This window comes from Nocardia sp. NPDC004582, from assembly GCF_053602115.1.
This window is the reverse complement of record NZ_JBSGCY010000006.1, coordinates 1-53,946: the sequence shown is the minus strand read 5'-3', so window position 1 is coordinate 53,946 and position 53,946 is coordinate 1. Positions and strand designations below refer to the sequence as shown.

Here is a 53,946-nt window from a genome sequence, read left to right as displayed (position 1 = left end):
CTTCGTGAAGATGACTCCCGAGGCGTTCGAGGCCGTGCAGCGCGTGCACCTGTTCGGCTCGTTCTATGTCACCCACGCCGCCTGGCCGCACTTCCGCGAACAGGGCTTCGGCCGCGTCGTCATGGCCACCTCCACCTCGGGCCTGTACGGCAACTTCGGCCAGGCCAACTACGGCGCCGCCAAGATGGGCCTGGTCGGCATGATGAACACCCTCGCCATCGAGGGCCGCAAGTACGACATCACCGTCAATGCCGTGGCGCCCATGGCCGCCACCCGCATGACCGCCGACATCGCCTCGGAGGCCATGCTCGAGAAGCTGCCGCCCGCCCAGGTCGCCCCGATCGTCGCGCACCTGATGGGCGAGGACTGCACCGACTCCGGCATGGTGCTGGTGGTCGGCGGCGGCTCGGTGCAACGCGCCCAGTTGTTCGCCAACAAGCCCGTGTTCTTCAGTGAGGTCCCGAGCGTGGATCAGGTGCGGGAGAATTGGACCCGTATTACTGATATGTCCGACGCTCAGCCCGGGGTGAACCCAGCGGGCTGAGCCTGCTCTGAGGAGCCTCGCCATGAGCGAGAACGCGTGGGACGCACTGGTTGTCGGAGCCGGAGCGGGCGGGCTGTGCGCGGCCGCCCGGCTCTCGCACCGGGGCTATCGGACCCTGGTGGCCGAACGTCTCGACCGAGTCGGCGGGCGGGCCTCCACCGCCGAGCTCGACGGATTCACCATCAACACCGGCGCTGTCGTCATCGAACTCGGCGGCATCACCGAACAGACCTTCGAGGAGGTCGGGGCGAAATTCGAAGTGCGCCCGGCGGATCCGCCGATCCTCTATCGGATCAACGGCCGCGACGTGGATGTCTCCAGCGGCGGCTGGGGACTGCTCATCTCCCAGCTCACTCGGCACGGCGCCCAGCTGCTCGGCGGGGTCCGTGCCGAGGGGGAGCCGCCCGACCGGGAACTGTCCACCGCCGATTGGGTGCGCCGCTACACCAAAAACGATGCGGTGCAAGGCATCTTCCGCAATATGTGCGGCTCCATCTTCGCGGTCGGCTCCGAGGAGCTGCCCGCGCGGGTGTTCCTCACCTACTTCACGCGCAAGTCGGCGTTCAAGAGGTTCGGCTTCTGCCCCGAGGGCACCATCGGCATCTGGAAGGCCCTCGCGGAGGTGGTGGAGCGCAATGGGGGAGCGGTCCGGCTCGGCAGCGAGGTGCGGCAACTGCACGTCGAGGGCGATCGGATCACCGGGGCGCGGATCAGTCACGACGGCGAGATCTCGGATATCACCTGCGCTGTCGCGGTCAGTGACATCGGGCCGTCGGCGACCATGGATCTGGTCGGGCCCGAGCACTTCCCGTCGGACTATGTGGGCCGCGTGCTCCAGCGCGACCTGCCCTGCGCCATGATCTCGGTCAACTTCGCCAGCCGCGAACCGCTGATCGAGGCGCCCGGACTGCTCAGCTTCGCCCGCACCCGGCGGCTGTGCTACGTCGCCAACTTCACCGCCACCTGCCCGGAGATGGCGCCGGAGGGCTGGCATCTGTATGTCGGTGCGGGCGTGCCCAAACCCTCGGTCGGCGACTTCGATCCCGAGGCCGAGACCGCGCTCGTGCTCCAGGACCTGCGCGAGGAGATCCCGGGCTTCGAGCAGGCCCGCATCCTGTCCATCGCGGTCACCCGCGACGACTGGCCACCCCAGCGCGCCGTCGCCGGCTACGACCTGCCCCACGACACCCCGATCGCCAACCTCTGGAATGTCGGCGACGCGGTCAAGGAGTACGCCAACGGCGGCATCACCGCCTGCATGGAGACGGCGAAGATCGTGGTCGACGAGATAGTGGACAGCGACGCCGGACGTCGCGCGACCTGACCGCGGGAACGCTCAGTCGAGCTGCTCGGTCATGCCGGGCAGCCTGTCCACCATGGCCACCACGTAATCCGCGACGATGCCGATGAGGACCGGTCGCTCCACCTTCAGGCCGCCGTCGAGCCACACCAGGATCAGTTCCGCCGCGCCGCCGGTGATGAGCTGTGCCAGGGCGGTGAGCGCGGTGTCGTCGCCCTCGGGGATGTCGAGCAGCACCCGGGTCTGCTCGATGAGCAGCTCGGCCACCTGCCGCATGCCCTCGAAGCGGCGGCGCATGAGCAGTTCGGACCCGTAGGCCTGGGCGAAGGCGATATTGGCGCGGCGTGGATCGTCGGTGACGGCGATGATCAGCGCCGCCACTCCGGCGCGCAGTTTGGCCTCCGGGTCGCCGGGGGTGTCGGTCATGGCGGTGCGGGCCTGCTCGAGGGCCTCACCCTGCACCTCGTCGAGCAGCGCCGTGGCCAGCGCGTCGAGGTCGGTGAACGATTCGTAGAAGAAACGCGGCCCCACCTTCGCCTGTTCGCACACCCCGCGCACCGTGAGTGCGGCCAGCCCCTGCGTGCCGACGATGTCGAGGGCCGCGTCCAGCAGCCGTCGCCGGCGCTGTTCGCGCCGTTCGTCGGTGGTGGTGCCGCGATAGGTCCCATTGGCAGCTCGCGTCACCCTGTCAGCTTGGCACAGAAATCGGGAAACGACCGTTTACGGAAACTAACGTTTCCGCTACCGTGGAGACATGGCTGTACGAAAAGCCGTGGTGAATCATCGAATTCAATGCCGGGCCGCCGGAGTGCTGCAGCGGTACCCCGCCGCGCCGCAGGCGCTCGCGCCCCCGCCGCCGGGCAGCGGGCTGAAGCCGGTGATGGGGGATTACGGTCCGCCCGGCATCGGTCATCTGCTCAGCACCCTCGCCGATCCGTTGAACTTCAGCCGCGACCGCATGCGCCGGTACGGCCCGGTGCAGTGGATGGGCGTGTTCGGGCGGCAGGTGGTCGGCGTCGTCAGCCCGGCCGCGACCGAGGAGGTCCTGCTCGACCGCCGGCATGTGCTGTCCGCGCAACGCGGCTACGACTTCGTGATCGGCCCGTTCTTCCGCGGCGGAATCCTGTTGCGCGACTTCGAGGAACACGCCTACCACCGCCGCATCCTGCAGCAGGCCTTCACCCGCCCGCGGCTGATCGGCTACCTCGGGCTCACCACCCCGCGCGTCGTGCGGGGCGTCGACTCCTGGCGGCCCGCACCGGATTTCCCGCTCTACGACCACGTCAAGCGACTGCTGCTGGAACAGGCGACCGTGGTCTTCGCGGGTGCGGAACTCGGCCCCGAGGGCACCCGGCTCTCCCGCGCCTTCGAGGACGCCGTGCACGGTGGCCAGGCCATCATCCGCGCGAACCTGCCGGGCGGGGTGTGGAGCCGGGGCCTGCGCGGGCGCAAGGTGCTCGAGGACTACTTCCGGCGTGAGCTGCCCGCCAAGCGGGCCGGCGCCGGCGAGGACCTGTTCAGCGTGCTCTGCCATGCCGAGACCGAGGACGGCGAATCCTTCTCCGACGCCGACATCGTGGACCACATGATCTTCGTGATGATGGCCGCCCACGACACCAGCACCCTGGCCATCTCGATGCTGGCCTACGAGCTGGGCCGGAACCCGCGGTGGCAGGAGCGGTTACGCGAGGAATCGCGGGCGCTGGGCAAGCCCACGCTCGACTATGCCGACCTGGACCGGTTGCCCGCGCTGGAGCTGGCCTTCCGCGAGACCCTGCGCATGTACGCCCCGGTCGGGCAGATGGTGCGAGAAGCCCTGGAGGACACCGAGATCGCGGGGTACTTCATCCCCAAGGGCGCGCTGATCATGGTCGGGCCGTACTCCATGATGCGCAATGCGGAGTATTGGCACAATCCGGACGTCTTCGATCCCGAACGCTTCGATCCCGGCCGCGCGGAGGACAAGTCGCACCGCTTCGCCTGGCCGCCCTTCGGCGGCGGCGCGCACAAGTGCATCGGCAAGTACTTCGGCAGCATGACGGTCAAGGCGACCATGCACCGCATGCTGCTGAACTACCGCTGGAGTGTGCCGGACGGCTACGAGGTACCCCTCGTGCCCAGTACCGGCCCGACTCCGGCGGATGGACTCCCCATCCATCTGCGCCGCCTCTGACGCCGTCCCCGCGCCGCCGCACGGCTCACCGCACGTCGCGCGGAATCCCGAGTTCGATGTCCAGATAACGCAATTCCGGATCCCGGCGGCGGCCGTTGCGGAAGGCCCGGAACACCAGATCCTGCGGATGCCCGACGGTGAACACCTCGGTGAAGGTCTTCACCGTCCGCCGCGGCGCGCCGCACAGGCTCGGATTGAACCCGGCCTTGGCCAGCGGACCCTCCCAGATGAGCGCCGCCCCGCCCGGGACGCTGTGCGGGGCGAAACTCCAGCCCAGCTCGCGCATGCGCCGATCGAACTCGCCCGTGCCCAGTCCGGCGACGTCCCAGCCGCTGGCCTCGTTGAAAAGCTGCCTGCCGTGCAGGAATTGGACGAAGCACGGGTCCGGGCCCGGGTGCGGGGTGCTCAGGTTGATGACGCCGTCCCAGGGCAGGGTGGTCAGCGCCCAGGCCAGCCGCGCCTCGAAATCGTCCCAGTCCGCGCACACCACGGGCTTGCCGCGTTCGCTGGGCCGGTCGGCGCGCAGGCCGTAGCTGCCGGTGCCGGGCGCGTCCATGCTCCAGGTGGCGAAGCGCAGCCGGCCGCCGTCCATCCCGAGCCCGTCGCGCAGCACGGCCACCACGGATTCGGCGACGCCGCGGCGGTGGTCCACCGATTCCCCGCGCTGCCAGCCGGTGCTCCACTCCCGCGCCAGCCGGGGCTGCTGGTGCACGCGTTGCATGGCCCGCCACTGCGGATCCGGTGCGGTGGCATCGGATTCGGACGGCAGCGGGACCGGATCCCAGGTGCCGTCGGGCTGCTCGCCGATCACGCGCAGCAGCCGGTCGGCGTCCTCGGCGTGCTCGGGCACCGCGACCAGCACCTCGATCTCGGTGCCCTGCTGCGCGAAATGCGCTCGGCGGCCGGTGAGTTCGTCACGGACCTGGATGAAACGGGGATTCCATCCGAGTCCGGATTCGTCCGCGTCCTCGTCCTCCTCGAGAAAAAACGGCATCCACTGAATCAGCACATCCCATCCCTGCGAACCCACCTTGCCTCCCTCCGGGGTTCTCGCCAACCTACCCGCCGGTCACCGTCCGTGCCCGCCGGTGGGTACCGGTCGGACCCCGGGCTGTGGTAGAACCTGTTCTAGTTTTTCACCTGAAGGGCCACGAATGAACTGGTACACCGGCAATACCGTCTACGACACCGTGCTGACGATCGCGTTCGGTTTCGCTGCCTTCGTCCTGATCGGGGGCCTGTTCCAGCAGAGCCCGTACGGTCGGTTCGCCACCGCCAAGCTCGGACTGAACCTGAACCCGAAACTCGGCTGGTGGTTGATGGAGATTCCGGCCACCGTGGTCTTCGCGGTCGCGTACCTCAGCGGGCCGCACCGTTTCGAGCCGACTTCCCTGGTGCTGGCGGCCATCTGGATTCTCCACTACGCCAACCGCGGCTGGTTCTTCCCCCTTTCCATTCGCCAAGTGCCCGGCAAGACCAGCAGTTTCAACATTTCGGTGCTCGGTATGGGCATGTTCGTCACCGCCATGCACGGCTACCTCAACGGCGCGCTGTTCAGCCACGACTACCTGGGGCAGTACGGCACCGGCTGGCTGACCGACCCGCGCTTCATCATCGGATCGATCATCTACCTCAGCGGTTTCGCGCTGCTCACCAGTTCCGAGTGGATCGTGCGGAATCTTCGCGATAAGAACAACCCGGGCGCAACGGAATACAAGATTCCGTTCGGTCTGGGCTTCCGATTCGTCACCAGTCCCACGTATCTGGGCGAGCTCATCGCCTGGGCCGGGTTCGCCATCCTCACCTGGGCGCTGCCTGGCGTGGTCATCTTCCTGATCACCTTCGGCAATCTGGTGCCCCGCGCCTTCGCCACCCACACCTGGTACCGCGAGAAGTTCTCCGACTACCCGGCCGAGCGAAAGGCCCTGGTGCCGTTCGTGATCTAGCGGCCGTGCCGCAGCGCCTTGTCGCGGTACATGGCGGTGTCCACGGCGTGCATGAGCTCGTCGACGGCGGTGGAGTCGGTGTCCACCAGCGCGGTGCCGATACTCGCGCCCACCCGCACCGACAGCCCCGCCACATCGAAGGGGTCGCGCAGCGCGGCCAGCAGGTCCTCGGACACGGAGTCCAATTCCTCCGGGCCGGAGCAGCTTTCGACCAGCACGATGAACTCGTCGCCGCCCAGGCGCGCCGCCACCCCGTGCGGCGGCACGGCTTGCCGCAGTCGCTGGGCCACCTCACACAGCACCTGATCGCCCGCGGTGTGGCCGCGGCGGTCGTTGACCTCCTTGAAGCCGTCCAGATCCAGGTAGCAGACCCCCACCTGGCCGGTGGCGGCCGCGAGCCGGTCGAAGAACAGCAGGCGGTTCGGCAGGCCGGTCAGCGAGTCGTGGTGGGCGTCGTACCAGAGCCGGTCGGCCAGTTCCTTGCGGTCGGTGACGTCCACGGTGACACCGATCAGGAAGCGCGGCTTGCCCTCGCTGTCGCGGACCACCGTCATGGACAGGTCGATGATGGTGTGCGAACCGTCCGGTTTGGTGTGTTCGGTCTCGAAGCGGAAGCGGTCGATCTCGCCGGCCAGTAAACGCTGGAACAGACCGAACGCGTCGCCGATATTGATCGGGCCCAGGATGTCGGCCACCGAGCGGCCCGGCATCTCCCCGGCCGGGACACCGAGGGTCTCGGCCATGGCGTTGTTGACATCGACCACCTGGCCGGTGCTGATGTCGACGGTGCCGATGCCGACCGACGCGCCCTCGAAGATCGCTTGGAAGCGCGCTTCGGACAGTTGTCTGCGGGCGTCGGCCTCGCGGGCGGCGGTGAGCGCCGCGGTGAGGGTCTTCTCCTGTTCGGACAGCGCCACGCTGCGCAGCCCGGCGGTGAACTCGGCCGCGAACTCGGCGGCCAGCTCGATCGCGCGGTCGCGCACCGGCCAGTAGTCCGCGCAGCCCGGGTCGGGGCAGGCGTCGGTGACCAGGTCCTTGCACAACACCAGCACCGACCGGTGCACGGTCAGCGGATCCCGGTAGTTCGCGCGCACCAGGGCGCGGGCGGCCTCGCGGGCCACCGACATGTCTTCGCTGCCGCGCACGGCCGCGATCAGCCGGTCGCCGAAACCGTCGAGCAACTGCTCGACCTGCGACCGGGTGAGCGTCGGCGCCACCGCGCCCTCGAGCGCCTCGGCCCAACGGACCGCCAGCTCGTGTGCTCCCACCGCCTACCCCCTGCCCCTGCCTCGTGCCCCTGCTCAGGCCTTGCGGCCCACACCCGCCAGACCGAGCGACCGGCCAGGCGCCTCATGCTGGTCACGGTCGGATTCCGGCCGCCACAACGGCAATTCCACCACACCGGGCTCGATCGGCTCCCAATTGCCGAACAGGGCCGCGATTTGATCCCGGGTCCGGAATTGCAGGCCGATCTTGCTGACGTCGCGCGAGTTCTCCACCAGTTTGGCGGCGTCGTCGGGGCGGGTGGCCGAGGTGAGGTGCGATATGGCCAGGTAGCTCCCGGCGGGCACGGCCTCGTAGAGGGCGTTGACCTTGACGAGGGGGGCGTAGTCGTCGCCCATCAGGTGCAGGACCGCGATGAGGAGAATGCCGACCGGTTGGTCGAAATCGATGATGCCGGTCTCGCGGGCCCGGGCCAGCAGCGCGCCGGGCTCGCGCAGATCGGCCTCGATCGCGGCGGTCCGGTCATTGCCCTTCAGGATGGCGCGCGAGTGGGCCACGGCCACGGGGTCGATATCGGCGTAGAGCACCCGGCACTCCGGGTCGATCGCCTGCGCCACCTCGTGCACGTTGCCCGCGGTCGGGATGCCCGACCCGATGTCGAGGAACTGCCGCACGCCCTGATCCACCAGGAACCGCACCGCCCGGCGCAGGAACGCCCGATTGCTCAAAGCCAGCCGCGGCAGGTCCGGGACCAGCGCCTTACCCGCCTCCGCGGCCTGCCGGTCGACCTCGAAGTTGTGCGAGCCGCCCAGCAGCGCGTCGTACATGCGCGCCGGGCTTGCCCGGTTCATGTCCACGCCTTCGGGTGCCCACTCCGGTCTGTCCATCCCCAAACCCTCCTAGCCGCAACGGTCGAACGCCCGCCGGTGGTGCCGACGGGCCGAGATCCGGGCAAATCCGGTGTTTCCGATCACCCGGACGGTGCAAACCGAATGGTAGTCCTCGTTCGCCAGAATCCTTGCAGCGATACCACTCTCGCCCTGAGGTGCGAGAATGCTCACCCGGCGGTTGACGCCGCACAGGTGCTGTGCGTGAGCGGCGGCACACACACCCCCGACACGTCGGCCAGCAGCAGCCGCGCGCCGAGGACCAGCGAGCACAGCGCAATCGCGCCGAAGGCCAGCACCCACAGCAGGCCCGGGATCCTGGTCAGGTGAGCCAACTGGTCGGCGTCGGAATTCGGCTCGTGCGCGCGATTGCGCTGCAGTTCGATCACCGGGCGCACCGCCGCCAGCAGCAGGAACCACGACGCCGCGTACGCCAGCGCGGCCTGGGTGGTGTCACTGCCGAACCAGGACACCGCGAACACCACGCCGCCGGTCACCAGCAGCGACAGCAGGCCGTACCAGTTGCGGATCTTCAGCAGCAGCACCAGCAGCAGCGCGATGGTCAGCCACAGCATCAGGGTGATGCGGTGCGCGCCCAGCAGCGCGGCGTAGCCCAGCCCCAGCAGCGCGGGCGCGGGATACCCGGCGGCCATGGTCAGGATCATGCCGAGGCCATAGGGTTTCCCGCTCGACACGGTGAGTCCCGAAGTGTCGGAATGCAATCGGATGCCGTTGAGGCGGCGGCCGGTCAGCAGCGCGGTGAACGCGTGCCCGCCCTCGTGGGCGATGGTGACCGCATTGCGCAGAATGCGCCACGTCGGCCGGAACGCCACCAGGAGCAGCGCCACCACGCCGGTGCCCACCACCAGCTGCCACGGCGGCGGGGTCTGCGTCGTGGACAACCGGTCCACGATGGTGCTGCCGCGCTGAACGAATTCCGCTGTATCCACGGCCGCACCCTACCGATTCGGCGCGGACCCGGCGATCCGGTCCCAAATCATCGCGTATGCGACAGACTTGCTGTGGGCCGGGGCCGGAACGAATCGATTGTCAGGGGAGCGTGAGATGTCCGAGTCAGTGCAGAGTTATCCGAGTGCGGCGCCGGTTGGGGTGGACACCACGCGCGCCAGCATCGCCCGCGTCTACGACGCCGCCTTGAACGGCAAGGACAATTTCGAAGTCGACCGCGCGGTGCTCGACCAGGTACGCGAGGTCGCGCCCGGGGTCGCCGAATTGGCCTGGGCCAACCGGGATTTCCTGATCCGCGTCTGCCGCTTCCTGGCCAAACAGGCGGGCATCGACCAGTTTCTGGATCTGGGCTCGGGGCTGCCGACCGCCGAGAACACCCATCAGGTGGTGCAGCGCGTGGACCCCGGCGCCTCGGTCGTCTACGTGGACAACGACCCCATGGTGCTGGCCCACGCCCGCGCCCTGCTGGCCGGCAGTCCGCGCACCACCATCGTCGAGGCCGACATCTTCCGCCCGTTCGAGGTGGTCAAACACCCCGAAATCCGTGAGGAACTGGACTTCACCCGCCCGATCGCCCTGTTCCAGATCGGCACGCTCCACCACTACGCCGCCGACGACGTCGCCGCGCTCATGCGCAGCTATATCGACGTGCTGCCCTCCGGCTCGTATGTGGCCATCGCCCACTTCTACGATCCGGAGACCGCCGAATACAGCGAGCTGGCCCGCAAGATGGAAGAGAAGTTCGTGCACAGCCCCATGGGCTCGGGCCGCTTCCGCACCCGCGCCGAGATCCAGGCCCTGTTCGGCAACCTCACCATGATCGAGCCCGGTCTCGTCCTCTGCGACGAATGGTGGCCCGACGGCCCGCAACTCACGCCGCTGAGCCCGGTCCGCCGCTGCATCGCCGGCGGCGTCGCCGTCAAGCCCTAGGCGGCCGAGAGGCGTTCGGCGAGGATGCCCGCGCGGGCGAGCTGCACCTTGCGGGCCTGGCCGGAGGCGAAGGCCATGAGGCCGAAGGGGGTGCGCAGGCGCAGTTCGTCGTCGATGTGGGTGCCCTCGGCGGTCGGGGTGAGGTCGAAGCGGTAGCCCATGCGCACGCCGCCGGGGCTGTCGACCTCGCCCCAGACCGCCTTGCCCGGGGTGCCGAGCAGTGAGACGCGAATCCGGTTGTCGTGCTTCAGGCCCAGGAAACGGAAGCGTTCGACGGCGAGGTAGGAGCCGTCCTGGACGTCCTCGACGGCGACGACCAGCGGGGACAGGCCGATGTAGTGCTCGGGCCGGATCAGATGGTCGTAGACGGCCTCGGGGGAGGCGGGGACGGTGAACGTGTTACGGATGATCTTTTCCGGCATGCCCGCACTCTAGCGGGCACCCGCGCCGGGTGATCGGGGCCCGGAAGCGGTCGTGCGGCATCACGATTCGGCCGGGCCGGTCTGGGCCAGCAGGCCGTCGACGCAGGCTCGCAAACCCTCGCGGTAGGTGTCGCGGGCGGCGAGGGCGGGCCAGCGGTCGCCGATCGCGGCCAGGCGGGGGACCCGGTCGGGGTCGAGGTCGCCGAAGGGGGTCCGGCCGGGGGCGGTGGGGCTGCCGCGGCGCTGGGAGTGGGTGCGGACCAGGATCTCGCCGACGGTGTAGTACCAGATCGAGCGGAAGATGTAGGCGGCCTGATCGGGGGTGCGGCCGGTGGATTCGGCCGCGGCGAGGATGGATTCGACCGTCCACAGCGCTGATTCGTCGAGCAGGCCGACGAAACCGTCGACGGTGAGGACCTCGGCGGCCCACGGCCAGCCCGCCAGCAGGTCGTGCATGGCGGTGGCGGCCGCGACGATCCGGTCGCGCGGATCCGGCGGCAGCTGCGGGCGTTCCACCTGGTCGGCGTAGTGGTTGAGCAGCAGGACCAGCAGGTCCTCCTTGTCCTGGACGTGGCGGTAGACCGTGGTCGCGCCGATGCCGGCCTCGGCGGCCAGGCCGCGAATGGTGAGCCGCTCCCAGCCGTCGCGGTCGATCAACCGGCGGGCCGCGGTCAGGATCTCCGTGCGGGACGTGACGGGCGGGCGGCCGGTGCGGCGGCCGGCGGAGGCGGTCGGTCGGGACATGTCTGCCATCATGCCGCGCCGTTCCGCTCTCGACAGTGTGACCTGCGGATGCTACTTTCGGAACGTGTTCGCAAAGTCGTCGGCGAGCGTCGGCGACTCATCCCGGAGGAGCTTCCCGTGCGATACCTGATGCTGGCGGCGATCGCCGCACTGTCCTCGGCCGCGGCGACCGGATCGGCTGTGGCGCAACCGGATACCGGAGGAGCGCCGGGCGCGGTGGTCGCGTCACGGCCACTGCGCGGCGATGAGCTGATTCCCGGGGCGGCGAGCGGGTATCGCGTCACGTACCGGACCACCGGCCAGAACGGCGAGGCGGCGGTGAGCGGCGGCACGATCTACCTGCCGGAGGGGACCGCCCCGGCGGATGATCGGCCGGTGGTGTCGTGGGCGCACGGCACCAGCGGCATGACGGCGGGCTGCGCGCCCACCATCAACGGCGGCATGGCGGACACGTTCGACGAGACACCGCAGCTGTCAACGTATCTGGCGCACGGCTACGTGGTGGCCGCGAGCGACTACATCGGGCTGGGCGGGGCCGGCGTCTACGAATACCTGGCCGGGCGCGCCGCGGGCCACGCGGTCCTCGACATCGTGCGCGCGGGCCACGCCGTGGATGCCGGGCTGTCCGAATCCTTCGTGCTGGCCGGGCATTCCATCGGCGGGCAGTCGGTGCTCGCCGCGGCCGGAATGTCCGCGGGCTACGCACCGGAACTCGACCTGCGCGGCACCCTCGCCTACGCGCCGACCAGCAATGTCGAGGACATCATCGCCGCGTTGAGCCGGCCGGGCGTACCCGTGCTCCCCGGGCTGGACGGCCTGCACGCCCGGTTGGTCATGATTCTCGCGGGCCTCGACCACGCCCGCCCCGAACTCGGCGTCACCGACTACCTGTCACCGCACGGTCACGAAGTCCTCGCCATCGCCCGGGCCGGAAACGACTGCCTGGCTTCCCTCGAGGCGGCGGTCGCGGGCAGGTCGGTCGGGGAGCTGTTCACCACGTCCCTGCCCGAATCGGTGATCTCGGCGTTGCGCGACTATCTGTCGGTGCCCGCCACGGGCTACCGCGGTCCGGTGGTCCTGCTGCAGGGCGGAGCGGACACCGTTCAACCCGTTCCGACCACCGTGCTGCTGCAGCAGCGGCTCCAATCGGCCGGTACGGACAGCCAACTCGTGCTGCGCGCGCCCGCCACGCACTTCACCATTCTGAAGTTCGCCGACCCCGAAGCCCAGGACTTTCTGAACCGCGTACTTCCACCCCGTCAATCCTGACCTTTCGACGGTTTCCCTCCGGCATCATCGGGTAAGCGAACGAAGACGGGGGAGAAGATCGCGATGGGGGCTGGATGGGGTGGTGAGTCATGAGTGAACCGCCACGAGGAGATGGCAGGACGCGCTTCCGCACCGACGGTACGGATCCGGAATCGCCGCCGCGCTCCGGAGACGTGGCGCTGCGGGTGCGCGCCGATGCCGGGCACCTGAAAATGCTGCGGGCGATAGCCGAAACCGTGATGCTCACGGCCGATTTCACTATCGACGCCGCCATCGATGTCCGCGTGGCGCTGGATCAGGTGGCCACGGCGCTGATCGCCGCCGCCGTCCCGAATACCGCACTGGATTGCGAATTCCGTTTCGACGAGCGGCGCGTACGGATTATCGCCGCATCGGTGATCGGCGCCGGCGGCGGCCTGATCGAGCACAGTTTCGGCTGGCATTTCGTGGAATCGCTGACCGATTCGCTGACGGTGGACACCGCGGAATTCGACGTGGTTCAACGCGGATACCCGGTGGCCGTGGAATTCACCCGGCGCCGGGTTGATGGCGAACGGCCGGAATGAGGCGATAGACCGCGACGATGGCCCAGCGGAGTACTCCGCTGGGCTCACGGTGATGTGTCGGATGAAACGCATGCTGGTGCAGGGGAGTTCACCGGCGACGACGGGACTACCAATAGTGGGCGCGTCCGCCGATCGGACGTCCGGCCGCGCCGAGCAGCCAGGCGACCGCGCCGATCAGCATCAGGATGACACCGATGGTGGTGAGGATCGAGAAGCCGAAGATAATTCCCAGGATCAGCAATACGAGGCCCAGGATGATCATGATTATTCCTTCGCAGGGGTGGTTGTGACATTCCCGCAGTTCCCGGTGAATCGGCCGTCAAACGCTCCAGAAAATCTGACCTGAAGCGCCTGTTTCGAGATTTGTTCTGTGGCAATACGTCTCTGACCTGGGTTATTCAGGGAGGTTGCGGTGACCGTCGCGTTCCGACCTCGAAAACATGTTCCCCCGGCGCCGGGTTTGGGTACACCATTGTTATGCAGTTCAGCCGAATACGGGGTGATTCCGATGACGGGTGACAGCTATGACGATATCGAGCCGCTCCTGAAACAGCTTGCCGTCGCCGTGGAATGCGACGCTCCCGAGCGAAAGGCGTTGCGCGAGGAGGCGATCGACCGATGCCTGCCACTGGCCGATCACATCGCGCGCAAGTTCTCCGGTCGCGGTGAGGCGTTCGAGGACCTGGTGCAGGTGGCCCGCCTCGGATTGGTGCAGTCCATCGACCGGTTCGATGTCGACCGCGGGTCGCGCTTCCTGTCCTTCGCCGTACCCACCATCATGGGCGAGGTCAGGCGCTATTTCCGCGACAGCACCTGGGCCGTGCGAGTGCCGCGCCGGGTCAAGGAGACCCAGATCCGCCTGGGCGCCGCCGTCGAAACCCTGGCCCAGCGCCTGGGACGCATGCCCAAGGCGCGCGAACTGGCCGCCGAACTGAAGGTGGACCAGTCCGAGCTGACCCAGGCCCTGTTGGCCGCCAACGCCTACCAGAGCTCGTCGCTGGAAGCCGCGTGCCCCGATGACGGCGAGAACACGCCGCTGGCCATGCTGGACGCGCTGGGGGCCGAAGAGCCCGGCTTCGAACACGTCGACCAGTACCTCGCCGTCCGCCCGCTCATCGCCGAGCTGCCCGAACGGGAGCGGCGGGTACTGACCATGCGCTTCTTCGAATCGATGACCCAGAATCAGATCGCGCAGCGGCTGGGGGTCTCGCAGATGCAGGTGTCGCGCATCCTGGCGAAAACCCTCGGCCGGCTGCGCACCGAGTCGCTGGCCAACTGAGCCGGCTCGCCGGCCAGGGCCGACCGGGCCGGCTCGCCGGCCACCCGATCAGAATCCCGCCAGGCCCGAGGCCAGATCCGGGAACCCGATCGCCTTCGCCGCCGCCTCCCGCACGTCCGGGCAGGCGGCGGTGGTGGTCTGGTCGATGACCGAGCGATTGCGCATCACGGCGATGTTCACGCCGTTGTTGCGCAGAGCCCAATCCTGCACGGTGGCATTGAATTTCAGCCGCGCCTCGGTCTGGCCCTCGGCGCTCCACGTGCCGACCTCGGGCCGCAGCATGTCGCACAGGTTCTTGGCGGCGCTCGCGGAGATGGTCGGCGAACCGGAGTCCTGCTGTGGCGCACCGGTTCCCGGCACGCCGGGCTCGGTGCTGTTCGAACAGCCGACGGCGAGCGCGGCCGCCGCCACGGCCATGCCCAGCCGGCGGGCGATCGTGGGCAGCCGGCGGGCGCGTGCGGGCTGAGATGCCATGACGACGGGCTCCTTTCAGCGCGCCTTGGCGGTGGTGGAACGAGTCGCGTCGGCGACCCGCTCACCGCGCTCCCTGGCCTTCGCGGCCAGGTGACCGCCGCGGTCGCGGGCGGCGTCGAGGAGCTGCCCGCCGCGGTCGCCGGCGAGATCACCCCACTGCTCACCGTGTTCCCTGGCCGAATCCGCGAGCCGGGCGCCGCGCTGCTGGGCGGCCGCCGCCAGTCGTTCGCCGCGGTGCTGCGCGACCTCGGCCAGTCGTTCGCCGCGATCGTGCAGTGCCGCGACGAGTTCCGGCCCGTGTTCGCGGGCGGAGTCCGCGAGCTGGGTGCCCCGGTGCTGGGCCACGTCGGCCAGTCGTTCGCCGCGATCATGCAGTGCCGCGACCAGTTCGGGACCGCGTTCACGCGCCGATTCGGCCAGGTGCTCGCCGCGGGTTCGTACCGCCGCGGCGAGTTCGGGTCCGTGGATCAGCGCCGCGTCGGCCAGCCGGTTCGGCGCCGAGTCGTCGGTGCGCAGCTTCGCCAAGGCGCGGCGGCCACGCCATCCGAGCGACGGTCTACCCTGCCGGTCGGTGGAGGCGATGAGCAGCCCGCCGAGCAGGCTCACGTCCTTGAGCAGCGCGTTGCGCCGCGCCGAACGCCGTTCCGGGTCCTCCTCGGTCCAGAACCCCGGTTCGGTCAGGGCCGCCGGAACCACGGTCGCGGCGAGCACGGCGGTCGACAGCCGGGGCAGCTTGCCCAGGGCCAGCAGCGCGCCGCCGCCGATGCGGACGGCCGCGTTGATCCGGACCACGCGCGCCGGATCATCGGGCAGATAGGCCGCGAGTTTGGACGGGAGCCGCTGCTCGCCTTGCCGCACCGCCGCGGTGGCGGTCTTGATCCGAGGGTCGGGATGGGTGAGCGTGTCGATTCCGTCGGCGACGAAAGCGGTCGCCAAGAGCGGGTGGGCAATGCGCCGCAGCATGATGGATTCCTTTCCGGAAGGCCTGACTCACGAGGGGCTGACGTTGTCGCTGTTCCCGGCCTCCCCGTCGTCAAACGCGCGGTCGCGCGCCGCGAGCCGGGGGATGAGGCCGCCGGCCAGGACGTCTCGCACCTGTCGCGGCGAAAGCCGGTGCCGCACGGTGAAAGTGGACTCCTTGCTCATATCGACCACCTCCAGCGTCGAGACGCGGCCGATGTCGTGGAGAGCGGAGAGTCCGAGCACATCGTCGCGGTCGATGCGGTCGTAGTCGGCGGGATCGTCGAATTCCAGCGCCAGGACACCGAAATTGGCGAGGTTCTGCCAATGGATGCGGGCGAAGGATTTGGCGATCACCACCCGCAATCCGAGGAAGCGGGGCGTGATCGCCGCGTGCTCGCGCGAGGAGCCCTGACCGTAGTTCTCGCCCGCGACCACGAAGTGGCCGGTGTCGGAAACCCGTTGCGCCCGTTCGGGATAGTTCTCGTCGATCGGTGTGAAGGCGAACATCGCCAGCTTGGGGATATTGGATCGATAGGGCAGGGCGCGGGCTCCGGCGGGGGAGATCGCGTCGGTGGAGATGTCGTCGCCCAGCTTCAGCAGGACCGGTCCGACGATCTGATCCGGCAGCGGCGTCAGCTCGGGCAGGCTGGAGATATTGGGCCCTTTCACCGGCCGCACCAGCCGCGCCCGCTCCGGTTCGAGCGGGGGCACCAGCATGGAGGTGTTGACCGAGGCCCGCACGGGCAGTTCGAGTTTCGGGTAGTCCATGCCGACCGTGCGCGCCCACTCCCGCGGATCGGTGATCACACCGGTGAGCGCGGAGGCGGCCGCCGTCTCCGGCGAGCACAGCCAGACCGAGTCCTCCTTGGTGCCCGAGCGGCCCGGGAAATTGCGCGGCATGGTGCGCAGCGAATTGCGGCCCACGGCCGGGGCCTGACCCATGCCGATGCAGCCCAGGCACCCGGCCTGGTGGATGCGCGCGCCCGCCTCGACCAGGTCGGCGACCGCGCCCATGCGGGTCAGGTCGGTGAGGATCTCCCGCGAGGTGGGGTTCACGTCGAAACTGACCTGCGGCACGGTCTGCCGCCCGGCCACCATGGCCGCGGCCATGGCGAAATCGCGCAGGCCGGGATTGGCGCTGGAGCCGATCACCGCCTGCGCGATCTCGGTGCCCGCCACCTCCCGTACCGGGACCACCGCGCCCGGCGAGGACGGTTTCGCGATGAGGGGTTCCAGCGTGGACAGGTCGATGGTGTCCTCGATGTCGTAGTCGGCGTCGGGGCCGGCGGCCAGCTCGACCCAGTCGTGCTCGCGTCCCTCCGCGCGCAGGAACTCGAGCACCGCGGTGTCGCTCGGGAAAACGGTGGTGGTGGCGCCGAGTTCGGCGCCCATGTTCGCGATCACATGCCGGTCCATCGCGGACAGTCCCGCCAGGCCGGGACCGTGGTATTCGATGATGCGGTCGACCCCGCCGCTGACGCCGTGGCGGCGCAACAGCTCGAGGATCACATCCTTCGCCGAACACCACTGCGGCAGTTCACCTTCGAGCCGGATACCCCAGATCCTCGGCATCCGCAGGTACAGCGGCTGACCCGAGATGGCCAGCGCCACTTCCAATCCGCCCACGCCGATGGCGAGCATGCCCAGCGAGCCCGCCGCCGGCGTGTGCGAATCCGATCCCGCGAGCGTCTTGCCCGGCACACCGAAGCGCTGCATATGGGTGGGGTGGGAGACGCCGTTGCCCGCCTTGGAGAACCACAGGCCGAAGCGCTGGGCGGCCGTGCGGAGATATTCGTGGTCCTCGGCGTTCTTCTCGTCGGTCTGCAAGAGATTGTGGTCGATGTACTGGACACTGACTTCAGTGCGTGCGCGATCGAGGTCCAAGGCCTCGAGCTCCTGCATCACCACGGTGCCGGTGGCGTCCTGGGTCAGCGTCTGATCGATCCGGATCGCGATCTCGGTGCCCGGCGTCATCGCACCCGACGGATCCGGCGGGCGGGGGATCGGCGGCCCCGGCGGTGGGACCGGTTCCGGCGGTCGCACCGGGGGAACCGGGGTTCCGTCCGATCCGATACCGGATCCGACGTTCAGAGGTTCCATACGGTCGGCATACCCGGCGGCGGGCGAGGTATTCGGTTCCGGACATGGTCGTGCGGATCATGGCGATCACCGGGGATTCGTCCGATAATCCGACCAAGGGCCCATTCTCGGCAGGAGGCCGGTGCGGACATGACCACGACGAATTCTCAGGGGCAGCGCCGCCGGACGGTCCTCGCGATGGCCGCGATTCCCGCGGCGATCCTGCTGGCGTCCTGTTCCAGCGGGGGCGGGCCCTCCGACACCACGACTACCGCACGGACGGACGCGTCCACGACCGCCGCCCCGGGCGGAGCCGCGCCGGGGAGCGGCACCGCGGGCTCTACGACGACATCCTCGGCCGCGGACTTTCCCTATCAACCGCTGTGGCCGTTCCGCGATCGCGCCGAAGCCGCGGCCTGGCAGCAGGACGCCGGGTCCGGGCATCAGCCGTGGCATCTCGATCCCGCGGCCACCGCGCAGTCGTTCACCCAGCATTACCTCGGTTTCGCGAAGGTGGACAAGATCGTGCGGGTGGCCACCGAGGGTGACCAGTCTCGGGTCAGTGTCGGTTTCGACAATCCCAACGGTGTGCCGGTGGTCGCGGCCGTCGTGCATCTGGCCCGGATCGGGCACGGCGATACCGCGCCGTGGGAGGTCGTCGGCACCGATGACACCACCCTCCACCTGACCACGCCGCGCTACGGCAGCGCGGTCGGGGCGCCGGTGGCCGTCGGCGGCACCATCACCGGCGTGGACGAGAGCATCCGGGTCCGGATCCTGCGCGCGGATCGCGATCAGCCCGTCGGTCAATCCGCACCGATACCGGCGGGCGGCACCGAATCGCCCTGGAATGCCACGGTGTCCGTCGCGGACGCCTGCCCGGCCACCCTCACCATCGTCGCCGCCACCGGAGGCCATGTCGCCGACGTCGAACGGTTCGCCATTACCGGCGTCCGCTGCTGAGTCGTCACGGAATCTCCTGCCGGAGAACCGGACTCACGGTACTATTCGGGCATCTCTGTGCCACGAGGGCCGACTTTGTGTGCCTAAGTTGATCTTTCGCGCCACAAACGCGAGGCGGGTGCCCCAGAATCGGGAGGTCCCTCTTCGAAAGGTTGACTCGTGCCCAAGCACTTGATCACGGTGGCGGCGATAGCGATGGTGGCGGCGGCGATGACGGGATGCGGCGATCATCGCAGCAGTCCCCTGACCCCGCCCGCACCGACCAGCTCGGTCCCCGTTCTCGGCGGCGGTCGCCTGCCGGACGTGATCGACGTGCCCACGGCCGTCCCGTCCACGACCAGCAGGACCACCACGACCACGACGAAGGCCGGCTGACGGGCGAATTCGGCGATCGCCGCGCAATCGCCGAACCAGGCGGGTCGTCCCGGGGAACCGCATGGTGCTCGGCTACTTCCGGTAGCCGAGGGCGGTGTGGATCGGGCGCTCTGGGGAATCGCTAACCGGCGGTGGCGTCGCCGCCCGCGCGGGCGGCGGCCACGGCGGCGTGGTGGACGGCCTCGGCGAGTTCTTTGGAATCGGCGGGGACGGGGCTGCCCGCCATGGTGTACCACTCGCGGATGTGCTTGTGCTGCACCGTGACCAGCGCGAGGTTGTCGGAGTCGGACCAGAAGGTGCGGAGGGTGAGCTCACCGTCGAGGGTTCCGGCTTCCTCGGTGCGGAGGCCGCCGGGGCCGGTTGTCACGGTGGTGGTCCAGTCGAGCTTTGTCATTGTTGAGCCCTGCTGTATAGGTGTCGGCTATCGCGGGAGAGTGTACGCAGAAATGGGCGGTGCCAATCCGAAATCGAGCTCGGAAAAGCGCCGCCCTTCTGCCACGATGACAATCGCGAAAGCCGCAGGACCCGTTGGTATTTCAATGCGGAATTGTCGATTTCCGCACAGCGGGAATCAGGGCTGTTCGCCGATATCGCCGATGACCTGGTTGAGCTGGGCGCGGCCGTCGTTGAGCTGGTAGGTGACGCCGGCGATGGCCAGGCGGCCCGCGTCGACGGCCTGGGAGATGATCTGCGAGCGCTCCATGAGCACGTGCGCGGTCTCGGCGACATGGCGGGCCTCGAGCTCGTCGACGGTGCTCAGGCCTTCGCGGCGGCCGAGCAGGATCGACGGGGTGACACGCTCGATGAGGCTGCGGATGAACCCGCCGGGCACCGCGCCGCCGTCGAGGGCGTCCAGGGTGGCCTTCACCGCGCCGCAGCTGTCGTGGCCGAGCACCACGATCAGGGGCACGTTCAGGACCTGCACGCCGTATTCGATCGACCCCAGCACCGAGGAGTCGATGACGTGGCCCGCGGTCCGGACCACGAACATGTCGCCGAGACCCTGGTCGAAAATGATCTCGGCCGCGACGCGGGAGTCACCACAGCCGAACAGGATCGCGGTGGGGTGCTGGCCGGTGACCAGCTCGGCGCGGTGGCCGGCGCCCTGGGAGGGGTGGACCTGACTGCCGGACACGAAGCGGTCGTTGCCGGCGCGGAGCGATTTCCAGGCACTGATCGGATTTGAGTGAGGCATATGTCCGATTCTGCACGCCGCTGGTCATACGAGTCGACCGCCCCCGTGTTGCCGGCCGCCGGGGCGGGCATGACGACCGTTCACGCCGTACCCGCGACGCTTATTTGGGGACGCGTTCGTGCACGGTCAGCAGGATGTGGTCGAAAGCCGACACGGTGCCGGGGTGCGCGGGCGGCCCGGTGTTAGCGAGTGGTATATCCGGGTACGCGGTCGGTAGGAGGTGCGAAAGAATGATTATTCCGCTACTGGTGCTCCTGTTGGCAGGGATTCTCTTTGCGGCAGGTTTCGCACTGAAATTCTTGTGGTGGGTCGCGGCGGCGCTGCTGGTGGTGGCGATTTTCGCGATCGGCTTCCCCCGCGCCGATGAGGCGGACGCGAACCGGCACTGGTTCCGATGGTGAATTCCACCCGGTGGAATCGTCTACGGGGTACCACTCACGACCGAGTTGTCGCTGACCGACACCACCGATTCGACGAACGGGAATGCCGTGACCTGTCCGGCGACATCCGCCGCGATGTCGATCACCAGCGGGCCGGGATGCGAGCCGTAGACGACCATTCCACCCAGCGCTCGGAGCAGCCGGTGGAAATTCGTGGCCTCGTCGGTCGTCGAGGGACATGATTCGCGGAACCGCACTCGGTAAACACCATCGTCGACCATGACAGCCTCCTGAACGATTGTGGTTTGGTCCGGCGTCAGCGACCCCATTCTGCACCTGATTACACGGTAATGGCGTAAGGCGTCACCGCCTGCCTCTCGGCGCGGCTATTCCTGGCGGAAACAGAGTGTGCCCCATTGGAATCCGGCTCCGATGGCGGACATCACGAACGTGTCACCGGAGCGGATGCGGTTATCGGCGCACGCCTGGTGCAGAGCGGTGAGGACGCCCGCCGAGCCGGTGTTGCCCAGGGTATCGAGGGTGATGGGCGCGCGGTGGATCGGCGCCGCCAGTTCGGTCATGGCGGCGGTGAGGATAGTGAGGTTGGCCTGGTGCAGGAAGAAGTGGTCGATCTCGGTGACGGCGAGTCCGGCACGCTGAATCGCGCTGCGAATGCTCTCGGGCAGACGGCTGGTCGCCGTTTCCCAGACCGCACGACCGTCCATCCGGAGATAGTGGTCGCGGTCCGAGACGGTCCGCTGGCTGGCGGGCAGCCGGGAGCCACCCGCCCGGATTTCGACGTCGTAGGACAGCTGGGAACCGAAATCCCAGGCCAGGAGTCCGGCTCCGGGGGTTTCGGAGCGGGTCAGCACCGCGGCCGCCGCGGCGTCGCCGAAGAACACGCCCGTGGTTCGGTCGCGGGGATCGGTGACCCGGGATGCGCAGTCGGCGGCGATGACGAGCACGGCCCGCGCGGAAACCTCGAGCAGGTGGGCGGCGAGCAGGATGGCTTGCAGCCCATTGGCGCACGCGGCCTGGGTGATATCGATCGGCAGCGCGCGGGTCGCGCCGATGCGTTCCTTGACGATCAGCGCGGTCGAGGGCAGCGGTTGGTCGTAGGTGTAGGTCGCGATGATGACGGCGTCGAGATCGCGGGCCGGGACGCCCGCGTGGGCGAGCGCTATCGGGGCGGCCGCCACGCACATATCCGAGACGGCCAGTTCCGGTGCCAGTCGCCGGCGTTCCCGAATGCCGGTGCGACTGCGAATCCACTCGTCGGACGTGTCCAGCGTCCGGGTGAGGTCGGCATTGGTGATGACGGTCCCGGGTAGATGAATCCCGGTGCCCGACACCGTGATCGGCAGGGGGACGGGCGGCCGCGCGGACCGGGGTCGCGGTTGATCGGGCGAGTACAGGGTCGTCATGCGAGGGCGCCGTCCAGTACGCCCGCGGTATTGAATTCGGGGGTGATCAACGTATCCAGGTCGATGTAGAACCTGCCGGATTCGCAGGGCGCGCCGAGCAGAATGCGGCGTGCCGCCGAGGTGACCAGCGCGCCGCCCAGTGCCACATCGGAGGCCAATTGCGGCCAGCTGCTCAGTGTTCGGCCGATGTCCCCGAACGCGGCCGCGAGTTCGGGGCTGATGCGATCGGCATCCACCATCGCCAGAATCAGATCGGACGTGGCCTGATCGCTCAGCTGAGTCAGGTCGGCCGCGCGCAGGTCACCGATTCGGCCGTGCAACAGTGGCCGGTCGGGCTCCAGATCGAATCGCTCGATGTCGAGCATGCCGCGGTCATTGCAATCCATGATCACCGGAATGCCCAGGGCGCGAGCGTGTTCCCTGGCCGCGATCTTCACCCGCGGTGTATCGCATTCCTCCACCAGGAGATCGATCGGCGTCCGGTCGCCGTGGAAGAACTCGGCGATCGTGCTGTCGTCGATTCCGCTCGTCATGATCTCGATCTCCAAATAGGGGTCTATCTCGAACATCTGGCGTGCGCAGAGCACCGCCTTGCCGACACCCAGGTCGTGCACGCCCGCACGCAACCGGTTCATATTGGACAGGCTCAGGTCGTCGAAGTCGGCGAGCCGGAACGAACCGCCGACGCCTTCGAGCGCCAGCGTCACCGCGGCGCTGTTGCCGACCGAGAGGCCGATGACTCCGATTCGCCGGCCGAGCAGCCGGCGTTGCTGGGGGCGTTGGATCTTGCCGCGGTTGCGGTCGGTGCGGACGAGCCGGAACTCCTCGCGCGGCAGCACATGCACCAGCCGGCCCGACCAGGGGTACCAGACCCAGGTCCCGTATGCCCAGGTCTCGATCCCGGCGAGCTGCTCGCCGATCTTCCGGTCGAGTTCGGCCCCGGCGTAACGGCGGTGGGGCTCCCGGGAACGGATCAGCTCGGCCAGTTGCGATTCGATGGTGTCGTGCACGGTGGTGACGCGGCCCGATTCGAGCAACGCGGTCAAGGCCGTGTGATCGGCGGACCGGGTCGGTTCGAACACCACCGGGCGCCACTCGCCGCGGTCCGTACCGGCCGACGCCAGAGCCGCTGGTGCGCACCGGCTTCCGACCGGTTCCGATGTCGACGTGTCGAGGTGGTCGGTGACCAATGCCGGAAAGTGATCCCGCATCCGCGCCACCAGGTCGGTGTATTCCCCCGCGCCGTCGGCGGTCCGGTGCACGAGGATCACGACCTCCTCGGTGTAGCGCTCGACGTAGCAGCGCGTCCCCGCCACCGGGTCGAAGCCGAACCTGCCGTGGAACCGGTCCTGGCCGTCCTTGGTCCCCGAGGTGCCGATCATGATCTTGGCCCCGAGGTGGTGCGCGGCGCCGATCGCGACCGCGTTCAGATGCGCGCCCAAACCCAGTTTGCGCGCGCGATGCTCCACCACCAGCCGGCTGTGTTCGTAGGTCTGGGTGACACCGGCGCCTTCCCGCGCGAGCAATCGTTCGTAGTGCTCGTCGCCCAGGTGGGCTCGGGACTGGAACAGCGCACCGGTCGCGGGGGTCGACAGCCGGATGTAGCCCAGGATCGGTCCGCCCGGATGCCGTCGAGCTATGAAATGCCAGGCGCCGTAATCCAATTCCTGATCATCGACATGGGCGCCGCCCGCGTCGCGGAAGTCCGGCCGCCTGCCGTTGTCGTAGAGAATTCGAGCCCGCAGTTCCCGTAGCCGGCGCACGGCCTCGGTATGGTCGGCCCCGCCGTGCGGCGCCAGGAACGCCGAAACATGCCATTGCGCATCAGGATTGCGGCCAGGGATGTCGCATCCGTCGACGGGCATGCGAGATCCACCAGATACCGACACGGCGGACATCCTTTCCAGGGTGTTTGCTAACGATTAGTTCAACAGGTAATGGGCATGCGGAGTTCTGCGCGCTCTGAGGGGATTCATACAGCAAGACAACACGATAGGCGGCCGTCTGTGAGCGCCATGTCGTGTTGCTGAATATTAGCTGACTTGCCTGTAGAAATGCTAACTGGACAAATCGCTACGGTGTGCCGACCGTGAAAGCTGACGTTTCACACGACCGAGGGTGGCCTGTCAGGAGGCGGCGTCATCGGTTCGGCTGGTATCGAGCCAGGCCATGGCCGCCGCGGTGAAAGCGGTGACGCCGTGCTCGATCGCGGGTTCGGCGAGTGGTGCGAAGAACGGTGAGTGGTTCATCGGGATATCCCGGTCGAGGGTGCCGCGCTGTTGTGCCGCCGCGAGTTTCACCGGATCCGCGCCGCCGAAGAACCAGAACGACAGCGGCGCGCCGGAAGCCTCGGCGAGGACGCCGACGTCCTCGCTGGCCGGGAAGGAGTCCATATCCAGCACCCGCTCGGCGCCGAGCGCATCTCGCAGGGCGGTGCGTGTCTTCTCCAGTGCCGCAGCATCGTTGAAGGTGACGGGTAATCGGGTCACGGATTCGATCACCGGCGCCCGGTCCGCGCCCGCGGCGTCCGCCTCGCCGTGCACGATCCGCCGTACCGCCTCGAGCACCCGGTCGCGTATCGCGGGGGAGTAGGTCCGAATGCTGAGGCCCAGTTGGGCGTCCTCGGCGATGATGTTGTCCTTGGTGCCCGCGTGCAGGGTGCCGATGGTGAGGACGACCTGGTCGGCGGCGGCGATCTCGCGGGACACGATGGTCTGCAGGCGTAATACGGTGGCCGCGGCCAGCACGATCGGATCCACGGTCGTCTCGGGTCGCGAGCTGTGTCCACCGCGGCCGTACAGTGTGATCCGCACACTGTCGTTGGCCGCCAGGAGCGCGCCGGCGCGCGTCGCCACCGTGCCTACCGCGATCGGCAGGACATGCTGTGCCAGGACGATTTCCGGCTGCCCGAAACGCTCGAACAGCCCGTCGTCGACCATTGCCCGCGCCCCGGCGCCGATTTCCTCGGCGGGCTGGAAAACGCCCAGTACCGTGCCCGACCAGGAATCGCGAGCGCTCGCCAGCGCGTCGAGCGCACCGAGGAGCGCGACCGAATGCACATCGTGGCCGCAGGCGTGCATGATCGGCCCGCCGTCCGGGTCGGTGGCGGTCGAAGCATAGGGCAGTCCGGTTCTTTCGCGGACCGGCAGTGCGTCCATGTCCGCGCGCAGCAGGACCACCGGGCCGGGGCCCTGTGCCAGCCGGGCGACGACCCCGGTGCCACCGACTCCCTCGGTGACGTCGTAGCCGAGGGCTTTCGCGCGTTTGGCGAGAATCGCCGCGGTGCGATGCTCGGCGAAGGACAATTCGGGATGTGCGTGCAGATCGCGGTAGAGGTCCGCGAGATCAGCGGTGCGCTGGGCGATTCGACTATTGATCGACGGCACAGTGCCAATGATCCACGGCGTGGAGCTGATCATGGCCCTTTCCCACTCTTCCGCTGTTCCGGGACAAGGGCCGGATCTCTCGCTCGGGAAGCCGCTCGGTCCAGTGGGCCGAACGGTTAGCCTGTGCGAATGGGTCGGTCGATCGGCGATTGGAGGCGGGTGGATGGATAAGGCCTTCCCGCTGGACCAGCCGCACACATCTCGCATTTACGACTATTTTCTCGGCGGCAAGGACAATTACGAGATCGATCGACAGGCCGCGGAAGAGATCTTGCGGGCGTGGCCGGATGTGCGTACCGCCGCCCGGGCCAATCGTGAGTTCATGCAGCGCAGTACCCGATTCCTGGCCGAGGCGGGCATCCGGCAGTTCCTCGACATCGGCACCGGGATCCCCACCGAGCCCAATCTGCACCAGATCGCGCAGGGGGTCGCGCCGGACTCGCGGGTGATCTATGTCGACAACGATCCATTGGTCCTGGCGCACGCCCGCGCGCTGATGACCGGTTCGGCGCCGGCGGCGACGACCTATCTGGAAGGCGATGTCACTGATCCCGATTCCATTCTGTGCGCGCCGGAACTGGCCAAGGTCTTCGATCTGACCGAGCCGGTCGGGCTGAGCATGATCGCGCTGCTGCATTTCGTCGAGGGCGACGTCAACCGGATCATCTCGGCATTCCTCGACGCTCTCGCTCCCGGTTCGTACCTCGTGATCTGCACCATCACAGCCGACTTCGCCTCCGCGCAGGTGGCGGCCGCCCAGGACGTCTACCGCGTCCGCAATCTCCCCGCGCAGGTCCGGTCCCGCGCGGAAGTCGTGTCCTGGTTCGCCGGGCTCGACCTGGTCGACCCGGGTGTCGTCACACCGCATCGGTGGCGGATGGAGGAACCCACCGACATCTCGACGTCCTACGACGCGAAGATCTCGTGCTATTGCGGAGTGGCTCGCAAACCGTGAGCCGGATGCGCGGGTTCACCGGAGACGGCGAACCCGCGAGCTATCTCCTCGCTATGTGCTCCAGCACCAGTCGAGGGTGGCGGATCCCGGCGTCGGGATGTGGAGACAGATGGAAATCGAGATGTACGGCGCGTCCACGTTCGTCCGCAGCGGCGGCTGACTCACCGCCGGCGCCGCGGGCTCCTCCGCGGACGCGGATGCGGTCGGTGCTGCCAGGACAACGAGCGGGACGGCCAGTGCCGCGAGGGCTGTCGAGCGGGTGAATCCTGCGAGCATCTCGTCAACTCCTTCGAGTCAAGAACTGCGGTTCCGAGCTCCCAAGTAAACCGGTCGCATCAAGCTAACACCCAGCAAGCCATTGATCCACTCTCGAATCGCGGTGCCGCGGAAGGCGGGGACGGCGGCCGGGCGAAGCGGGAATCTGGAGGCCGCGTAATGCAGAAGCAACGCTGTGACCTTGACGTTCCACGTGTTCAAGGCGTATCAACCTGGGTAAAGCTACCGATGTAAGCGGAACGACGGCGCGTGGGGAGAGGTGGTCCAGGTGTCGATGCGTCCTTCGTGGCCGGCGCGGCTGTGGCGAGTGCGCCCGTGGAACTCCAGTCCGTTGATGCGTGTGTCGGATCGGGCGGAAGTGGTGTTGCGGGCGTTGGCCGTGGTGGTGGTGGCCGCCGCGGTGCCGGTGGCGGGAGCGGTCGGGACCGTCAGTTATACGGGGGCGCAGGCGCGGATCGTGGCGCAGGACGCGGGGAAGGTCCGGGTGGTGGCCACCGAGACGGCGGATGCGACGCGGGTGCCGGATTCGGACAAGTACGCGACGCATCAGGTGCGGTATCAGGCGCCCGTGCAGTGGGACAGTGACGGGAAGATCGCGACCGCGACGGTCGATGTGCCGGGGCCGCAGCTCGCGGGAGCCACCGTGACGTTGTGGACCAAGAACGGGCAGCCGACCATCGCGCCCGCGCGGCCCGGATCCGCGGCGGCGGAGGGGATCGGGACCGGGCTGGCCATCTTGGTCGAAACCTGGTGTGCGGCGGCGGCGACCGTGTGGTTCACCGGGACCGTGCTCGATGCCCGGCGCTATGCGCGCTGGGAGCGGGAGTGGCGCGGGATCAATCGGCCGATCGGCAAGGACACGCTGTAACTCTCACGACATCCGGGGGCTCGGTTCCCTGAGCGTCGACGCCCCGGGTTTGTATTGCGCCAGTTCAGTATTCGCCGCTGACCAGATTCTCCGGCCGCTCACCCGCGAGGTATCGCGCGATCTCGGCGGTGGCGATGGTCCAGCCGCGCTCCAGGTTTCCCGTGCTGCTGCCGCCGACATGCGGGGTCAGCAGCAGGCCCGGCGCGTCCCACAGCGGGTGGCCGGTGGGCAGCGGTTCGGGGTCGGTGACGTCGAGAATGGCGCGCAGGCGGCCGGATTGGAGTTCGGCGAGCAGGTCGTCGGTGCGGACGACGGGGCCGCGGGCGGCGTTGACCAGGATGGCACGGTCGGGCATCCGAGCCAGGAAGGCGGCGTCGACCATGCCGATGGTGGCGGTGGTGACCGGGACCATGAGGATGACCGCGTCGAAATGCGGGAGCAGGGCGGGAATTTCGTCGACGCCGTGAATGCCCGCCCGGGCCCGCGTACCGACGAGTTCGACGGTGGTGCCGAACGGCAGCAGCATGCGCCGCGTCTCGGTGCCCAGATCGCCCGCGCCGATGATCAGAACGCGCTTGCCGTGCAAGGTGTCCGTGCGGTGCTGGGTCCAGCGGTGTTCGCGCTGGGCGACGGCGAATTCGGTGAATTCCCGGTAGACCGTGAGCAATCCGGTGATCGCCCACTCCGCCGTGCTGGCGCCGTGCGCGCCGCGGCCGGTGGAGATCATGACGTGCTCGGGCAGCCGCCCCACCCAGGTCTCAGCGCCCGCGGTGAGCAGCTGCACCAGGCGCAATTCGGGCAGGGATTGGGCCAGTTCGAGATTCTCGGGCCGGCTGGCCAGGAAGGCGGGCACGAACACCTCGGCCGCGTCCGCCCCGGCGGGCAGCGGCTCGCCGAGCGTGTAGCGCAGCGCCCGTGCGCCGGGCAGCCTCGAGACCGCCGCGAAACCGTGTTCGTCGGGCACCAGCACCGTCACCGTCATGGAACCGACGCTAGCCGACCGGGCGGGATCCCGGTCGGCGTGGTGGCGCCGGACCTCGGCGTCCGGTCAGTAGCGGGGATGGGCGAGCCAGCGGGCGGGTGCGCCCAGCAGCCACTGGATCAGGGCGGCGGCCATGACGATGATTCCGAGCGAGGACAGGGCCGGGGTGGCGAGCAGCCAGCCGGCGTCGAGCAGCGCCAGACCGAGCACGGCGAACATTCGGATGGTTCCTAGGGGGTGGCGGATTCTTTCGGTGCGGGGGACCCGCTCGGACGGCCGAGGAAACGGTTGACCGACCAGTTCGGTTTCGAGAGCGAACGTTTCGGCGCCGTCTTGGCCAGGGGAACCACCGGCTTCCGAGGTGGTTCCACGCTACGCGTGGGCACGGGCGCCGGCGCCGGTTTCGCGAGTTCCTTTCGCGCGGCCGCCATTTCCCGCCGCGACCGGCGCAGCTCCCGGCGCGCCGCCTGCCCGCGCCGCGAGGTGGTCCAGATCCCGGCCAGCAGCAGGATCGATCCCGCCGCGCCGACCGCGCCGATCACCATCCCGTACGCGAACAACAGTCCGCTCGAACCGTGATAGAGGTGACCGAAGACGGTGAAGCCGTTGGCAAGCGCGTGCGAGTCACCGCTGTTGGCCGCGACCCCGGCCACACCCACGGTCACAGCACCCAGCAGAGCGATGAGCCCGATGATTGTGAACATATCGGGGCAATGCCCGCTGCCGCGCAGGCCAAACCCCGAATCGGCAGGTTGTCCGGCGAGTCCCGCCCGTTTGTCCACCGCATCCGTGGCAATGACCGGAATGCGAACTCACACACGATGAACGGTGCTTCGCTGCGGGACGCCGGAATCGGAGAGTGCTGACGATCGGCACGCGGTCCTAGCCCGGTGGCACCGAGTCCAGGACGTCCCGCACTTCGGCGAGCACGAGCGGAAGCTCCTCCAGCGCGGGCGATCCCAGGGCGATACGCAGACCGTGCGGGACATGCCGGGTGACGGCGAAGACATCGCCGGTGCACACCCGGACACCGCGGCGCGACAGTTCGGCCGCGACGCGGTCCATGCGCTGGCCGGGGTCGATGGGGAGCCAGGCGAAGAACGAGCGCGGATGGGCGATCGGCCGGAGGTCACCCAATTCCCGGCGCAGGACATCTTGGTGGTCTGCGGCCGCGCGGCGGCTCGCGTGTTCCAGGGCGTCGACCGTGCCGTCGCCGATCCAGCGCACCGCCACGGCCGTCACCAGGCCCGGCGGGCTCGCCATGGTCGCGCGCAGCAATCGTCCGAGCGCGGGCGCGGCGCGCGGCGGGACGACCAGGATGCCGAACCGCAGGCCGGCCGCGGCGCTCTTGGACAGACTCGACACCCAGAACGTGCGCTCGGGAGCCATCGTGACCAGTGGCGCGGGTGCGGGGTCGGCGAGGAAGGCATAGGCCGCGTCCTCGATCAGGAACAGATCATGGTGCCGCGCGATCGACACGAGGCGCTCGCGCTGCGCGCGGTCGAGGACCCAGCCGAGCGGATTGTGCAGGGTCGGCATGGTGTAGACCGCGCGCACCGGTCGCTTCGCGCACAGCCGGTCCAGGGCGTCCAGGTCCGGGCCGTCGGACGTGATCGGAATCGGCGCGACATCGACTCCGTGGGCGTGGGCGAGCACTCTGAATCCGGGATAGGTGAGCTCGTCCGCCCCGACCACGTCGCCGGGTGAGAACAGCGCGCGGACAACGAGATCCAATCCGTGCTGTGCCCCCTGGGTGAGCACGACGCGCGCGGGGTCGGCGGCGATTCCGCGTCGGTCCAGGAACCGCGTGACGACCGCGCGGTCGTGCGGTCGCCCGCCCGGAGGCTGCTGGCGCAGCAGAGCGTCCAGGTCGCCGCCGGCGGCGAGGTCGCGCAGGGCGGTGCGCAGCAGTTCCGCGCGGCGCGGCGACATCGGTTGTGTGAAGGCCAGGTCCGCCCACACCGTGTCCGCGCCCGCACCGTATTCGGCCGACGCCAGCCGCACCGATCGATCCCGCACGAAACTGCCCCGGCCCGGCTCGCCGACCACCAGTCCGGCCCGTTTGAGTTCGGCGAATACCCGGGTCGCGGTGGCCACCGCGATTCCGTGCCCGGCCGCGAGCTCCCGATGGGTCGGCAGCCGTTGTCCAGGGGCCCAGCGTCCCGCGCGGATCTGCGCCGCGAGTTCGGCCGCGACCTCCTGATACGTGCGCATCACCCGACTGTACCTAGGACAATTTCTTGATCGTCCTGACCGACCGGCCCTAGCGTCAGGTCCATGACGATCTCGCCGACCGAACTGCCGGTGCTGGACTACCTGCACGCCCAGCTGGCCGGAACCCTGGCCGCGGACCAGACCTGCCAGTTCCATTACCCGACAGCGATTTCCCGCACCCTCGGTCTCCGTCTGACCGCGGTCGTCGCCGGCCGCGCGGTCGTGGAGCTGGACACCGATCCCGCCGTGCACGGCAATCAGCAGGGAACGGTGCACGGCGGGCTGCTCACCGAACTGGCGGACGCGGCCATCGGCACCGCGCACTCCACCCTGGTCGGGCCCGGCGAATCGTTCACGAGCATCGATCTGCGGGCGGTATTCCTGCGCCCGGTCTGGCGTGACACCCTGCGAGCGCACGCGTACCCGACGCATTCGGGCCGCACCATCACGCACTACCAGTGCGATATCACCCGCGGGGACGGCAAACCGGTCGCGACTGTCACCAGCGTCGTGACGACCCTCTCCGGTGAGCGCTCCCGGGGGCGTTGAGGATTCGGGGCGAACAGAGTCCGCCGCACGGGGCGGGCAGCGCGGCCGACTGGACCGCGCCCGCGGACCATAACGAACCGGGCGTCCCCGGCGTGCCGCGGCGGCTGGGAGGCAACTCGATAGCAAACTCGCGGGCATGTCCCGTTCGCCCGGATATCGGCGCGGATAGCGGCCCGGGTGGCAGTCTCGGTCCGCCGCGGCCCGTCGCCCATGCTGGCGACCGGGGGAGCGCCGCCGGTCGGGCCCGGGTGGGCGGTGGAGATGAAATGGGACGGGGTCCGCATCATCGCGGTTCGCGAGGGCGGCGAATGCATTCTGCTCAGTCGCAACGGCAATGACGTCAGCGCGGCCTATCCGGAGATCGTCGCGGCACTGAAAGCACTGCCCGGCAAGGGATCTCTGATCCTGGACGGTGAGATCGTGGCGCCGGACCGCGCCGGAGCGCCCTCGTTCGGGCGGTTGCAGCGGCGCATGCACGTGGCGCGGCCGGGCGAGCAGCTGATCGCGGAGGTCCCGGTGCGGTTCTTCGTCTTCGACGTGCTGCGCGTGGACGGCCTCGACGTCACTCGCGAGAACTACCTGCGGCGTCGCGAGCGGCTGGCCGGACTGCCGCTGGCCGAACCGCTGTCGGTGCCGCCACACTGGGTCGATGTGGATGCGGCACAGTTGCTGGAGGTGGCGCGGGAACACCGGATCGAGGGCATCGTGTCCAAGCGGACCGATTCGGTGTATCTGCCCGGCCGCCGGTCGCCGGCCTGGATCAAGACGCCGCTGCGGCAGCGCACCGAGGTCGTGGTGGCCGGGTGGACGCCGGGCGCGGGCGGGTTCGGGACCACCTTCGGCTCACTGATCATGGGCGCGCACGACGAGACCGGTCGGCTCGTCTACCTCGGCAATGTCGGCACCGGCTTCACCCAGGCCGCGCGCCGCGTCCTGCGCGGCGCGCTCGACGGGATCGCCGTCTCCGCAGCCCCTTTCGACCCGCCGCCGCCGGAAGCGGCAGGGGCGGGCTGGCACTGGGTGCAGCCGATCCTGGTCGCGGATGTCGAATATCGCGAATACTCCGGCGAACGCCTGCGCATGCCCAGCTGGAAGGGGTTGCGCACCGACAAACCGCCCGCCCTGGTCTCGGTGCCGCCGCTGCGTTGAACCGGCCGTGAACCTCACGATGGGGCAAGGCAATTGGCGTAATCGGTGGCGATCGACCACAATCGGAGGGATGGGCGGCGTAGGGGCACGAAGGCTACGCGAGCTTTCGGCTGCCGATTCACTGAAAAGGCTGGCGGGCGCGCAATACGGGCGAATCGTGTACTCGCGCCGCGGACTTCCGATCATCCGGCCGGTCAATCACATCGTCGAAGAGGATGTCGTCGTGGTGCGCGCCAACCTCGGCGCCAGCCTGCTGCGCGGCGACGGCCAAGTGGTGGCGTACGAGGCGGACTCGTTCGACGAGCACACCCGGCAGGGCTGGAGCGTGATCGTCACCGGCGTCGCGCGGGTGGTCATGGACCGCGACCAGGTGCAGCGCTACGAGACGCTGCTCGACCCGTGGATCAATATGCCGATGGACCACGTCATCCGCATCGAGGCCGAGGTCGTCACCGGCCTGGAACTGGTCGACGAGGGCGACTGGACCGAGCCCCAGCGCCCTGTGCAGCGCTGATCGGAATCGCGCGCCCCGCTGAATCAGCACCCCGCGCCCGCACGCTCGGTGCCACGCGCCGCGCTGATCCGACACCACGTGCCGTGGTGACTGTGCGCCGCGGACCACTCCGGTAGCGTGACACGCCGTTGGATCGAGCGCCGCAATTCGCCGGCAAGCTCGACGCGGCCGGTGTCTCGCAGGTGCGAACAGGGGGTTCCGGCCGCCGGCACGCGGAAGGAACACCATTTGACAGCCTCGGAACGGCAGCTACCGGACTCCGGCATCACTCCCACGGACGAGGGATACTCGCGCGGCCTGTCGCCGCGCACCATCCAGATGATCGCCATCGGCGGCGCGATCGGCACCGGCCTGTTCTACGGCGCGGGCGGCGCGATCCAGAAGGCCGGTCCCGCGCTCATCCTCTGCTACCTGGCCGCCGGTCTGGCCATCTTCGTGATCATGCGGGCGCTGGGCGAACTGCTCACCTACCGCCCGGTCGCGGGCAGTTTCGCCGAGTACGCGCACGAATTCCTGGGCCGCTTCGCGGGATTCGCCACCGGCTGGACCTACTGGGCGGTCTGGGTGGCCACCTGCATGGCCGAGATCACGGTGGCCGGCAAATACGTGCAGTACTGGTTCGACATCCCGCAGTGGGTGACCGCGCTGGTCGTGCTGGGCATCATGTTCGTCGCCAACCTGGTGTCGGTGCGACTGTTCGGCGAGGGCGAGTTCTGGTTCTCCACCATCAAGGTGACCGCCATCGTCACCATGATCGTGCTCGGCCTCGGCGTGCTCATCTTCCACTTCGGCCACGCCACCAACCCGACCGTCACCAATCTGTGGAACGACGGCGGCGTGTTCCCCAACGGCTTCGGACAGGCGCTGCTGGCCCTGCAGATCGTGGTCTTCGCCTATGTCGGCGTGGAGCTGGTCGGCGTGACCGCCGGTGAGGCGCGCGACCCCAAGCGGACCCTGCGCAAGGCCATCAACTCGCTGCCGCTGCGGATCGGCCTGTTCTACGTCGGCGCGCTGGTGGTCATCATGTCGGTGTCGAGCTGGCGCACCTTCCACGCGGGCCGCAGCCCGTTCGTGGAGGTCTTCGAGCAGATCGGCATTCCGGGCGCGGCCGGGATCATCAACTTCGTGCTGCTCACCGCGGCGCTGTCGTCGTGCAACTCCGGTATCTACTCGACCGGGCGCATGCTGCGCAGCCTGTCGCAGCGCCAGGAGGCCCCGCCCGCGCTGGCGACCCTGAGCGGCCGCTCGGTGCCCGCGGCCGGGATCGCGGTCTCGGCGGCGGTCATGGTGATCGGTGTCGCGGTGAACTATTTCTCGCCGGACAAGGCGTTCGGCTATATCACCTCGGTGTCCACCATGGGCATCATCTTCGTGTGGGGCGTGATCCTGGTCTGCCACCTGATCTACCGGGTGCGTGTCAAGCAGGGCGTGCTGGCGGGCAGCGACTACCGGCTGCCCGGAGCCCCGATCACCACGGCGCTGGCGCTGGCGTTCCTGGGGCTGGTCGTGGTGCTGCTGTTCTTCACCGAGGACGGCCGCAGCGCGCTCGTGGTGGGCGCGGTGTGGGGTCTGATGGTGTGCGCGGCCTACCCGCTGATGTCCCGTAAACCCGCGGAAGACGCTGTCCATCAGTAACTCCGGACGGATTCGAGACGCCGCCCGCCCCGCCACCCACCGATGGCCGGGCGGGCGGCGTCGTTTCCGGCCGGGCCTCATTCCCGGTGCGAGGTAACGGAATCCGGGTATGCGGAGGGTGCGGCGGGCGTAGCTTGCTTGGTGCAGGCTAGTTCCAGGGGTGAACATGAACGATCCGCGACGCTACGTTGTCATCGGCGGGGGACTGGCCGGATTGGCCTCCGCGGTCTGGCTCGCCGAAGCCGGGAAACAGGTCACGCTCCTGGAACGCCGCGGACGGCTCGGCGGGCGCACGCATTCGCTGGAAGTCGCGCCGCTGCGCGACATTCCCGACAACGGCCAGCATGTGATCGCCAGCGGCTACGAGCACCTGTTCCGCTACCTGACCAGCGTCGGCACCCGGCAGTACGTGAGCTTCCCGGGGCGGGGTGTGCTGCGCTGGCCCGGCGGACGCACGGCGGTCATGGGCACCACCGGATTTCCCGCCGTGCGCGCCCTGCTCGGCGCCCACCCGGACGCGACGGCCGCCGACCGGGTGCGCGCGGCCGCCGCCACCGTCAAGATGGGCTGGCAGAGTCTGCGCCAGCCCGGCGATCTGGCCGACCTCACCACCGACCAGTGGTTCCGCCGCCTCGGCATGCCCGACACCGCCCGCGAGGCGCTGTGGGACTGGCTGGCCCTCGGCATCGCCGCCGAACCGGTGCGGCAGGAATCGGCCAAGGTGTTCGCCGACGTGCTGGCCACCGGAATCCGCTTGGGTGTGAAGCGGATGCGGCCGGTCACCATCGGCTACCCGACCACCGACCTGGACACGCTGTTCGTCTCCGGCGCGCAGCGGGTCTTCGACCGGCACGGGGTGCAGGTGCGATACCGGGCCGTGGCGCGGCGGGTTCACATCGCCGACGGCGCGGTCACCGGCGTCGAATTGGCCGGGGGCGCGGTGCAACCCGCCGACGCGGTGGTGTGCGCGGTCCCCAACTCCTACATCGGCGGACTGCTCGACGAGCTACCCGAGCACGACCGCATCTATTCGGCCGCCGACAAACTCGGCTACACGCCCATCGTCAGCACCAACCTGTACCTGGACCGGCCGCTGGGCACCGAGGCCGCCATGGAGGCCCTCATCGGCGGGACCGGCGTCATCGACGAGGTCTTCGACCGGCAGCGCATGCACGGGCGCGGGACGCTGAACGGCTGGCTGTACTGCCTGACCACCAGCGGCGCGTACGAGCAGATCCACAAACCGCACCACGCGGTGGTCGAGGAGCAGATGGCGCTGCTGCGGCGCTACTACCCGGCCGCCGAGGACGCGAAAGTGCTGCACGCGCAGGTGGTTCCGATGCCGCGGGCCACCTTCTCGCAGGTGGTCGGCACCGACGGGTTGCGGCCGGACCAGGCCACCTCCGTGCCCACACTGGTGCTGGCGGGGGATTGGACCCGGACCGACTGGTCGGCCACGATGGAGAGCGCGGCCCAGAGCGCCGCCCGGGCCGTCGACCTGCTGCTCGCCCTCCCCGCGACGGCGAACCATCACTCGCGTTCGGCTCGCGACTCGGGCTCGCGGAAGTAGTTGAGGATCAGCCGCGTGATGTCGGCGAGAAACCGCTCGCGCGGGATGGGTGGGCCGTCCAGCAGATAGCGAATGGTCAGATGCTCGACCGTCCGCACCAGCATCCACGCCGCCGCGTCGGCATCCACCTCGGCCGGAATCGGATACTGCCGCAGGGACAACGGGTCACCATGGCGCGCGAACGATCCTGCTGCGGGGTCCGGCGCGGCAGCACCGCGGATTTCGCCCAGATTCCGTCAGCTGACCGGATGGTGACGCCATGACGCACCATCTGCTTCGACCACGCCCACGGGCCTGGGAGCTGAACGGTCAGCCCTGGGAGCCGACGATGCCCAGATACACGACCATCAGCGTGAACAGGAACCAGCCCACGCCCTGCCAGATCGGCCACGCTCGCCCGGCCCGCCACGCGCGGAACGCCAGCACCAGCGCGAGGATGCCTCCGGCGAGCAGGACCCCACCCGGCACCAGGCCCACCACCACCTTGGCGGTGCCGTCGCACAGCACCGACCCCGCGTTCAGGCACCGATCCCGGGCCGAGGCCCACACCAGCACGATCACGCCACCCGCCACGGCGATCCCCAGCACGCTCAGCACGTAGCGGGTCGCGTGCCGCAGCATCTCCGGATCGTTCCACCGCTTCTCCACGTCATTGACCATCGCCACACCTCCTCACCCTGGCGTTACCCGTTCCGTGCCGGATACCAACCATGATCGTCCCGGGACGGGGGCCCGGCACGCTATCGTCCGCGCCGACCCCTCGGCACCGCCCCGCACACCACGACCATGCTGCGCGCAGTCATCCGCATCGTGGCGAACCGTGATGCGAGGTGACGGCACGGTCGCCTGAGCGGCCGTGCAGGGTGTGAAGTACGGCATTCTCGCGAAAACCGCTGGCGGGGGCGATGGGGTCGTGTGTCAGCATCGAGGCATGCCCCACTGGATTCAGGTGCTGCCCGCCTTCGCCCTCGCCTCGCTCATCCTGGCGGCGCTGCCCGGACCGGCCACCGCGCTGTTCCTGCAGCGGTCGGTGCGCGACGGCCGGGCCGCGGGGCTGGCGGCCGTGGTGGGCAATGAGATCGGCATCTTCGGGTGGACGGTCGCCGGTGGTGCGGGATTGTCGGCGCTGCTGGTCGCCAACCAGATCCTGAACCTGGGCATCCATCTGGTCGGCGCGCTCGTGCTGATCTGGCTGGGCATCCAGGCCTGGCGCGGCACCCGCGGCGATCGCGGCTCGCGCGCCGACGACGCCTTCGGCGCGGCACTGACCGCCGCGTTGCCGGGCGGTCGCACGCCCGCGGCCGCTTTCCGTGCCTCGCTGATCTCGATCGCGGCCAACCCCAAGGCGGCGGTCTTCGGCCTGACGATCCTGCCGCAATTCCTGCCCGGCAGCGGCCCGGTGCTGCCGACGGTGTTCATCCTGGCCGCGATCCAGCTGGTCATCGACACCTCGTGGTGCGTCGGCGTCGTCCTGGCCGCCGACCGTGCCGGAACCTGGCTGCGCCGCACCGGTATTCGCCACCGCATCGAACGCACTCTGGCGGCGATTCTCGTCGCGCTGGGCCTGGGCCTGGCCGCCGACGCCCGCTAACCTGACCCTGCTCGCGCTGGGGCCCGGTCTCGATGGTGCGCGCGGTTGTGGCCGGGGGCTGGTGCGCGCGGGTCAGCTGTGGGCGGCGGCGGGGGCGGTCGGCTCCGGCAGGAAGTCCCGGCCGCCAACATAGACCGTGTGGCCCACTGGCGCGTCGAGGGTGGCGGCGTCGGCGACCGCGGCGGCGAATTCCTCGACCGTCGGTAGATCGCCCTGGTCGCGGCGCTCGGTGACGGCGTCGGGGTCGCGGCGTTCGAGCAGGCGCACGATGATGGTGCCGTCGATCATGTCGCCGGACACCACGGTGAAACCGATTCCGCGGTCGGCGAATTCGCCGGTCATGGCGCGCAGCGCGTCCTCCCCGGCCCGCTTGCTGGCCGCGATCGGCTCATAGCCGGGCGGGGCCTGGCGAATGGGGGAGAAGTGGGCCTGGTGGCTGGTGACGAACACGATCCGCCCGCCCGCGGGCAGGTGCGGTAGCGCGAGTGCGGCCAGCCGGGTCTGGGCGTCGCGGTTGAGCAGCATGGCGTAGCCGGGCGCGGCATCACGCTCGAGACCGCCGGAGGCGTTGAGCACCAGCACATCCAGCCGGCCGAACTCGGCGACCACACCGTCGACGAGAGCCCGCGCGCTGTCGGGATCGGCGATATCCGCGCCCGCCACCGAGGCACTGCCACCCACGGCCGCGATCTCGGCGGCGAGGGTCTCCGCGCGCTTGCGCTTCTCCCGGTAGTTCACGACCACGTGGTCGCCGCGACCCGCCAGCACCCGCGCGGTCTCCGCGCCGATCCCGCGCGAGGCCCCGGTGATCAGCACGATGCGCCGCCCGGCCCCTGTCGTCGTTGTCATGCGCGACCTCCATCCACCAGAGTGCTTCTAATTCAGAAGCACTACATTGGTACTTCGAAATGAGAAGCGCAAGTCAGCCACCGCCCGCCAACAGTCGCGCCGACGACTCGGCCGCCCCGCTCCTGGCCGCCATGGACCTGCTCGGCCAGCGCTGGATCCTGCGGGTGATCTGGGAATTGGAGCCGGGCGCGCTCGGCTTCCTGGAACTGCGCCGCCGCATGGGCAATTGCAGCTCGAGCATGCTGTCGGTACGCCTGCAACGGCTGGCCGATGCCGGGGTCGTGGTCAAACGCCCCGACAAGTCCTACGAATTGACCACCGCCGGTACGGAGTTGGGCCGGGTGCTCGAAGGCGTGTGGGAGTGGTCGGAGCGGTGGGCCGGCAACCTCGAGGGCGCGGGCGACCCCGAAGCCGGGTAGCGGTCAGGCCCGGCCGCCGGGGCCGGTGATGCCGCGGCGGATCTCGCCCGGGGTGTGCTCGTCGCGCAGGGTGGCGCGGAAGCGGGAGGAGTGCAGCTGCCAGGGGACGCTGGTGACCATGACGCCGGGCTCGAAGAGCAGGCGGGCTTTCAGGCGCAGTGAACTCTGGTTGTGCAGCAGGTTCTCCCACCAGCGGCCCACGACGTACTCGGGGATGAAGACGCTCACTACATCACGCGGCCGGGACTTGCTCTGCCGCTTGATCTCGTCGAGCACCGGACGGGTGATCTCACGGTAGGGCGATTCGATGACCTTGAGCGGGATGCCGACCCCGAAACTCTCCCAATCGCGGGCCAGGGCGCGGGTATCGGCGTCGTCCACATTGACCGTCACCGCGGTCAGCGTGTCCGGGCGGGTGGCGCGCGCGAATTGCACCGCGCGCTGCGTCGCCTTGTGCCAGCCGGACACCAGCACCAGCGCGTGGACGCGGCCGGGCAGCATCTCCAGGTCGTCCGGGTCGATGGCCAGTTCGCCGCGCACCGACGAGTAGTGGCGGTGGATCAGCCACATGATCGCGACCAGGATGGGCATGGCGATGACCACCAGGTACGCGCCGTGGGTGAATTTGGTGATCATGACGACCACCAGCACCACGCCGGTGAAGCAGGCGCCGAAGGCGTTGATGAAGCGCGCCCGGTGGATTCGCAGCCGCTCGGCGCTGGTCTGCGCGATGCGAAGTTCCCGGTTCCAGTGCCGGACCATGCCGGTCTGGCACAGCGTGAACGAGGTGAACACGCCCATGATGTAGAGCTGGATGAGCCGGGTGGTGGAGCCGTCGAAGGCGTAGATGAGAGCCCCGGCCACCACCGCCAGCAGGATGATGCCGTTGGAGAAGGCCAGCCGGTCGCCGCGGGTGTGCAGCTGACGCGGCATGTAGCGGTGTTGCGCCAGAATCGAATTCAGCAGCGGGAAGCCGTTGTAGGCGGTGTTGGCCGCCAGGATGAGGATCAGCGCCGTGGTGACCATCAGGTAGTAGAACGCCGGCGAGTGGCCGCCGAACACGGCCGCCGAGATCTGCGCGATGACGGTCTTCTGCGCGTCGTTGTGGCAGTCGCCGGCGAATCCGATGATGTCGCAGGCGTTCTCGGTGACCCGGGTCTTGGTGATCATGGCCAGCGCCGTCACCCCGGAGAACATGGCGATGGCGATGACGCCCATGGCGGTCATGGTGCGCGCGGCGTTGAGCGCCTTGGGCTTGCGGAAGGCCGGCACCCCGTTGGAGATGGCCTCGGCGCCGGTGAGCGCGGTACAGCCGGAGGAGAAGGCCCGCAACAGCAGGAAGGCTACCCCGGCCGTGGACAGGCCCACCTGTTCGGCACGGATCTCGTAGTGGGCGCTCTCGGCGACCGGCGTATGCCCGAGCAGCGTCTGCCCCAGCCCGACCGCGATGAGCGCGAACACCCCGAGGACGAACCCGTAGGTGGGGATCGCGAAGGCGCGGCCGGACTCTCGCACGCCGCGCAGGTTCATGGCGGTCAGGAAGCCGATGAATCCCAGGTCGATGGCCACCCGGTACGGATTCAGGTCGGGCACCGCCGAGATGATGTTGTCCACGCCCGCCGACACCGACACCGCCACGGTCATCACGTAGTCGACCAGCAGCGCCGCGGCCACCACCAGGCCGGGCAGCGCGCCGAGGTTCTCGGCCACCACCTCGTAGGAGCCGCCGCCGGACGGGTACGCCTGCACCACCTGCCGATACGACAGCGCCACCACGGCCAGCAGCACCACCACGCCCGCCGCCACCACCGGGGTCAGATGCAGGTAGGCCAGCCCGCCCAGGGTCAGGATGAGCAGGATCTCCTGGGTGGCGTAGGCGACCGAGGACAGCGGGTCGCTGGCGAAGATCGGTAGCGCGAGCCGCTTGGGCAGCAGGGTCTCGCCGAGCCGATCACTGCGAAACGGCCGTCCGAGCACGAGTCGTTTGGCTACGTCGATCGGTGAAACCACGCCCGCAGCCTAGGTCCCGAAACCGGAGGAATCGGTACCACATGCCGTAGAGATTTCGTAAAGAAACCGAACTGTCCGGGCCCGCTGCCTGCGGATTCGAAGACTTGTGCGGTTGATCCAACAACCACCTAGACTGTCTGGGACGTAATCGAGGGTTTTGGAGAGGTGACACGATGGGTGACCGGACGGTCGTCGCCGACGTTGCCGACGAGTTGGCGCGTCGCGTGGCATCCGGGGAGTACGAGCCCGGTGGTCTGATGCCGTCCGTCCGCCAGGTCGCCGAGGAGTTCGACCTCAATCGCGCTACGGCGCAATTGATTCTGGGCCGGCTGGAATCGTACGGCTTCGTGGACGCCCACCGCGGCAAGGGATTCGTGATCCGCGACGTGCGCGCCGAGGGCGGCGTGGACGTGTACGGTCGGCTGTTCCGGTTGTCCATGCCGGAACCGGAGATCGCCGCGGAGATGTTCGGCAATATCGTCGACGAGGAGCGCGGGATCGCGCTCGAGGCGCTGCTCGCCTACACCGGCAGCGACCGCCCGCTCGACCCGGCCGACCTCAAGGCCGAGATCGACGAACTGGAAACCCTTGCGCGCGGCACGGACCCGGATCCGTATCGGATGCTGAGCATCGAACTCGGGCTGCTGCGCCGGATGCTCACCGCGCTCGGGCTCTCGGTGCAGCGCGCGGTGCTCAATTCGATCGGCGAGATGGTGCTCGAGGTGCCCGCGGCGGTCGAGGCGTACTTCGCGGTCTCGCCGGATCTGCACGTGCTGGTGTGGCGGGCGCTGGTGGCGGTGTGGGAATCCGACGCCGGTCCGAGTCAGGCGCAGCTGGCGTTGTTCGAGGATCTGTTCGGGATGTACCACCGGAAGGTGGTGGCGCGCTTCGAGGAACTGGTCGGTGTGGCCGGATCCGGCGCCGCCGGTGTGGTGGCCGCGACGGCGTGAGTTCGAGCCGACGGGTCGGTCTCGTCTCAGACAACCCCTCTTGGCAGAAATCTCGGAGATTTCCAGCGCCCGAATTGGGAGCTATTGACCGATTACCGCGTTCATGATGGTGCCTGCACTCGTCGCGACAATGCCGCCGACGAGTGCGCCGGCCACCTGTTTGGGTGATTGTAAACCACTGCCGCTCCACTTTTCCCACGCGAAGCGACCGCCCGCGTAGGTGATGGCGAGGACCCCGGAAAGCAGCACGAACCAGGTGAAATACCGGACCAGCCGCAGCAGCTTGTCGGCCGCGGGCGGGGTCTCGGGAGTGGGATCGAAGACCTGCGCGTGCTGGATCTGGGTCAGCAGCTCGTGGGTGGCAATAAGAAACATCTCGGCGCTCTTCCACGTGAGGGCATGGCACCCTCCGGGGTACTCGCCGGACCCACTGTCACGCAAGGGAAGTCGCGCGCCGATTCGTCTTCGGGCATCGACGCGAACGCAAGAGTGCGCGCGCCCGGCGACTCAGTCCACGTCGTTGTCGGCGGACAGGTACGCTATCGCCGCCAGATACTGCCGGCAGGCGAAGTGCTGATCGTGCGCGCGGAGAATGGCGCGGGCCTGGCGGTAGGTGAGTGAGCGTGGTTCCGTCTCGCAGTCACCGGAATGGTCGCCGCGCGACGCGGCGTCGGTGGAGCGGACGAGCATCTGCGTCATGGGATGCCTCTGGCCGAGTGGGGGATTGGTGCACCGAGTTTAGGAGCCCGGATCGTGCAGATGCAAGCACATCTGCACGCTCGTCGCCGGTGTCGAGTGAAGATTCCGGTGTCACGTGACTTTTCGGGCATAGGGTTCCGGAACAATCGGGCGAACGGGATGAACTGACCCGAATTCTCCGCTCTCCCTTCGCAACTTCGCTTGCCGGCGGCGGTTTCCAAGATCAAATCTGTTGTGTTGCAAAGGATGTGCCGCCCCGAGGCCATCGATCACGGGCTACCTGCGTGCTATCGTCGTGCTTGCGGTTGCAACTGTAAGTACATCTGATTGAACAATTGCAAGTACTGGACCACCGTCTGCGGGCGGTACTGGCAAGGAGTCTGAAATGACGGACATCTCGGCAACCCCCATCGATCGCTCGAATCTCCTGTGGCGCAAGAGCACCTTCAGCAATCCCAGTGGAAACTGCGTGGAACTCGCCCCGCTCGCCGACGGGCAGGTCGCCGTGCGCAACTCGCGCGACCCCGAAGGGTCGCTGATCGTGTACACGCGCCCGGAGATCGATGCGTTCCTGCAAGGCGCGAAGAGTGGAGAGTTCGACGACCTCGCGCGCTGAGCGGTAGCATTGGCAATCGGCGCGGTGGTTCGCGACTAGCCGTTGTGAGTCCACTGCCGGCAAACCCGAGCATCGGAGTGGACCTCATGATCGCAGAACCCCTTGCCCACCTGCAGGCGGATTCCGCTGTCGCCGAACGCGGCCCGACCGCACTGCGTATCGCGGTGGGCAGTCAGCTACGAAAGCTGCGGGAGTTCAACAAAATCACGCGGGAGGCCGCGGGTGAACACATCCGCGGCTCCCACGCCAAGATCAGTCGCCTGGAACTCGGGCGAACCGGATTCAAGGAGCGCGATATCCGGGATCTGTTGACGCTGTACGGCGTTGACGATCCCGGTGAGCGCGAGCAGTTCCTGGATCTGGTTCGCAAGGCGAATCAGCCGGGCTGGTGGCACCGCTACAGCGACCTGCTGCCGTCCTGGTTCGAAACCTATCTGGGGCTCGAGCACGCGGCGAAATCCATTCGCACCTACGAGGGTCAGCTGGTTCCGGGTCTGCTGCAGACCCCCGACTACGCTCGCTCGATCGTTGCCCTCGGGCACGACGTGGATGGGGAGCGCCGCGTCTCGTTGCGCCGGCGGCGTCAGGAGCTACTCACCCGCGATGGCGCACCCAGTTTCTGGGCCGTGCTCGACGAGGCGGTGCTGCACCGTCCGGTCGGCGGTCCGGGTGTGCTGCGCGGTCAGATCGAGTACCTCATCGAGATGTCCAAGCGCCCGAATGTCACCATCCAGTTCCTGCCGTATGGGGCGGGTGGCCACGCGGCCGCGGGTAGCTCGTTCACCATGCTCCGCTTCGCCGAGTCCGAACTGCCCGATATCGTGTATCTGGAGCAGCTCACCAGCGCGCTGTACCTGGATCGTCGTGAGGACCTCGAGCTGTACCGGCAGGTCATGGATCAGCTGAGCGTGCAGGCCGAGCCGCCGGAGCGGTCCCGCAAAGAGCTGGCGAAGATTGCCGCGAAGCTCGACTGAGCTCCGCGCGGGTCCGGACGGGCCCGCGCCGCTCCCTGCCGTGGAGCCCGCGCTGATCCCCCTATAACGGATAAGGGGCCCCTCACGGGGCCCCTATCAGCGTGCCGCGGACCGGGTGGGTCTGCGGCACGGCCGGATTCGGTTACTGCCTGATGAAGCTGGAAGCGATCCGCCAGAACGCCTCCGGCTGCATGTGGTGCAGATCCCAGTCGTTCACCATGGCATGCGCCGTGGTGACGATCCGCTCGATGTCGAAATCATACCGAGTGGCCGCTCCAGTGGATTCGACCTGGCGGATGACGAAAGCGGTTGCCGTCTCACGTGAATAGGTTTGCTCCGGCTGACTTCTGTCGGCAAACCCGAGTCGGCTGAGGTTGATTGGCTGGTTCATTCGAACGCCCCTGACGCCAGGCCGACGGCTGACCGTGGGCGAAGAATCGCCGGTGATTCACCGCTCGGCTCTCTGGTTGTCCCCTATTGGTGCCTTGCACGACGAGTCTATGACCGTGCGTTGCGCAGATGCAAGTACATCTGCAACATCGAATTCGCAGTGTCAGAGTGCTTTTCGGGATGCTATGAGTTTGCGAAACGAGGGTTGGCGAAAGGTTGTAAAGCACCCGAACAGGGCTTTTCCAGTACTTCCGATCGAAAGTTCTGGAGGGAAACGACTGTTCCGCTTTATCCAGGAATTCGCTGAAGATCAAATATCGCCCGGAAATGCCCTGTCCTGGGCCTTCGCAGCTTTGATCCGGTCCTGTTCGAGGACCATCAGGCCGATTCCGAAACGCAGGCAGAGCGCCCCGGTGAGCCCGCACACCACGCTCCAGACGAGCTCACCGTACCCGGCGGCGGTCAAAGTCAATGCGATCGACACGATTCCGGCGGCGGTCAGAATCGGGCCCGGCAGATTCTGGAAGGCCGGCGGCCGATTGCGGGTCGTGCCGTGCGGACGGCCGGTGCCGTCCGGCCGATTGCGGGTGCCGTCGCGGGGAATGTGGGGGCCGCGCGGCGGAATGTGGGCGACGGGGTAGGCGTACGGAGTGACAGGCAACATCACTGTCCTTTCTCCGGAGGTAATGCAGAACCGATAACAAGCGGATACCCGGTGTGGTTCGGCCGAATCACGCAGTGTCGCCCCCTGTACACAACCACCCGGCCCGCGACCGGCCCACTCCGGCTCCCGCGTGGCCGTCAGTGACGCCCAGATCGCCCAGCAGGCCGAGAAACGCGCGCGCATAGGGTTCCGGGTAGCCCGAGGTCCCGTCCCTGACCCTCACCCACCCAGCGGGGCCCCGGATTGAGACGGGCTTCACGCCTGTGTTAGCTCTGGGAACAGTGGATTCGATCGATTCGAGTGAACGGGAGCCGGTGCCGTGGTGGATGTGCCCGCGTATTTCGACGAGGTGGACGGCGGGTTCTTCCCGACGTCGTTCGCGGCCAGCCAGTGGTCCTCGGCGCAGGTGGTCGGGCCGGCCCTGACCGGCCTGCTGGCGCGCGAGCTCGAACGCACCCAGGCCACCGACGGTTTCGTGCCGGTCCGGCTGACCGTGGACCTGTTCAGCGCCGCCCGCTTCGAGCACACCACCACCCCCGTCACGCGAGTGCGTGACGGCAAGCGGATCCGGGTCGCCGACGTGAGCGTGGTGCAGGGCGGCACCGTCGCCGCGCGCGCCACCGCGGTGCTGCTGCAGCCGTCCGAACAGCCGCCGGGGGAGCTGTGGCGGCGGGAGCGGGAGCCGCAGGCGCCCTCGCTCGAGATCGCCCCGCCCTCGCCGCTGCCGCGGACGCCGCTGTTCAACAGCGGGGAGGACTCGCCGGTGTGGAACTCGGTGCCCACCGACCACGAGAACGCCGACCGCAAGCGCACCTGGCAGCACCCGATCCGGGTGGTGACCGGGGAGGAGCTGAGCCCGTTCGTGCGGGTCGCGGTGGTGGCCGAGGCGACCAGCATGATGACCAACTGGGGCGACAAGGGCATCGGATTCATCAATACCGATATGACACTGGGACTTTCGCGGCAGCCCGAAGGCACCGAGATCGGGGTGGAGGCCGACAGCCACTTCAGCGAGCACGGCCTCGCGGTGGGTGTGGCCACGCTGTTCGACCGGACCGGGTCCTTCGGCAGCTGCATGGTGACCTCGGTGTCCAACGCGGGCCGCCAGATCAGCAACGCCCAGCTCGACATGGTGATGCGCAAGCGGCTGTGACCCGGTGGAGCCCTCGGGAGATCGCGGATCGGTGACGGGACGGCCGTGACACGCGGCCCGGTTAGGGCACGGACATGTCTCGAAGTGGCGTCGAACCGACCACTCCGGAGTGTCACAGTGGTGTGTCCCCGTAGGCTTCGCCGGACCACCGACTGACCGATCCGTGGGGGTGTTGTGCTGCGTCGCTTGCGAAGACTGGCCGGTGCCTTGACGATCGGCTGCTGCGTGATCGTCACGTACTGCGCCGCACCGGGTTTCGCGCAACCGCCCGATCCCGGCGCCGCACCGGTCCCGCCCGGCATCTCCCTGCCCGATATCCAACGCTGGATCGACCAGGTGCTCCCGGCGCCCGCCCTCACCCCGGCCCCCGTGGAGTCGCCGCTGGTCGACACTTCGGAGCTGGCACCGGATCTGGCGGCGCTGCGGGCCGCCACCATGCCCGCGCCGATCGGCGATCCGTTCGTCGACGACTGGCCCGCCGGGCTCGACACCCTGGACCCGGGCGGCATGGTCGCGGTGCGCGACGTAACCGCCACCGCCGCACCCACTCTGATCGTGCCGGTGCGGCAGGTGCTCCAGTTCAAGTACCGCACCAACGACTCTCACGACGAGCCGTCCTACGGCATCGCCAGCCTGGTGCTTCCGGTCGGGGAATGGACCGGGCCGGGACAGCGGCCGGTGGTGGTCAACAATCTGCCCATCGACGCGCTGGGCCGCGACTGCAACCCGGGATACACGCTCGCGCACGGGTTCACCCGCGCCGCCAACCTGACCGGCTACATCCTGCCCACCACCCAGCTGGCGCTGTTGCGCGGCTACGCCGTGCTCATGACCGACCACGAGGGCCCGCGCATGGCCTACGCCGAGCCGACGGTGGCCGGGCACGCCATCCTGGACGCCATTCGCGCGACCCGCGGGTACCTGCCGGATCAGCTGGGCGAGAGCAAGTTCGGGATGATCGGGTACTCGGGCGGGGCCATCGCCACCAACGGCGCGGTGAAGCTGATGGGCGAGTACGCCCCCGAACTGGCGGAGGTCGTGGTCGGCGCGGCGCTGGGCGGGGTGCCCGCGGACTTCAGCATCCTGGCGCGCTCGATGAACGCCAACCTCGCCTCGGGGGTGTTCCTGGGCGCGGTGTTCGGCATCGGCCGGGAGCGGCCCGAGATCCTGGCCCGGATGAACCATCTGGCGCAGTGGGTGGCGACCTCACAGCTGATCAACAGCCAGTGCAGCGAGGTGTTCGCGGTCCCGGGCGTGCTGCAGCTGCCCATCGACATCGCCGCCAATATCCCCGACCCGCTCGACAGCGATCTGGCGCACGAGATCTACCGCATCACCCGCATGGACGGCAAGAAGTCGCCGGTGCCGCTGTTCATCTTCAACGGCGAACAGGAATTCTGGGTCCCCGCCGAAGGCGCGAAGAACCTCTACCGCGAGCAATGCGACCTGGGCGTGCCCGCCGTCTACCGCAGCGTCGTCGGCGAGCACTTCATCGCCGCCGCCACCGGCTACCCGGAATCCCTGACCTGGCTCGACCAGCGATTGCAGGGGATACCCGCGCCCAGCGAATGCTGAACGCGGGCAACCCTTCTCTACATCGGGAACAGGTTGTGCTTGCGCGGGTTGGGCTTGCGGACCGCGTTCTTGTCGCGCAGCAGGCGCAGCGCCTTGCGGATCTCGAGGCGGGTGGACGAGGGCTCGATGACCGCGTCGATGTAGCCGCGCTCGGCCGCCACCCACGGGTTGTCGATGAGCGCGTTGTAGAAGTCCACCATCTGCTGGCGCACGGTCTCACGCTGCTCGGGCGGCGTGGCCGCGAGGGTCTTCTTGCCGGTGACGGTCACCATGCCGTCGGCGCCGATGACCGCGATGCGGGCGGTCGGCCAGGCCAGGTTGACGTCCACGCCGAGCTGCTTGCAGCCCATGACCGCGTAGCCGCCGCCGTACGCCTTGCGGGTCACGATGGTGACGATCGGGACCGTCGCCTCGATCAGCGCGCGGAACATGCGGCCGCCGCGCTTGATGACGCCGTTGCGCTCCTCCTCGACACCGGGCAGCACGCCGGGGGTGTCGACGACGTAGACGAGCGGGATGTTGAACGCGTCGCACAGGCGGATGAAGTACGCGCCCTTGTCCGAGCAGGCCGCGTCGAGCGCGCCGCCCAGCACCATCGGCTGGTTGGCGATGACGCCGACCGGGCGGCCGTCCACGCGGGCGAAGCCGGTGATCAGGTTCTGCGCGGCCGCTTCGCCGACCTCGAGGAAGGCCCCGTCGTCGAAGATGCGCAGCAGCACCTCGTGCATGTCGTAGCCCTGGCGATCGGAGTCCGGGATGATCCGGTCCAGTTCGCGATCGGAGTCGGTGATCTCGGGCTCCAGGCCCGGGTTGATGACCGGCGGCTCCTCGATGCAGCTGCTGGGCAGGTAGGAGAGGTACTCGCGGGCCCAGTTGAGCGCGTCCACCTCGGTGCGGGCCACGTGGTGCAGCAGGCCGTTGCGGGCCTGCACGGCCGCGCCGCCCAGCTCCTCGGCGCTGATGTCCTCACCGGTGATGCCCTTGATGACCTCGGGGCCGGTGACGAACATGTACGAGTCGTCGGTGGCGACCAGGACGTCCATATTGACCGGGCCGTACACCGAGCCGGCCGCGCACTTGCCGAACATGACCGCGACCATCGGCACGAAGCCCGACAGGTCCTCCTGCAGGCGGCACATGGTGGCGTACCAGGCCAGCGCGGTCACGCCCTCCTGGATGCGGGCGCCGCCGGAATCGTTGATCACCACGACCGGGCAGGCGTTCTTGTACGCGAACTCCATGACCAGGCGGACGCGGCGGCCGAAGGTCTCGCCGACCGAACCGCCCTGCACCATCGAATCGTGGGAGATGACCACGACCGGGCGGCCGTCGATCAGGCCGCGACCGGTGACCACGCCGTCGCCGTAGAGCGCGTGCGGCTGACCGGGCGAGCGCATGAGCGCGCCCATCTCGACGAAGCTGCCCGGGTCCAGCAGTATGTTCACCCGTTCTCGGGCGCTGGCGACGCCTTTGGCAAGTCGCTTCTGGATACCCTTCTCACCGGTCGGTTCTTCGGCGATCTCCAGGAGCTTGCGCAGTTCCGCCAGCTTTTCCGCTGTACCCGTCATTACGTAGGTCTTGCCTTTCACCTTCAAGGGCCGGGCTCGATCGGCGCCCGCGTCGAGCCGGATCGCGACTCGACCGCCCACGGTACCGTGCGTGTCCCCTTCCGAACCAGCGAACGCCTGGGTAATGTGCCCGGTCTCGCGCCGGTCGAGCTTGGGTCTCATGCCGCGCCCGGCCCCGCCCGTGGCGCGAAGTCCGCCGCCGTCAGCGATACACTGCCGCCCGTGAGCTCACCTATGACTGTGCGAGCGGGAACGCCCGAGGTGATCCGGCCCGACCTGGACACCTTCGGATTCTCGGAGTGGCGGCGGACCGCGGTCGTCGGCGCGGTGCTGGGCGGCTCGGTGGTGGCCGGTGTGCTGCGCGGCGGCCTGCGCCCGGCCAAGCGCAAGCGGGCCGCGGCCGAGGGCGTGGTGAACGGATTCGAGACCCTCGGGCCGATGTTCGTGAAGCTGGGCCAGCTGATCGCGTCCTCGCCCGGCGCCTTCCCGCGCGAGCTGGCCGATGCCTGCCTGCGCTGCCTCGACGACGTCCCGCCCTTCGCGGCCGCGGACGCGCGGGCCATCATCGAGGCGGATCTGGGCAAGCCGATCTCGGAGCTGTTCCTCGAGTTCGATGACGAACCGCTGTCGGCGGCCTCCATCGCCCAGGTGCACGCGTGCGTGCTGCCCGACGGCCGGCCCGCGGTGGTGAAGGTGCAGCGGCCCGAGATCGCCCGGCGGATGATCGTGGACCTGCGCGCCGCCATGCGGCTGGCTCGCGCCCTGGAGAAGCGGTCGGAGAACGCCCGGGTCGCCAATACCCAAGCGGTGGTGCGGGATCTGTACGAGGCCACGGTCGCCGAGCTGAACTTCCTGATCGAGGCCGAGAACCAGGCCCGCGCCCGCGAGCAGCTCGCGGCCTTCGGCGACAACACCAAGGTGGCCGTGCCCGAGGTGTACTGGGATTTCTGCGCCCCCCGGGTGCTGTGCATGGAGCGCATGCGCGGCATGCCGCTGGACCGCTTCGACGATATCCGCGAGGCCCACCCCGAACCCGAGCTGCTGATCCGCCGCCTGGTGAAGGCGTGGATGGAATCGGTTGCGGTGCACGGGGTCTTCCACGGCGACGTGCACGCCGGCAACCTGTGGCTGCTCGACGACGGCCGGGTCGCCATGCTCGACTTCGGCATCGTCGGCCGGATGGAGCCCGAATGGCGCGAGTTCGTGCGCGCGCTGTTCTACGCCAGCTCCATCGACAACGACTTCCGTCCGGTGGCCCGCGCCCTGCGCGCCCTGGACCTGGTCGCCGACGACAGCGGCGACGACGCCACCATCGGCCGTCAGCTCGCGACGGCGCTGGGCCCGGTGCTCTCGGGCAGCCTGGACAAGCTGGATCTGGGCCTGGTCTCGGCGCGGCTGCTGGAGTTCGGCAAGCGCCGCGGCGCGTCGGGTCCGCAGCAGCTGGTGCTGATGGGCAAGCAGCTCGGCTATTTCGAGCGGTACGCGGTGGCGCTCGCGCCCGGCTGGAAGCTCGGCCGCGACCTGTACCTGTTCCGCAATATCTTCCCCGCCGAGGTGGCCGCCAAGGCCGCCGCCGAGGGCATCACCCTGCCGGCCGACTGACCGCGGACATGATCGGCGGCAGGTCGCAAGCGGCCGCCGCGGCGTGACCGAGAACTCCGTAAGCCTGAGAGAAGCGTCAGGAAACGCTCAGGCTACAGCCAGATTCGCCCGGCACTGTGGATGGCAGACAGTGTCGGGCGAGCGTGTGAGGTGCGGAATGGTCGAATTCGAGGTCACCGGAACCACTGTGACGGTCCGGGTCACCGGCGCTCACAAACTGCTCGCGCTGCGCGATCACGTGAGCTTCGATCTGGCCCAGGTCACCGCCGTCGCGCCCGCCCCGGTGGATCTGCGCCCGCCGTGGCTGCGGACGCCGGGCACCTTCTTCCCGGGCGTGATCGCCGCGGGCATCTTCCGCGGCAAGGGCCGTAAGGAATTCTGGGATACCCGTTTCGACGGTCAGGGCGTGCTGATCGAGCTGGCGGGCGCGGATGTCACGCGCCTGGTGGTGGATGTCGCCGAGCCGGCCGCGGAGTTGCGGCGACTGTCGTCGGCCCTGGCGGCCTGAGTTCCCCCGTAAAACCCGAAGCGCTCGTGCCGCGGGCCCGGTTGCTGGCGGGCGCGGCACGAGCCGGTCGGGGCGGACTTTTCGGGAGTAGGGGTGGACGGGGATTTCAGGGGGTCGGGCAGAGGAAGGCGCCGGCGGGCGGCGGGACCGGGACGATCCGCTCCGGCGCGACTCCGGCGGGGCCATTGCCGAGTGGGCCCTTGGGCGCCACCGCTCCGGGAACCGCGGGCGTCCCGACATCGCCGGATCCCCATGCCGCGGACGGGTTCATGGTGAATACGGCCGCACAAACGAACGCACTGACGAGCAGGCCGATCGCTTTCTTTTGCGTCATGAGGTACGACGCTACAACCAGCTCAACGCAATTCGTGGGATTGCCGGATCACCGGAATGTCGCGACCTGCTGATCGTATGAACAGTCCGGTGAATTCCCCTGTGGCGCAGACAAACCAATCGGTCGGAAAGGTTCATTTTCAGAGTTTTGTGTTATGAACTGTGCCAGACCACGTTTCGGTTACGGCCTGGCGTGTCTGCGGGTGTTTCGTCCGTTTCTATTGTGCACTGCCGGGAGGACGTGACCGGGAGGGAGCGCAATGGCTGCTGGACCTGGTTCGAGGATCGCCGTCGCGGCGGCGCTCACGCTGGCCGTTTCCGCCGCGGTGACCGTCAACGCGCCGCTGAGCGCGGGCGCGGGCGCCTGCGGATCGAGTCTGGGGGATTACCGCGGGGAATTCGCCGTCGAGGGTGATCCCGGGACCGTGCTGAGTTTCGACGGAGCGGGCGGCCTCGCCTTTCGCAGCGCCCGGCTCGGGAACGGTGCGGGCCTGTACGCGGTCATTTCCTCGGGCGGATTCACCGCCACCCTGCGCATGGCCGACAGCGGCGAAGACGCGGCGCGGCCGGAGAATTCGACCTCGATGGTCAAGAGTACGACCCTGCTGTGCCCGGCCGGGGGAACGCGGGTCGGGAATTTCCGCTCACTGGATCAAAGCAGCCGCCGGTTCAATTATGTGAGGTCGTCCTGAAAATCCGCTAACGGCAATGGTTTACCGGGTGAATCGGAGCGTCACGAGCTGGAAAGGCCGCAGGCGCAGTCGAATTCCTCCGTCGGCGGATTCGGCGACGGATTCCTCGGGCAACGGCCGCTCCAGCAGGTCGCAGCAGCGATAATCGGTGTACTCGAAGTCCGGTGTGAGCACAGCGGTCGCGCGCCCGCCGCCCGCCTCGTACAACCGGATCACCACATCACCCGAACCGTCCTCGGCCAATTTGACGGCGCTGGTCACCACGTCGTCGTTGTCGACGGTGAACAGCGGCGCCACGGGTTCGGCGACGCCCGGGGTGACGGGCGGCAGGTTGATCCGGTATCCCGAGCGCACGGCGTCGGTGATCGAGGCTCCCGGCAGCAGCGCGTGCCGGAAATGGTGTGCGCCGTGGTCGGTCTGCGGATCGGGGAATCGCGGCGCGCGCAGCAGAGACGCGCGGACGGTGATGGTGGTGCCGCCGTCGGGCCGTACCGTTCGGGTCAGGTCGTGGCCGTAGGTGGAGTCGTTGACCAGGGCCACGCCCCAGCCGGGTTCGGCCAGGTGGAGGAAGCGGTGATTGCAGGCCTCGAACTTGGCGTACTCCCAGCTGGTGTTGGTGTGGGTGGGCCGGTACAGATGCCCGAACTGGGTTTCGGAGGCGTAGCGGTCGGCGTGAATGTCCAGGGGGAAGGCGAGTTTGAGGAATTTCTCCGTTTCGTGCCAGTCGACGGTGGTGGCGATCTCCAGGGCCCCGGTATCCGGGCGCAGGGTGAGGATCTGCTCGACGGTGGAGGAGCCGAAGGAGCGGCCGATGCGGACGGCGGCGTCGGTGGTGGCTCCGGTCTCCGCCACGAGGAAATCGATCTCGGTCAGGTCGGTGACGGTGTTGCGATAGAACTGGTCGACGTCCCAGGCGTCCCAGGAGTTCGGGTAATCCTGGTGCAGCTGCAGCAGATTCGCGGCCGCGCCGGGCGGCAGGGTCTCGCGCCGCCGCTCGAGGTCGTGGAGCGACACGACGAGTCCGCGCGCGTCGACTTCGACGCGCGTGCGGTCATTGGCGAGTAACAAACCCCCCGCGGGCCGATCTCTTTTCGGGTCGGAATATAACACGTATGAACTCAATACACGAAAAATGTACTGGGGTATGCC

Annotated in this window: 60 protein-coding genes and 1 pseudogene (1 of these 61 only partly in view); 28 read left to right on the top strand and 33 right to left on the bottom strand. The window is 68.6% G+C overall.

What is annotated here, in order from left to right:
- On the top strand, positions 1 to 544 hold the 3' portion of the coding sequence (locus ACWELJ_RS03440) for an SDR family oxidoreductase (protein ID WP_452364581.1). The gene continues 320 nt to the left of window position 1, outside the view; only the last 544 of its 864 coding nucleotides appear in the window; its start codon lies off the left edge, out of view; the stop codon is at positions 542 to 544.
- 22 nt (positions 545 to 566) lie between these two features.
- Positions 567 to 1,868 (top strand): phytoene desaturase family protein, encoded by a 1,302-nt coding sequence (locus tag ACWELJ_RS03435; RefSeq protein ID WP_452364580.1) that lies wholly within the window; start codon positions 567 to 569, stop codon positions 1,866 to 1,868.
- Positions 1,869 to 1,880: 12 nt separating this feature from the next.
- Here the strand turns inward: ACWELJ_RS03435 and ACWELJ_RS03430 are convergent, their stop codons facing one another.
- The gene (locus ACWELJ_RS03430; protein ID WP_452364579.1) at positions 1,881 to 2,528 is read right to left on the bottom strand and encodes a TetR/AcrR family transcriptional regulator; all 648 of its coding nucleotides are present in this window, start codon (positions 2,526 to 2,528) and stop codon (positions 1,881 to 1,883) included.
- Positions 2,529 to 2,598: 70 nt separating this feature from the next.
- Between ACWELJ_RS03430 and ACWELJ_RS03425 the strand changes: the two genes are divergently transcribed.
- Positions 2,599 to 4,017 (top strand): cytochrome P450, encoded by a 1,419-nt coding sequence (locus ACWELJ_RS03425; protein ID WP_452364578.1) that lies wholly within the window; start codon positions 2,599 to 2,601, stop codon positions 4,015 to 4,017.
- 25 nt (positions 4,018 to 4,042) lie between these two features.
- Here the strand turns inward: ACWELJ_RS03425 and ACWELJ_RS03420 are convergent, their stop codons facing one another.
- Complete coding sequence (locus ACWELJ_RS03420; RefSeq protein ID WP_452364577.1) at positions 4,043 to 5,011, bottom strand: TY-Chap domain-containing protein; 969 nt, start codon at positions 5,009 to 5,011, stop codon at positions 4,043 to 4,045.
- A 160-nt stretch (positions 5,012 to 5,171) separates the two neighbouring features.
- On the opposite strand from ACWELJ_RS03420, the gene ACWELJ_RS03415 reads away from it, so the two are divergent.
- Positions 5,172 to 5,963 carry a 3-oxo-5-alpha-steroid 4-dehydrogenase gene (locus tag ACWELJ_RS03415; protein ID WP_452364576.1) on the top strand — a complete coding sequence of 264 codons (792 nt, stop codon included), beginning with the start codon at positions 5,172 to 5,174 and terminating at the stop codon, positions 5,961 to 5,963.
- Here the strand turns inward: ACWELJ_RS03415 and ACWELJ_RS03410 are convergent.
- From ACWELJ_RS03410 to ACWELJ_RS03400, 3 genes are all read right to left on the bottom strand, one after another.
- Positions 5,960 to 7,231 carry a diguanylate cyclase domain-containing protein gene (locus ACWELJ_RS03410; RefSeq protein WP_452364575.1) on the bottom strand — a complete coding sequence of 424 codons (1,272 nt, stop codon included), beginning with the start codon at positions 7,229 to 7,231 and terminating at the stop codon, positions 5,960 to 5,962. The two genes, ACWELJ_RS03415 and ACWELJ_RS03410, sit on opposite strands and share 4 nt — an antisense overlap.
- 33 nt (positions 7,232 to 7,264) lie before the next feature.
- Positions 7,265 to 8,074, bottom strand: coding sequence for an SAM-dependent methyltransferase (locus tag ACWELJ_RS03405; RefSeq protein WP_452364574.1), 810 nt, complete (start codon positions 8,072 to 8,074; stop codon positions 7,265 to 7,267).
- A gap of 170 nt (positions 8,075 to 8,244) precedes the next feature.
- Positions 8,245 to 9,024, bottom strand: coding sequence for a M50 family metallopeptidase (locus ACWELJ_RS03400; RefSeq protein WP_452364573.1), 780 nt, complete (start codon positions 9,022 to 9,024; stop codon positions 8,245 to 8,247).
- A gap of 115 nt (positions 9,025 to 9,139) precedes the next feature.
- Here ACWELJ_RS03400 and ACWELJ_RS03395 point away from each other — a divergent pair, with 115 nt between their 5' ends.
- Positions 9,140 to 9,973 (top strand): SAM-dependent methyltransferase, encoded by an 834-nt coding sequence (locus ACWELJ_RS03395; protein WP_452364572.1) that lies wholly within the window; start codon positions 9,140 to 9,142, stop codon positions 9,971 to 9,973.
- Here ACWELJ_RS03395 and ACWELJ_RS03390 read toward each other — a convergent pair.
- A complete protein-coding gene (locus tag ACWELJ_RS03390; protein WP_452364571.1) occupies positions 9,970 to 10,395 on the bottom strand; it encodes an SRPBCC family protein in 426 nt (141 codons plus the stop codon). The genes ACWELJ_RS03395 and ACWELJ_RS03390 overlap by 4 nt on opposite strands.
- Positions 10,396 to 10,455: 60 nt before the next feature.
- Positions 10,456 to 11,139: a TetR/AcrR family transcriptional regulator gene (locus ACWELJ_RS03385; protein ID WP_452364570.1), complete on the bottom strand. Its 684-nt coding sequence runs from the start codon at positions 11,137 to 11,139 to the stop codon at positions 10,456 to 10,458.
- Between the two features lie 117 nt (positions 11,140 to 11,256).
- On the opposite strand from ACWELJ_RS03385, the gene ACWELJ_RS03380 reads away from it, so the two are divergent.
- A complete protein-coding gene (locus ACWELJ_RS03380; RefSeq protein ID WP_452364569.1) occupies positions 11,257 to 12,408 on the top strand; it encodes a lipase family protein in 1,152 nt (383 codons plus the stop codon).
- Positions 12,409 to 12,581: 173 nt separating this feature from the next.
- Positions 12,582 to 12,974: an anti-sigma factor gene (locus ACWELJ_RS03375; RefSeq protein WP_452364568.1), complete on the top strand. Its 393-nt coding sequence runs from the start codon at positions 12,582 to 12,584 to the stop codon at positions 12,972 to 12,974.
- A 106-nt stretch (positions 12,975 to 13,080) separates the two neighbouring features.
- On the opposite strand, the gene ACWELJ_RS03370 is transcribed toward ACWELJ_RS03375, so the two are convergent.
- The gene (locus ACWELJ_RS03370) at positions 13,081 to 13,236 is read right to left on the bottom strand and encodes a hypothetical protein (RefSeq protein ID WP_452364567.1); all 156 of its coding nucleotides are present in this window, start codon (positions 13,234 to 13,236) and stop codon (positions 13,081 to 13,083) included.
- Between the two features lie 246 nt (positions 13,237 to 13,482).
- On the opposite strand from ACWELJ_RS03370, the gene ACWELJ_RS03365 reads away from it, so the two are divergent.
- Complete coding sequence (locus ACWELJ_RS03365; RefSeq protein WP_452364566.1) at positions 13,483 to 14,253, top strand: RNA polymerase sigma factor SigF; 771 nt, start codon at positions 13,483 to 13,485, stop codon at positions 14,251 to 14,253.
- A gap of 48 nt (positions 14,254 to 14,301) precedes the next feature.
- Here ACWELJ_RS03365 and ACWELJ_RS03360 read toward each other — a convergent pair whose 3' ends face one another.
- Genes ACWELJ_RS03360 through ACWELJ_RS03350 form a run of 3 tightly spaced genes read right to left on the bottom strand, consistent with a single transcriptional unit; the run spans position 14,302 to position 17,664 of the window.
- Positions 14,302 to 14,727 (bottom strand): hypothetical protein, encoded by a 426-nt coding sequence (locus ACWELJ_RS03360; protein WP_452364565.1) that lies wholly within the window; start codon positions 14,725 to 14,727, stop codon positions 14,302 to 14,304.
- A gap of 15 nt (positions 14,728 to 14,742) precedes the next feature.
- Entirely contained in the window at positions 14,743 to 15,690 is a 948-nt protein-coding gene (locus ACWELJ_RS03355) for a DoxX family membrane protein (protein WP_452364564.1), read from the bottom strand.
- A gap of 27 nt (positions 15,691 to 15,717) precedes the next feature.
- A complete protein-coding gene (locus ACWELJ_RS03350; protein ID WP_452364563.1) occupies positions 15,718 to 17,664 on the bottom strand; it encodes an aconitate hydratase in 1,947 nt (648 codons plus the stop codon).
- 255 nt (positions 17,665 to 17,919) lie between these two features.
- On the opposite strand from ACWELJ_RS03350, the gene ACWELJ_RS03345 reads away from it, so the two are divergent.
- The gene (locus ACWELJ_RS03345) at positions 17,920 to 18,732 is read left to right on the top strand and encodes a hypothetical protein (protein ID WP_452364562.1); all 813 of its coding nucleotides are present in this window, start codon (positions 17,920 to 17,922) and stop codon (positions 18,730 to 18,732) included.
- 159 nt (positions 18,733 to 18,891) lie between these two features.
- Positions 18,892 to 19,107 carry a hypothetical protein gene (locus tag ACWELJ_RS03340; RefSeq protein WP_452364561.1) on the top strand — a complete coding sequence of 72 codons (216 nt, stop codon included), beginning with the start codon at positions 18,892 to 18,894 and terminating at the stop codon, positions 19,105 to 19,107.
- Between the two features lie 121 nt (positions 19,108 to 19,228).
- On the opposite strand, the gene ACWELJ_RS03335 is transcribed toward ACWELJ_RS03340, so the two are convergent.
- Both ACWELJ_RS03335 and ACWELJ_RS03330 read right to left on the bottom strand, forming a co-directional pair.
- Entirely contained in the window at positions 19,229 to 19,501 is a 273-nt protein-coding gene (locus tag ACWELJ_RS03335) for a hypothetical protein (protein ID WP_452364560.1), read from the bottom strand.
- Positions 19,502 to 19,678: 177 nt separating this feature from the next.
- On the bottom strand, positions 19,679 to 20,302 hold the full coding sequence (locus ACWELJ_RS03330) for a carbonic anhydrase (RefSeq protein WP_452364559.1): 624 nt from the start codon (positions 20,300 to 20,302) through the stop codon (positions 19,679 to 19,681).
- Positions 20,303 to 20,532: 230 nt separating this feature from the next.
- Here ACWELJ_RS03330 and ACWELJ_RS03325 point away from each other — a divergent pair, with 230 nt between their 5' ends.
- Positions 20,533 to 20,703: a hypothetical protein gene (locus ACWELJ_RS03325; protein WP_452364558.1), complete on the top strand. Its 171-nt coding sequence runs from the start codon at positions 20,533 to 20,535 to the stop codon at positions 20,701 to 20,703.
- Positions 20,704 to 20,723: 20 nt separating this feature from the next.
- Here ACWELJ_RS03325 and ACWELJ_RS03320 read toward each other — a convergent pair whose 3' ends face one another.
- From ACWELJ_RS03320 to ACWELJ_RS03305, 4 genes are all read right to left on the bottom strand, one after another.
- A complete protein-coding gene (locus ACWELJ_RS03320; RefSeq protein WP_452364557.1) occupies positions 20,724 to 20,963 on the bottom strand; it encodes a hypothetical protein in 240 nt (79 codons plus the stop codon).
- A 105-nt stretch (positions 20,964 to 21,068) separates the two neighbouring features.
- The gene (locus ACWELJ_RS03315) at positions 21,069 to 22,106 is read right to left on the bottom strand and encodes a 3-oxoacyl-ACP synthase III family protein (RefSeq protein WP_452364556.1); all 1,038 of its coding nucleotides are present in this window, start codon (positions 22,104 to 22,106) and stop codon (positions 21,069 to 21,071) included.
- Positions 22,103 to 23,971: a ThiF family adenylyltransferase gene (locus tag ACWELJ_RS03310; RefSeq protein WP_452364555.1), complete on the bottom strand. Its 1,869-nt coding sequence runs from the start codon at positions 23,969 to 23,971 to the stop codon at positions 22,103 to 22,105. Before ACWELJ_RS03310 ends, ACWELJ_RS03315 begins: the two co-directional genes overlap by 4 nt.
- A gap of 261 nt (positions 23,972 to 24,232) precedes the next feature.
- Positions 24,233 to 25,492, bottom strand: coding sequence for an amidohydrolase (locus ACWELJ_RS03305; protein WP_452364554.1), 1,260 nt, complete (start codon positions 25,490 to 25,492; stop codon positions 24,233 to 24,235).
- A 19-nt stretch (positions 25,493 to 25,511) separates the two neighbouring features.
- Here ACWELJ_RS03305 and ACWELJ_RS03300 point away from each other — a divergent pair, with 19 nt between their 5' ends.
- Positions 25,512 to 26,447 (top strand): SAM-dependent methyltransferase, encoded by a 936-nt coding sequence (locus ACWELJ_RS03300; RefSeq protein ID WP_452364553.1) that lies wholly within the window; start codon positions 25,512 to 25,514, stop codon positions 26,445 to 26,447.
- Between the two features lie 51 nt (positions 26,448 to 26,498).
- Here the strand turns inward: ACWELJ_RS03300 and ACWELJ_RS03295 are convergent, their stop codons facing one another.
- Positions 26,499 to 26,723, bottom strand: coding sequence for a hypothetical protein (locus ACWELJ_RS03295; protein ID WP_452364552.1), 225 nt, complete (start codon positions 26,721 to 26,723; stop codon positions 26,499 to 26,501).
- Positions 26,724 to 26,997: 274 nt separating this feature from the next.
- Between ACWELJ_RS03295 and ACWELJ_RS03290 the strand changes: the two genes are divergently transcribed.
- Positions 26,998 to 27,591 (top strand): Rv1733c family protein, encoded by a 594-nt coding sequence (locus ACWELJ_RS03290; protein ID WP_452364631.1) that lies wholly within the window; start codon positions 26,998 to 27,000, stop codon positions 27,589 to 27,591.
- A 64-nt stretch (positions 27,592 to 27,655) separates the two neighbouring features.
- Here ACWELJ_RS03290 and ACWELJ_RS03285 read toward each other — a convergent pair whose 3' ends face one another.
- The 4 genes from ACWELJ_RS03285 to ACWELJ_RS03270 form a co-directional block, all read right to left on the bottom strand.
- Positions 27,656 to 28,573: a 2-hydroxyacid dehydrogenase gene (locus ACWELJ_RS03285; RefSeq protein ID WP_452364551.1), complete on the bottom strand. Its 918-nt coding sequence runs from the start codon at positions 28,571 to 28,573 to the stop codon at positions 27,656 to 27,658.
- A gap of 66 nt (positions 28,574 to 28,639) precedes the next feature.
- Positions 28,640 to 28,792 (bottom strand): hypothetical protein, encoded by a 153-nt coding sequence (locus ACWELJ_RS03280; protein ID WP_452364550.1) that lies wholly within the window; start codon positions 28,790 to 28,792, stop codon positions 28,640 to 28,642.
- An 11-nt stretch (positions 28,793 to 28,803) separates the two neighbouring features.
- Positions 28,804 to 29,277, bottom strand: a complete 474-nt coding sequence (locus tag ACWELJ_RS03275; RefSeq protein WP_452364549.1) for a hypothetical protein — start codon at positions 29,275 to 29,277, stop codon at positions 28,804 to 28,806.
- 178 nt (positions 29,278 to 29,455) lie between these two features.
- The gene (locus tag ACWELJ_RS03270) at positions 29,456 to 30,787 is read right to left on the bottom strand and encodes an aminotransferase-like domain-containing protein (protein ID WP_452364548.1); all 1,332 of its coding nucleotides are present in this window, start codon (positions 30,785 to 30,787) and stop codon (positions 29,456 to 29,458) included.
- A 126-nt stretch (positions 30,788 to 30,913) separates the two neighbouring features.
- On the opposite strand from ACWELJ_RS03270, the gene ACWELJ_RS03265 reads away from it, so the two are divergent.
- From ACWELJ_RS03265 to ACWELJ_RS03245, 5 genes are all read left to right on the top strand, one after another.
- A complete protein-coding gene (locus ACWELJ_RS03265) occupies positions 30,914 to 31,336 on the top strand; it encodes a PaaI family thioesterase (RefSeq protein WP_452364630.1) in 423 nt (140 codons plus the stop codon).
- Between the two features lie 177 nt (positions 31,337 to 31,513).
- The gene (ligD, locus tag ACWELJ_RS03260) at positions 31,514 to 32,485 is read left to right on the top strand and encodes a non-homologous end-joining DNA ligase (RefSeq protein WP_452364547.1); all 972 of its coding nucleotides are present in this window, start codon (positions 31,514 to 31,516) and stop codon (positions 32,483 to 32,485) included.
- On the top strand, positions 32,379 to 32,999 hold the full coding sequence (locus ACWELJ_RS03255; protein ID WP_452364546.1) for a pyridoxamine 5'-phosphate oxidase family protein: 621 nt from the start codon (positions 32,379 to 32,381) through the stop codon (positions 32,997 to 32,999). Before ligD ends, ACWELJ_RS03255 begins: the two co-directional genes overlap by 107 nt.
- Positions 33,000 to 33,227: 228 nt before the next feature.
- Positions 33,228 to 34,634: an amino acid permease gene (locus ACWELJ_RS03250; protein WP_452364545.1), complete on the top strand. Its 1,407-nt coding sequence runs from the start codon at positions 33,228 to 33,230 to the stop codon at positions 34,632 to 34,634.
- Positions 34,635 to 34,800: 166 nt separating this feature from the next.
- Complete coding sequence (locus tag ACWELJ_RS03245; protein WP_452364544.1) at positions 34,801 to 36,204, top strand: hydroxysqualene dehydroxylase; 1,404 nt, start codon at positions 34,801 to 34,803, stop codon at positions 36,202 to 36,204.
- On the opposite strand, the gene ACWELJ_RS03240 is transcribed toward ACWELJ_RS03245, so the two are convergent.
- Both ACWELJ_RS03240 and ACWELJ_RS03235 read right to left on the bottom strand, forming a co-directional pair.
- The gene (locus tag ACWELJ_RS03240) at positions 36,165 to 36,365 is read right to left on the bottom strand and encodes a hypothetical protein (RefSeq protein WP_452364543.1); all 201 of its coding nucleotides are present in this window, start codon (positions 36,363 to 36,365) and stop codon (positions 36,165 to 36,167) included. The two genes, ACWELJ_RS03245 and ACWELJ_RS03240, sit on opposite strands and share 40 nt — an antisense overlap.
- A gap of 148 nt (positions 36,366 to 36,513) precedes the next feature.
- Positions 36,514 to 36,864, bottom strand: coding sequence for a hypothetical protein (locus ACWELJ_RS03235; protein ID WP_452364542.1), 351 nt, complete (start codon positions 36,862 to 36,864; stop codon positions 36,514 to 36,516).
- Between the two features lie 271 nt (positions 36,865 to 37,135).
- On the opposite strand from ACWELJ_RS03235, the gene ACWELJ_RS03230 reads away from it, so the two are divergent.
- Complete coding sequence (locus tag ACWELJ_RS03230; RefSeq protein WP_452364541.1) at positions 37,136 to 37,795, top strand: LysE family translocator; 660 nt, start codon at positions 37,136 to 37,138, stop codon at positions 37,793 to 37,795.
- Positions 37,796 to 37,867: 72 nt separating this feature from the next.
- Here the strand turns inward: ACWELJ_RS03230 and ACWELJ_RS03225 are convergent, their stop codons facing one another.
- Entirely contained in the window at positions 37,868 to 38,644 is a 777-nt protein-coding gene (locus tag ACWELJ_RS03225; RefSeq protein ID WP_452364540.1) for an SDR family oxidoreductase, read from the bottom strand.
- Positions 38,645 to 38,703: 59 nt separating this feature from the next.
- Here ACWELJ_RS03225 and ACWELJ_RS03220 point away from each other — a divergent pair, with 59 nt between their 5' ends.
- The gene (locus tag ACWELJ_RS03220) at positions 38,704 to 39,063 is read left to right on the top strand and encodes a winged helix-turn-helix transcriptional regulator (RefSeq protein ID WP_452364539.1); all 360 of its coding nucleotides are present in this window, start codon (positions 38,704 to 38,706) and stop codon (positions 39,061 to 39,063) included.
- Positions 39,064 to 39,066: 3 nt separating this feature from the next.
- On the opposite strand, the gene ACWELJ_RS03215 is transcribed toward ACWELJ_RS03220, so the two are convergent.
- The gene (locus tag ACWELJ_RS03215; protein WP_452364538.1) at positions 39,067 to 41,073 is read right to left on the bottom strand and encodes an APC family permease; all 2,007 of its coding nucleotides are present in this window, start codon (positions 41,071 to 41,073) and stop codon (positions 39,067 to 39,069) included.
- A 173-nt stretch (positions 41,074 to 41,246) separates the two neighbouring features.
- On the opposite strand from ACWELJ_RS03215, the gene ACWELJ_RS03210 reads away from it, so the two are divergent.
- Positions 41,247 to 42,023, top strand: coding sequence for a GntR family transcriptional regulator (locus ACWELJ_RS03210; RefSeq protein ID WP_452364537.1), 777 nt, complete (start codon positions 41,247 to 41,249; stop codon positions 42,021 to 42,023).
- Positions 42,024 to 42,104: 81 nt separating this feature from the next.
- Here the strand turns inward: ACWELJ_RS03210 and ACWELJ_RS03205 are convergent, their stop codons facing one another.
- Together ACWELJ_RS03205 and ACWELJ_RS03200 are read right to left on the bottom strand one after the other, a co-directional pair.
- Positions 42,105 to 42,398: a hypothetical protein gene (locus ACWELJ_RS03205; protein WP_452364536.1), complete on the bottom strand. Its 294-nt coding sequence runs from the start codon at positions 42,396 to 42,398 to the stop codon at positions 42,105 to 42,107.
- Between the two features lie 132 nt (positions 42,399 to 42,530).
- On the bottom strand, positions 42,531 to 42,722 hold the full coding sequence (locus tag ACWELJ_RS03200) for a hypothetical protein (protein ID WP_452364535.1): 192 nt from the start codon (positions 42,720 to 42,722) through the stop codon (positions 42,531 to 42,533).
- Between the two features lie 385 nt (positions 42,723 to 43,107).
- Here ACWELJ_RS03200 and ACWELJ_RS03195 point away from each other — a divergent pair, with 385 nt between their 5' ends.
- Positions 43,108 to 43,338 (top strand): DUF397 domain-containing protein, encoded by a 231-nt coding sequence (locus ACWELJ_RS03195; RefSeq protein ID WP_040816478.1) that lies wholly within the window; start codon positions 43,108 to 43,110, stop codon positions 43,336 to 43,338.
- An 86-nt stretch (positions 43,339 to 43,424) separates the two neighbouring features.
- Positions 43,425 to 44,312, top strand: coding sequence for a helix-turn-helix domain-containing protein (locus ACWELJ_RS03190; RefSeq protein WP_452364534.1), 888 nt, complete (start codon positions 43,425 to 43,427; stop codon positions 44,310 to 44,312).
- A 142-nt stretch (positions 44,313 to 44,454) separates the two neighbouring features.
- Here the strand turns inward: ACWELJ_RS03190 and ACWELJ_RS03185 are convergent, their stop codons facing one another.
- Both ACWELJ_RS03185 and ACWELJ_RS03180 read right to left on the bottom strand, forming a co-directional pair.
- Complete coding sequence (locus ACWELJ_RS03185; RefSeq protein ID WP_213554958.1) at positions 44,455 to 44,703, bottom strand: hypothetical protein; 249 nt, start codon at positions 44,701 to 44,703, stop codon at positions 44,455 to 44,457.
- Positions 44,704 to 45,012: 309 nt separating this feature from the next.
- On the bottom strand, positions 45,013 to 45,366 hold the full coding sequence (locus ACWELJ_RS03180) for a hypothetical protein (protein ID WP_452364533.1): 354 nt from the start codon (positions 45,364 to 45,366) through the stop codon (positions 45,013 to 45,015).
- Positions 45,367 to 45,685: 319 nt separating this feature from the next.
- On the opposite strand from ACWELJ_RS03180, the gene ACWELJ_RS03175 reads away from it, so the two are divergent.
- Both ACWELJ_RS03175 and ACWELJ_RS03170 read left to right on the top strand, forming a co-directional pair.
- Entirely contained in the window at positions 45,686 to 46,519 is an 834-nt protein-coding gene (locus ACWELJ_RS03175) for an acyl-CoA thioesterase domain-containing protein (RefSeq protein ID WP_452364532.1), read from the top strand.
- A gap of 186 nt (positions 46,520 to 46,705) precedes the next feature.
- Positions 46,706 to 48,094 carry a lipase family protein gene (locus tag ACWELJ_RS03170; protein WP_452364531.1) on the top strand — a complete coding sequence of 463 codons (1,389 nt, stop codon included), beginning with the start codon at positions 46,706 to 46,708 and terminating at the stop codon, positions 48,092 to 48,094.
- Between the two features lie 17 nt (positions 48,095 to 48,111).
- Here ACWELJ_RS03170 and ACWELJ_RS03165 read toward each other — a convergent pair whose 3' ends face one another.
- Positions 48,112 to 49,662 (bottom strand): acyl-CoA carboxylase subunit beta, encoded by a 1,551-nt coding sequence (locus ACWELJ_RS03165; protein WP_452364530.1) that lies wholly within the window; start codon positions 49,660 to 49,662, stop codon positions 48,112 to 48,114.
- Positions 49,663 to 49,786: 124 nt separating this feature from the next.
- Here ACWELJ_RS03165 and ACWELJ_RS03160 point away from each other — a divergent pair.
- Positions 49,787 to 51,264, top strand: a pseudogene (locus ACWELJ_RS03160) (ABC1 kinase family protein).
- A gap of 157 nt (positions 51,265 to 51,421) precedes the next feature.
- Entirely contained in the window at positions 51,422 to 51,772 is a 351-nt protein-coding gene (locus ACWELJ_RS03155) for a hypothetical protein (RefSeq protein WP_452364529.1), read from the top strand.
- 106 nt (positions 51,773 to 51,878) lie between these two features.
- On the opposite strand, the gene ACWELJ_RS03150 is transcribed toward ACWELJ_RS03155, so the two are convergent.
- Complete coding sequence (locus ACWELJ_RS03150) at positions 51,879 to 52,106, bottom strand: hypothetical protein (protein WP_452364528.1); 228 nt, start codon at positions 52,104 to 52,106, stop codon at positions 51,879 to 51,881.
- 259 nt (positions 52,107 to 52,365) lie between these two features.
- Between ACWELJ_RS03150 and ACWELJ_RS03145 the strand changes: the two genes are divergently transcribed.
- Positions 52,366 to 52,797: a hypothetical protein gene (locus ACWELJ_RS03145; protein WP_452364527.1), complete on the top strand. Its 432-nt coding sequence runs from the start codon at positions 52,366 to 52,368 to the stop codon at positions 52,795 to 52,797.
- 21 nt (positions 52,798 to 52,818) lie between these two features.
- Here the strand turns inward: ACWELJ_RS03145 and ACWELJ_RS03140 are convergent, their stop codons facing one another.
- Positions 52,819 to 53,907 carry a glycoside hydrolase family 38 C-terminal domain-containing protein gene (locus tag ACWELJ_RS03140; protein WP_452364526.1) on the bottom strand — a complete coding sequence of 363 codons (1,089 nt, stop codon included), beginning with the start codon at positions 53,905 to 53,907 and terminating at the stop codon, positions 52,819 to 52,821.
- Positions 53,908 to 53,946 lie beyond the last annotated feature (39 nt).

Bases quoted from the DNA above. Each gene is read 5' to 3' on its own strand.
- ACWELJ_RS03310 (WP_452364555.1), bottom strand. From the start codon at position 23,971: ATGCCCGTCGACGGATGCGACATCCCTGGCCGCAATCCTGATGCGCAA.
- ACWELJ_RS03320 (WP_452364557.1), bottom strand. From the start codon at position 20,963: ATGGTCGACGATGGTGTTTACCGAGTGCGGTTCCGCGAATCATGTCCC.
- ACWELJ_RS03355 (WP_452364564.1), bottom strand. From the start codon at position 15,690: ATGCTGCGGCGCATTGCCCACCCGCTCTTGGCGACCGCTTTCGTCGCC.
- ACWELJ_RS03395 (WP_452364572.1), top strand. From the start codon at position 9,140: ATGTCCGAGTCAGTGCAGAGTTATCCGAGTGCGGCGCCGGTTGGGGTG.
- ACWELJ_RS03165 (WP_452364530.1), bottom strand. From the start codon at position 49,662: ATGACGGGTACAGCGGAAAAGCTGGCGGAACTGCGCAAGCTCCTGGAG.
- ACWELJ_RS03385 (WP_452364570.1), bottom strand. From the start codon at position 11,139: ATGTCCCGACCGACCGCCTCCGCCGGCCGCCGCACCGGCCGCCCGCCC.
- ACWELJ_RS03295 (WP_452364552.1), bottom strand. From the start codon at position 26,723: ATGCTCGCAGGATTCACCCGCTCGACAGCCCTCGCGGCACTGGCCGTC.
- ACWELJ_RS03370 (WP_452364567.1), bottom strand. From the start codon at position 13,236: ATGATCATCCTGGGCCTCGTATTGCTGATCCTGGGAATTATCTTCGGC.
- ACWELJ_RS03145 (WP_452364527.1), top strand. From the start codon at position 52,366: ATGGCTGCTGGACCTGGTTCGAGGATCGCCGTCGCGGCGGCGCTCACG.
- ACWELJ_RS03345 (WP_452364562.1), top strand. From the start codon at position 17,920: ATGACCACGACGAATTCTCAGGGGCAGCGCCGCCGGACGGTCCTCGCG.
- ACWELJ_RS03245 (WP_452364544.1), top strand. From the start codon at position 34,801: ATGAACGATCCGCGACGCTACGTTGTCATCGGCGGGGGACTGGCCGGA.
- ACWELJ_RS03225 (WP_452364540.1), bottom strand. From the start codon at position 38,644: ATGACAACGACGACAGGGGCCGGGCGGCGCATCGTGCTGATCACCGGG.
- ACWELJ_RS03415 (WP_452364576.1), top strand. From the start codon at position 5,172: ATGAACTGGTACACCGGCAATACCGTCTACGACACCGTGCTGACGATC.
- ACWELJ_RS03420 (WP_452364577.1), bottom strand. From the start codon at position 5,011: ATGCCGTTTTTTCTCGAGGAGGACGAGGACGCGGACGAATCCGGACTC.
- ACWELJ_RS03150 (WP_452364528.1), bottom strand. From the start codon at position 52,106: ATGACGCAAAAGAAAGCGATCGGCCTGCTCGTCAGTGCGTTCGTTTGT.
- ACWELJ_RS03255 (WP_452364546.1), top strand. From the start codon at position 32,379: ATGTCGAATATCGCGAATACTCCGGCGAACGCCTGCGCATGCCCAGCT.
- ACWELJ_RS03235 (WP_452364542.1), bottom strand. From the start codon at position 36,864: ATGGTCAATGACGTGGAGAAGCGGTGGAACGATCCGGAGATGCTGCGG.
- ACWELJ_RS03280 (WP_452364550.1), bottom strand. From the start codon at position 28,792: ATGTTCGCCGTGCTCGGTCTGGCGCTGCTCGACGCCGGCTGGCTGCTC.
- ACWELJ_RS03335 (WP_452364560.1), bottom strand. From the start codon at position 19,501: ATGACAAAGCTCGACTGGACCACCACCGTGACAACCGGCCCCGGCGGC.
- ACWELJ_RS03270 (WP_452364548.1), bottom strand. From the start codon at position 30,787: ATGCGCACGTATCAGGAGGTCGCGGCCGAACTCGCGGCGCAGATCCGC.
- ACWELJ_RS03390 (WP_452364571.1), bottom strand. From the start codon at position 10,395: ATGCCGGAAAAGATCATCCGTAACACGTTCACCGTCCCCGCCTCCCCC.
- ACWELJ_RS03155 (WP_452364529.1), top strand. From the start codon at position 51,422: ATGGTCGAATTCGAGGTCACCGGAACCACTGTGACGGTCCGGGTCACC.
- ACWELJ_RS03220 (WP_452364539.1), top strand. From the start codon at position 38,704: ATGAGAAGCGCAAGTCAGCCACCGCCCGCCAACAGTCGCGCCGACGAC.
- ACWELJ_RS03285 (WP_452364551.1), bottom strand. From the start codon at position 28,573: ATGACGGTGACGGTGCTGGTGCCCGACGAACACGGTTTCGCGGCGGTC.
- ACWELJ_RS03190 (WP_452364534.1), top strand. From the start codon at position 43,425: ATGATCGCAGAACCCCTTGCCCACCTGCAGGCGGATTCCGCTGTCGCC.
- ACWELJ_RS03180 (WP_452364533.1), bottom strand. From the start codon at position 45,366: ATGTTGCCTGTCACTCCGTACGCCTACCCCGTCGCCCACATTCCGCCG.
- ACWELJ_RS03200 (WP_452364535.1), bottom strand. From the start codon at position 42,722: ATGACGCAGATGCTCGTCCGCTCCACCGACGCCGCGTCGCGCGGCGAC.
- ACWELJ_RS03360 (WP_452364565.1), bottom strand. From the start codon at position 14,727: ATGGCATCTCAGCCCGCACGCGCCCGCCGGCTGCCCACGATCGCCCGC.
- ACWELJ_RS03210 (WP_452364537.1), top strand. From the start codon at position 41,247: ATGGGTGACCGGACGGTCGTCGCCGACGTTGCCGACGAGTTGGCGCGT.
- ACWELJ_RS03435 (WP_452364580.1), top strand. From the start codon at position 567: ATGAGCGAGAACGCGTGGGACGCACTGGTTGTCGGAGCCGGAGCGGGC.
- ACWELJ_RS03350 (WP_452364563.1), bottom strand. From the start codon at position 17,664: ATGACGCCGGGCACCGAGATCGCGATCCGGATCGATCAGACGCTGACC.
- ACWELJ_RS03330 (WP_452364559.1), bottom strand. From the start codon at position 20,302: ATGCCTCACTCAAATCCGATCAGTGCCTGGAAATCGCTCCGCGCCGGC.
- ACWELJ_RS03275 (WP_452364549.1), bottom strand. From the start codon at position 29,277: ATGTTCACAATCATCGGGCTCATCGCTCTGCTGGGTGCTGTGACCGTG.
- ACWELJ_RS03185 (WP_213554958.1), bottom strand. From the start codon at position 44,703: ATGAACCAGCCAATCAACCTCAGCCGACTCGGGTTTGCCGACAGAAGT.
- ACWELJ_RS03290 (WP_452364631.1), top strand. From the start codon at position 26,998: ATGCGTCCTTCGTGGCCGGCGCGGCTGTGGCGAGTGCGCCCGTGGAAC.
- ACWELJ_RS03230 (WP_452364541.1), top strand. From the start codon at position 37,136: ATGCCCCACTGGATTCAGGTGCTGCCCGCCTTCGCCCTCGCCTCGCTC.
- ACWELJ_RS03405 (WP_452364574.1), bottom strand. From the start codon at position 8,074: ATGGACAGACCGGAGTGGGCACCCGAAGGCGTGGACATGAACCGGGCA.
- ACWELJ_RS03205 (WP_452364536.1), bottom strand. From the start codon at position 42,398: ATGTTTCTTATTGCCACCCACGAGCTGCTGACCCAGATCCAGCACGCG.
- ACWELJ_RS03325 (WP_452364558.1), top strand. From the start codon at position 20,533: ATGATTATTCCGCTACTGGTGCTCCTGTTGGCAGGGATTCTCTTTGCG.
- ACWELJ_RS03315 (WP_452364556.1), bottom strand. From the start codon at position 22,106: ATGACGACCCTGTACTCGCCCGATCAACCGCGACCCCGGTCCGCGCGG.
- ACWELJ_RS03365 (WP_452364566.1), top strand. From the start codon at position 13,483: ATGACGGGTGACAGCTATGACGATATCGAGCCGCTCCTGAAACAGCTT.
- ACWELJ_RS03195 (WP_040816478.1), top strand. From the start codon at position 43,108: ATGACGGACATCTCGGCAACCCCCATCGATCGCTCGAATCTCCTGTGG.
- ACWELJ_RS03425 (WP_452364578.1), top strand. From the start codon at position 2,599: ATGGCTGTACGAAAAGCCGTGGTGAATCATCGAATTCAATGCCGGGCC.